Origin of the sequence: Solihabitans fulvus (genome assembly GCF_008386585.1) — a bacterium.
GTDB classification, from domain to species: Bacteria; Actinomycetota; Actinomycetes; order Mycobacteriales; family Pseudonocardiaceae; genus Solihabitans; species Solihabitans fulvus.
The window spans coordinates 1-57,367 of record NZ_VUOB01000056.1 but is presented as its reverse complement, the minus strand read 5'-3'; the positions used below and the strand labels follow the sequence as shown (position 1 = coordinate 57,367).

General features: G+C 71.9%; 51 protein-coding genes (1 of these 51 cut by a window edge). 29 read left to right on the top strand and 22 right to left on the bottom strand.

Annotated elements, in window-relative coordinates; translation table 11 throughout:
* The 3 genes from F0L68_RS28380 to F0L68_RS28370 all read left to right on the top strand — a co-directional run.
* Positions 1-226: the end of an ATP-dependent DNA helicase gene (locus tag F0L68_RS28380; RefSeq protein WP_497857351.1), read on the top strand. 1,826 nt of this gene lie to the left of the window's left edge; only the last 226 of its 2,052 coding nucleotides appear in the window; its start codon lies beyond the left edge, outside the window; it ends in the stop codon at positions 224-226.
* 140 nt (positions 227-366) lie between these two features.
* On the top strand, positions 367-774 hold the full coding sequence (locus tag F0L68_RS28375) for a YciI family protein (RefSeq protein ID WP_149852907.1): 408 nt from the start codon (positions 367-369) through the stop codon (positions 772-774).
* Positions 771-1,928: an RNA polymerase sigma factor gene (locus tag F0L68_RS28370; protein ID WP_223199205.1), complete on the top strand. Its 1,158-nt coding sequence runs from the start codon at positions 771-773 to the stop codon at positions 1,926-1,928. Before F0L68_RS28375 ends, F0L68_RS28370 begins: the two co-directional genes overlap by 4 nt.
* Positions 1,929-1,982: 54 nt before the next feature.
* Here the strand turns inward: F0L68_RS28370 and F0L68_RS28365 are convergent, their stop codons facing one another.
* The 3 genes from F0L68_RS28365 to ctaD all read right to left on the bottom strand — a co-directional run bounded on the left by F0L68_RS28365 (position 1,983) and on the right by ctaD (position 5,997).
* Positions 1,983-2,774, bottom strand: a complete 792-nt coding sequence (locus F0L68_RS28365; RefSeq protein WP_188316883.1) for a peptidyl-tRNA hydrolase — start codon at positions 2,772-2,774, stop codon at positions 1,983-1,985.
* A gap of 125 nt (positions 2,775-2,899) precedes the next feature.
* Complete coding sequence (gene serB / locus F0L68_RS28360) at positions 2,900-4,126, bottom strand: phosphoserine phosphatase SerB (RefSeq protein WP_149852887.1); 1,227 nt, start codon at positions 4,124-4,126, stop codon at positions 2,900-2,902.
* Positions 4,127-4,242: 116 nt separating this feature from the next.
* The gene (gene ctaD / locus F0L68_RS28355; RefSeq protein WP_149852886.1) at positions 4,243-5,997 is read right to left on the bottom strand and encodes an aa3-type cytochrome oxidase subunit I; all 1,755 of its coding nucleotides are present in this window, start codon (positions 5,995-5,997) and stop codon (positions 4,243-4,245) included.
* 233 nt (positions 5,998-6,230) lie between these two features.
* Between ctaD and F0L68_RS28350 the strand changes: the two genes are divergently transcribed.
* The gene (locus tag F0L68_RS28350; protein WP_223199204.1) at positions 6,231-7,100 is read left to right on the top strand and encodes a phosphotransferase enzyme family protein; all 870 of its coding nucleotides are present in this window, start codon (positions 6,231-6,233) and stop codon (positions 7,098-7,100) included.
* A 113-nt stretch (positions 7,101-7,213) separates the two neighbouring features.
* Here the strand turns inward: F0L68_RS28350 and F0L68_RS28345 are convergent, their stop codons facing one another.
* Positions 7,214-8,071: an NmrA family NAD(P)-binding protein gene (locus F0L68_RS28345; RefSeq protein WP_149852885.1), complete on the bottom strand. Its 858-nt coding sequence runs from the start codon at positions 8,069-8,071 to the stop codon at positions 7,214-7,216.
* 67 nt (positions 8,072-8,138) lie between these two features.
* Positions 8,139-8,492 (bottom strand): hypothetical protein, encoded by a 354-nt coding sequence (locus F0L68_RS28340; RefSeq protein ID WP_149852884.1) that lies wholly within the window; start codon positions 8,490-8,492, stop codon positions 8,139-8,141.
* A 161-nt stretch (positions 8,493-8,653) separates the two neighbouring features.
* On the opposite strand from F0L68_RS28340, the gene F0L68_RS28335 reads away from it, so the two are divergent.
* Positions 8,654-9,307, top strand: coding sequence for a TetR/AcrR family transcriptional regulator (locus F0L68_RS28335; RefSeq protein ID WP_149852883.1), 654 nt, complete (start codon positions 8,654-8,656; stop codon positions 9,305-9,307).
* Between the two features lie 39 nt (positions 9,308-9,346).
* Here F0L68_RS28335 and F0L68_RS28330 read toward each other — a convergent pair whose 3' ends face one another.
* Positions 9,347-10,390, bottom strand: coding sequence for a DUF2891 domain-containing protein (locus F0L68_RS28330; RefSeq protein ID WP_223199203.1), 1,044 nt, complete (start codon positions 10,388-10,390; stop codon positions 9,347-9,349).
* A 159-nt stretch (positions 10,391-10,549) separates the two neighbouring features.
* Between F0L68_RS28330 and F0L68_RS28325 the strand changes: the two genes are divergently transcribed.
* On the top strand, positions 10,550-11,242 hold the full coding sequence (locus F0L68_RS28325) for a response regulator transcription factor (RefSeq protein ID WP_188316882.1): 693 nt from the start codon (positions 10,550-10,552) through the stop codon (positions 11,240-11,242).
* Positions 11,239-12,279 carry a HAMP domain-containing sensor histidine kinase gene (locus F0L68_RS28320; protein WP_438672325.1) on the top strand — a complete coding sequence of 347 codons (1,041 nt, stop codon included), beginning with the start codon at positions 11,239-11,241 and terminating at the stop codon, positions 12,277-12,279. The genes F0L68_RS28325 and F0L68_RS28320 overlap by 4 nt, the downstream gene beginning before the upstream one ends.
* A 34-nt stretch (positions 12,280-12,313) precedes the next feature.
* On the opposite strand, the gene F0L68_RS43725 is transcribed toward F0L68_RS28320, so the two are convergent.
* Complete coding sequence (locus tag F0L68_RS43725) at positions 12,314-12,490, bottom strand: hypothetical protein (protein WP_223199202.1); 177 nt, start codon at positions 12,488-12,490, stop codon at positions 12,314-12,316.
* 127 nt (positions 12,491-12,617) lie between these two features.
* Between F0L68_RS43725 and F0L68_RS28315 the strand changes: the two genes are divergently transcribed.
* From F0L68_RS28315 to F0L68_RS28300, 4 genes are all read left to right on the top strand, one after another.
* Positions 12,618-14,069, top strand: coding sequence for a DUF4153 domain-containing protein (locus tag F0L68_RS28315; protein WP_223199201.1), 1,452 nt, complete (start codon positions 12,618-12,620; stop codon positions 14,067-14,069).
* Between the two features lie 261 nt (positions 14,070-14,330).
* On the top strand, positions 14,331-16,478 hold the full coding sequence (locus tag F0L68_RS28310) for a putative bifunctional diguanylate cyclase/phosphodiesterase (protein ID WP_149852880.1): 2,148 nt from the start codon (positions 14,331-14,333) through the stop codon (positions 16,476-16,478).
* Between the two features lie 26 nt (positions 16,479-16,504).
* Positions 16,505-17,149, top strand: coding sequence for an HD domain-containing protein (locus F0L68_RS28305; RefSeq protein ID WP_223199200.1), 645 nt, complete (start codon positions 16,505-16,507; stop codon positions 17,147-17,149).
* Between the two features lie 258 nt (positions 17,150-17,407).
* Positions 17,408-18,961, top strand: a complete 1,554-nt coding sequence (locus F0L68_RS28300) for a carboxylesterase/lipase family protein (RefSeq protein ID WP_149852879.1) — start codon at positions 17,408-17,410, stop codon at positions 18,959-18,961.
* 66 nt (positions 18,962-19,027) lie between these two features.
* Here F0L68_RS28300 and F0L68_RS28295 read toward each other — a convergent pair whose 3' ends face one another.
* Genes F0L68_RS28295 through F0L68_RS28285 form a run of 3 tightly spaced genes read right to left on the bottom strand, consistent with a single transcriptional unit; the run spans position 19,028 to position 20,367 of the window.
* Positions 19,028-19,285, bottom strand: coding sequence for a DUF397 domain-containing protein (locus F0L68_RS28295; protein ID WP_149852878.1), 258 nt, complete (start codon positions 19,283-19,285; stop codon positions 19,028-19,030).
* A gap of 29 nt (positions 19,286-19,314) precedes the next feature.
* Complete coding sequence (locus F0L68_RS44605; protein ID WP_149852877.1) at positions 19,315-19,506, bottom strand: DUF397 domain-containing protein; 192 nt, start codon at positions 19,504-19,506, stop codon at positions 19,315-19,317.
* A gap of 6 nt (positions 19,507-19,512) precedes the next feature.
* Positions 19,513-20,367 carry a helix-turn-helix domain-containing protein gene (locus F0L68_RS28285; RefSeq protein WP_149852876.1) on the bottom strand — a complete coding sequence of 285 codons (855 nt, stop codon included), beginning with the start codon at positions 20,365-20,367 and terminating at the stop codon, positions 19,513-19,515.
* Positions 20,368-20,526: 159 nt separating this feature from the next.
* On the opposite strand from F0L68_RS28285, the gene F0L68_RS28280 reads away from it, so the two are divergent.
* The 6 genes from F0L68_RS28280 to F0L68_RS28255 all read left to right on the top strand — a co-directional run bounded on the left by F0L68_RS28280 (position 20,527) and on the right by F0L68_RS28255 (position 24,461).
* Positions 20,527-20,712, top strand: coding sequence for a hypothetical protein (locus F0L68_RS28280; RefSeq protein WP_149852875.1), 186 nt, complete (start codon positions 20,527-20,529; stop codon positions 20,710-20,712).
* Complete coding sequence (locus F0L68_RS28275; protein ID WP_149852874.1) at positions 20,709-20,963, top strand: HC3 family zinc finger protein; 255 nt, start codon at positions 20,709-20,711, stop codon at positions 20,961-20,963. The genes F0L68_RS28280 and F0L68_RS28275 overlap by 4 nt, the downstream gene beginning before the upstream one ends.
* Complete coding sequence (locus F0L68_RS28270) at positions 20,960-21,802, top strand: helix-turn-helix domain-containing protein (RefSeq protein ID WP_188316881.1); 843 nt, start codon at positions 20,960-20,962, stop codon at positions 21,800-21,802. Before F0L68_RS28275 ends, F0L68_RS28270 begins: the two co-directional genes overlap by 4 nt.
* Before the next feature lie 137 nt (positions 21,803-21,939).
* On the top strand, positions 21,940-22,680 hold the full coding sequence (locus F0L68_RS28265) for an SDR family oxidoreductase (protein ID WP_149852872.1): 741 nt from the start codon (positions 21,940-21,942) through the stop codon (positions 22,678-22,680).
* A gap of 10 nt (positions 22,681-22,690) precedes the next feature.
* Positions 22,691-23,698, top strand: a complete 1,008-nt coding sequence (locus tag F0L68_RS28260) for a sigma-70 family RNA polymerase sigma factor (protein ID WP_223199199.1) — start codon at positions 22,691-22,693, stop codon at positions 23,696-23,698.
* 94 nt (positions 23,699-23,792) lie between these two features.
* Complete coding sequence (locus tag F0L68_RS28255) at positions 23,793-24,461, top strand: hypothetical protein (protein ID WP_149852870.1); 669 nt, start codon at positions 23,793-23,795, stop codon at positions 24,459-24,461.
* 49 nt (positions 24,462-24,510) lie between these two features.
* Here the strand turns inward: F0L68_RS28255 and F0L68_RS28250 are convergent, their stop codons facing one another.
* The 3 genes from F0L68_RS28250 to F0L68_RS28240 form a co-directional block, all read right to left on the bottom strand.
* A complete protein-coding gene (locus F0L68_RS28250) occupies positions 24,511-26,211 on the bottom strand; it encodes a hypothetical protein (RefSeq protein WP_149852869.1) in 1,701 nt (566 codons plus the stop codon).
* A complete protein-coding gene (locus tag F0L68_RS28245; RefSeq protein ID WP_149852868.1) occupies positions 26,208-26,813 on the bottom strand; it encodes a hypothetical protein in 606 nt (201 codons plus the stop codon). Before F0L68_RS28245 ends, F0L68_RS28250 begins: the two co-directional genes overlap by 4 nt.
* Positions 26,814-27,070: 257 nt before the next feature.
* Positions 27,071-29,812 carry an ATP-binding protein gene (locus tag F0L68_RS28240; RefSeq protein ID WP_149852867.1) on the bottom strand — a complete coding sequence of 914 codons (2,742 nt, stop codon included), beginning with the start codon at positions 29,810-29,812 and terminating at the stop codon, positions 27,071-27,073.
* Positions 29,813-29,956: 144 nt separating this feature from the next.
* On the opposite strand from F0L68_RS28240, the gene F0L68_RS28235 reads away from it, so the two are divergent.
* A complete protein-coding gene (locus F0L68_RS28235) occupies positions 29,957-30,760 on the top strand; it encodes an alpha/beta fold hydrolase (RefSeq protein ID WP_149852866.1) in 804 nt (267 codons plus the stop codon).
* A gap of 147 nt (positions 30,761-30,907) precedes the next feature.
* Positions 30,908-31,477, top strand: a complete 570-nt coding sequence (locus tag F0L68_RS28230) for a permease (protein WP_149852865.1) — start codon at positions 30,908-30,910, stop codon at positions 31,475-31,477.
* Between the two features lie 156 nt (positions 31,478-31,633).
* Here the strand turns inward: F0L68_RS28230 and F0L68_RS28225 are convergent, their stop codons facing one another.
* The gene (locus tag F0L68_RS28225) at positions 31,634-32,020 is read right to left on the bottom strand and encodes a hypothetical protein (protein WP_149852864.1); all 387 of its coding nucleotides are present in this window, start codon (positions 32,018-32,020) and stop codon (positions 31,634-31,636) included.
* A 222-nt stretch (positions 32,021-32,242) separates the two neighbouring features.
* Between F0L68_RS28225 and F0L68_RS28220 the strand changes: the two genes are divergently transcribed.
* Positions 32,243-33,196, top strand: a complete 954-nt coding sequence (locus tag F0L68_RS28220) for a transglycosylase SLT domain-containing protein (protein WP_149852863.1) — start codon at positions 32,243-32,245, stop codon at positions 33,194-33,196.
* 12 nt (positions 33,197-33,208) lie between these two features.
* Here F0L68_RS28220 and F0L68_RS28215 read toward each other — a convergent pair whose 3' ends face one another.
* The 4 genes from F0L68_RS28215 to F0L68_RS28200 all read right to left on the bottom strand — a co-directional run bounded on the left by F0L68_RS28215 (position 33,209) and on the right by F0L68_RS28200 (position 36,331).
* On the bottom strand, positions 33,209-34,180 hold the full coding sequence (locus F0L68_RS28215; protein WP_223199198.1) for an endonuclease/exonuclease/phosphatase family protein: 972 nt from the start codon (positions 34,178-34,180) through the stop codon (positions 33,209-33,211).
* Between the two features lie 52 nt (positions 34,181-34,232).
* On the bottom strand, positions 34,233-34,694 hold the full coding sequence (gene cynS / locus F0L68_RS28210; protein ID WP_149852862.1) for a cyanase: 462 nt from the start codon (positions 34,692-34,694) through the stop codon (positions 34,233-34,235).
* An 81-nt stretch (positions 34,695-34,775) separates the two neighbouring features.
* Positions 34,776-35,660, bottom strand: a complete 885-nt coding sequence (locus F0L68_RS28205; protein ID WP_223199197.1) for a pentapeptide repeat-containing protein — start codon at positions 35,658-35,660, stop codon at positions 34,776-34,778.
* Positions 35,661-35,749: 89 nt separating this feature from the next.
* Positions 35,750-36,331 (bottom strand): dihydrofolate reductase family protein, encoded by a 582-nt coding sequence (locus tag F0L68_RS28200; protein ID WP_149852861.1) that lies wholly within the window; start codon positions 36,329-36,331, stop codon positions 35,750-35,752.
* A 138-nt stretch (positions 36,332-36,469) separates the two neighbouring features.
* On the opposite strand from F0L68_RS28200, the gene F0L68_RS28195 reads away from it, so the two are divergent.
* A complete protein-coding gene (locus F0L68_RS28195; RefSeq protein ID WP_149852860.1) occupies positions 36,470-39,160 on the top strand; it encodes a helix-turn-helix transcriptional regulator in 2,691 nt (896 codons plus the stop codon).
* 67 nt (positions 39,161-39,227) lie between these two features.
* A complete protein-coding gene (locus tag F0L68_RS28190) occupies positions 39,228-39,971 on the top strand; it encodes an SAM-dependent methyltransferase (protein ID WP_149852859.1) in 744 nt (247 codons plus the stop codon).
* A gap of 83 nt (positions 39,972-40,054) precedes the next feature.
* Here the strand turns inward: F0L68_RS28190 and F0L68_RS28185 are convergent, their stop codons facing one another.
* A complete protein-coding gene (locus F0L68_RS28185; RefSeq protein ID WP_149852858.1) occupies positions 40,055-40,627 on the bottom strand; it encodes a dihydrofolate reductase family protein in 573 nt (190 codons plus the stop codon).
* 111 nt (positions 40,628-40,738) lie between these two features.
* Positions 40,739-41,707, bottom strand: a complete 969-nt coding sequence (locus F0L68_RS28180) for an Lrp/AsnC family transcriptional regulator (protein WP_223199196.1) — start codon at positions 41,705-41,707, stop codon at positions 40,739-40,741.
* A 361-nt stretch (positions 41,708-42,068) separates the two neighbouring features.
* On the opposite strand from F0L68_RS28180, the gene F0L68_RS28175 reads away from it, so the two are divergent.
* The 3 genes from F0L68_RS28175 (at position 42,069) to F0L68_RS28165 (ending at position 45,438) form a co-directional block, all read left to right on the top strand.
* The gene (locus F0L68_RS28175; protein ID WP_149852856.1) at positions 42,069-42,905 is read left to right on the top strand and encodes a nitroreductase/quinone reductase family protein; all 837 of its coding nucleotides are present in this window, start codon (positions 42,069-42,071) and stop codon (positions 42,903-42,905) included.
* Positions 42,906-43,121: 216 nt separating this feature from the next.
* Positions 43,122-44,474: an MFS transporter gene (locus tag F0L68_RS28170; RefSeq protein WP_149852855.1), complete on the top strand. Its 1,353-nt coding sequence runs from the start codon at positions 43,122-43,124 to the stop codon at positions 44,472-44,474.
* Between the two features lie 40 nt (positions 44,475-44,514).
* Positions 44,515-45,438 (top strand): alpha/beta hydrolase, encoded by a 924-nt coding sequence (locus tag F0L68_RS28165; protein ID WP_149852854.1) that lies wholly within the window; start codon positions 44,515-44,517, stop codon positions 45,436-45,438.
* 96 nt (positions 45,439-45,534) lie between these two features.
* On the opposite strand, the gene F0L68_RS28160 is transcribed toward F0L68_RS28165, so the two are convergent.
* Positions 45,535-46,632, bottom strand: coding sequence for a serine hydrolase domain-containing protein (locus F0L68_RS28160; protein WP_149852853.1), 1,098 nt, complete (start codon positions 46,630-46,632; stop codon positions 45,535-45,537).
* A gap of 102 nt (positions 46,633-46,734) precedes the next feature.
* On the opposite strand from F0L68_RS28160, the gene F0L68_RS28155 reads away from it, so the two are divergent.
* Positions 46,735-49,890 carry an AfsR/SARP family transcriptional regulator gene (locus F0L68_RS28155; RefSeq protein ID WP_149852852.1) on the top strand — a complete coding sequence of 1,052 codons (3,156 nt, stop codon included), beginning with the start codon at positions 46,735-46,737 and terminating at the stop codon, positions 49,888-49,890.
* A gap of 23 nt (positions 49,891-49,913) precedes the next feature.
* On the opposite strand, the gene F0L68_RS28150 is transcribed toward F0L68_RS28155, so the two are convergent.
* Positions 49,914-52,016 (bottom strand): S9 family peptidase, encoded by a 2,103-nt coding sequence (locus F0L68_RS28150; RefSeq protein WP_149852851.1) that lies wholly within the window; start codon positions 52,014-52,016, stop codon positions 49,914-49,916.
* Between the two features lie 273 nt (positions 52,017-52,289).
* Here F0L68_RS28150 and F0L68_RS28145 point away from each other — a divergent pair, with 273 nt between their 5' ends.
* The 3 genes from F0L68_RS28145 (at position 52,290) to F0L68_RS28135 (ending at position 57,266) form a co-directional block, all read left to right on the top strand.
* A complete protein-coding gene (locus F0L68_RS28145; RefSeq protein ID WP_149852850.1) occupies positions 52,290-53,501 on the top strand; it encodes a glycosyltransferase in 1,212 nt (403 codons plus the stop codon).
* A gap of 72 nt (positions 53,502-53,573) precedes the next feature.
* Entirely contained in the window at positions 53,574-55,778 is a 2,205-nt protein-coding gene (gene helR, locus F0L68_RS28140; protein WP_188316880.1) for an RNA polymerase recycling motor ATPase HelR, read from the top strand.
* Between the two features lie 72 nt (positions 55,779-55,850).
* Complete coding sequence (locus F0L68_RS28135; protein ID WP_149852849.1) at positions 55,851-57,266, top strand: FAD-dependent monooxygenase; 1,416 nt, start codon at positions 55,851-55,853, stop codon at positions 57,264-57,266.
* The last annotated feature ends 101 nt before the right edge of the window (positions 57,267-57,367 follow it).

Here is a 57,367-nt window from a genome sequence, read left to right as displayed (position 1 = left end):
TTTCCTCACCGTCGCCGCCACGCACGCGGCCCTGCTGCTCGCCCAGGGCGCCGGCCGGTTGCTGCGCTCGCTGAGCGACAAGGGCGTGGTCGCCATCCTCGACTCGCGGCTGGCCACCGCGCGGTACGGCGGCTTCCTGCGCGCCTCACTGCCGCCGTTCTGGACCACCTCGAACCCCGACGTCGTGCGGGCCGCACTCAAGCGCCTGGACGAGTCGGCGACCTAGGCCGGTAACCGGAGGGGACACTCCGGCTCGTTCACGGGAGCAGAAAAAAAATCGGCAGGCGATGTCGAGAACCCGTGACCGGCTCCGTCCCAGCGGTGAACGTGACCACAATGGGTCGCACCAGCACCAGGGAGACCACGATGGCCAAGTACCTCCTGCTCAAGCACTACCGCGGCGCGCCGGCCTCGGTCAACAACGCGCCCATGGACCAGTGGACGCCGGAGGAGATCTCGGCTCACATGCAGTACATGCGCGACTTCGCGACCCGGCTGGAGGGGACCGGCGAGTTCGTCGACGGTCAGGCGCTCGCTCCCGAGGGGACGTTCGTCCGGTACGACGGCGAGGGGCGCCCGCCGCTCACCGACGGCCCCTTCGCCGAGACCAAGGACCTCATCGCCGGCTGGATGGTGATCGACGTCGACAGCTACGAGCGCGCCGTCGAGCTGGCCGGGGAGCTGTCTGCCGCCCCGGGGGCCGGCGGGAAGCCGATCCACGAGTGGCTCGAGCTGCGCCCGTTCCTGTGTGCGCCACTCACCATCACCGAATGACTCACCCGCTGAACGAGGCCCTGCTCCGGAGCCTCACGCCCAACGTGCTCGGGATCCTCGTCCGCCGCGGAGCCACCTTCGCGGCGGCCGAGGATGCCGTGCAGGACGCGCTGGTCGAGGCGGTCCGCGTCTGGCCGGCCGACCCGCCGCGGGATCCGAAGGGCTGGCTGGTCACCGTGGCCTGGAACCGGTTCCTCGACGCGACCAGGGCCGACACGGCCCGCCGTCGGCGGGAGGACCGCCTCGACGAGGAACCGGCGCCGGGGCCCTCAGCCACGGTGGACGACACGCTCCAGCTCTACTTCCTGTGCGCCCATCCGTCGCTGACGCCGTCGTCCGCGGTCGCGCTCACGCTGCGCGCCGTCGGCGGGCTGACCACCCGCCAGATCGCCCAGGCCTACCTGGTGCCGGAGGCGACCATGGCGCAGCGCATCAGCCGCGCCAAGCGCGCCGTCTCCGGTGTGCGGTTCGACCAGCCCGGCGACGTCGCCACCGTGCTGCGCGTCCTCTACCTGGTCTTCAACGAGGGTTACTCGGGCGACGTCGACCTCGCCGCCGAGTCGATCCGGCTCACCCGGCAGCTCGCGACCGCGATCGACCACCCCGAGGTGGCGGGGCTGCTCGCCCTCATGCTGCTGCACCACGCCCGGCGCGCCAGCCGGACCGCGCCGGACGGCAGCCTGGTGCCACTCGCCGAGCAGGACCGCGGCCGGTGGGACACCGCGTTGATCGCCGAGGGCGTCGCGATCCTTCAGGCGGCCCTCGCCCGCGACCGGCTTGGCGAGTTCCAGGCCCAGGCCGCCATCGCGGCACTGCACGCCGACGCGCCGACCGCCGAGGAGACCGACTGGGTGCAGATCGTCGAGTGGTACGACGAGCTCGCTGGCCTGACCGACAGCCCCGTCGTCCGGCTCAACCGCGCCGTGGCCGTCGGCGAGGCCGACGGACCGCGCGCCGGGCTGGCCGCGCTCGCGGCGCTGACGGACTCACTGCCCCGCCACGCCGCGGTGGCGGCCTACCTCCACGAACGCGACGGTGACCTGGCGACGGCGGCCCGGCTGTACGCCGAGGCGGCCCACAAGGCGCCCGACCTCGCCGAGCGTGACTACCTGACGCGCCAGGCCGCCCGGCTCAACGCCCGCCTGAGCCGCTGACGGGGTCACTGAATGGGGTCGCTGACGGGGTCGCGCCCAGATTTCCGGTCCGGGTTAGGGCCACTGGGCCAGGACGGTGACCGTGCCGGGGTCGACTTCCGTGAAACCCGCGTCCCGGACGGCGACCACTCGGCGGTCCTGCCACGCGGCGGCCGGGTCCTGGCCCGGGTGTAGAGCGTCCCAGGTCGCCTTGTCCGGGGTGCGCACCGCGCAGCGGAACTCCTCGGTCGCCCACTTCGCCAGGGCGTCCTCGTTCGCGGAAGCGCGGAGCGCGGCGGCCAACAGCATGGTGGCGTGGCCGACCTGTGCGGCGGCCTTGCCCGCCGTCATCGGCACAACGGGGTTCAGCAGCAGCACCGGCACGCCCGGCGGCACCGGGCCCGGCTCGTCCTCCGGCAGTTCGCTGCCGGAGATCTGGAGCCGGGACAGCTCTCGCGGCGAGTCCACGACTCGGCCGGGCACCAGGGCCCGCGCCTCCGCGTCGCCGACCCGGACCGTGACGCCGGGCAGTTCCTGCACGGCCGCCCAGTGCGCGCCCCGCGCCCGCCTGGAGACCTTCCTGATCCGGCCGGCGATCCAGGCGGTCACCTCCTCGTGCCACTCGCCGCCCGGCTCGGCGCGCGGGTCGAGGCACACCGCGAGCGCCGCGGCGGCCGCGGCCTCCAGCAGCGGGGTGCGGCCGGGCGGGTCGGCCCGCTCGACGCGCAGCACGATCGGCATGGCGCGGACCTGGTCGGGGTCCTCGTCGGACGTGTCGTGCACCAGCCCGGCCGGCAGCGTCAGCCATGAGGTGTACCTGGCGGCCAACGGGTCGAGAATCGCGCTCACCGGGTGGATCAGCTCCATACTGTCGACAGTATCGACTGGCGACGACACCAGATCGACTGGCGGCGACACCGGCAACGACGCAGGGCCTGCGGCCGGGGCGTCGAGAACGCCGGCCGCTGGCTCCGGGTCGATCGGGGCGCCGGTCACTGGCGGGTGAGTTCCAGGCCGTCGGCCGCGTCGGCGGCCTCGACCTCCGCTCTGGTCACGCCGAGCACGAACAGCACGGCGTCGAGGAACGGGTGGGACAGCGCGGTGTCGGCGACCTCGCGCAGCGCGGGTTTCGCGTTGAACGCCACCCCCAGCCCTGCGGCGGACAGCATGTCGATGTCGTTGGCACCATCGCCGACCGCGACGCACTGCGCGAGCGGGATGTGGAAGGTGTCCGCGAACCGCCGCAGGGCGGTCGCCTTGCCGGGACGGTCGACCACCTCGCCGAGCACCCGCCCGGTGAGCTTGCCGTCGACGACCTCCAGTTCGTTGGCGGCGCAGAAGTCCAGCCCCAGCTCGTCCGCGAGCCCGTCGATGACCCGCCGGAACCCGCCGGACACCACGCCGCAACGGAAGCCGAGCCGCTTGAGGGTGCGGATGGTGGTCCGCGCGCCCGAGGTGAGCTCCAGCGTCCTGGCGACCTCGTCGAGGACCTCCTCCGGCAGGCCCGCCAGGAGTTCGACGCGCCGCCGCAGCGACTCGGTGAAGTCCAGTTCGCCGCGCATCGCGGCCTCGGTGATCTCGCGCACCTCCTGCTCGCAGCCGACCCTGGCCGCGAGCATCTCGATCACCTCGCCCTGGATGAGTGTGGAGTCGACGTCGAAGACCACCAGCCGCTTCGCCCTGCGGGTCAGGCCCGCGCGCTCCACGGCGACGTCCAGCCCGACCCGGACGGACACCTCGGCCAGCGCGGCGCGCAGCGCGGCGTCGTTCTCCTGCGTGTCGTCGGCGACCGAGACCCGCAGTTCCAGGCCGGTGACCGGGTAGTCCGCCACACCCCTGATCGCGTCGATGTTGACGCCGAGCGCCGCCAGCCTGCGCGCCACCTCGGTGAACGCCCGCGCGGTCACCGGCCGGCCGAGCACCACGATCACGTGGCTGGCCTCCAGCCTGGCCGTGCGCCGCGAGTCCGCCCCGATCTCCACCTCGACGTGCATCGCGACGGTGGCCATCGCCTGCTCGACGGACTCCTGGAGGCCCTCGGGGTCGTGTTCGGCGGCGACCAGCACGCCGAGCACGAGCCGGCCCCGGATGACGACCTGCTCGACGTCGAGCATCTCGACGCCGTGCCGGCTGAGCACCGCGAACAGCACCGAGGAGACCCCGGGCTTGTCGGGGCCGGTGACGGTGATGAGGACGGGTGTGGCGGGAGGCGTTGTCACGGGTGCCGGACTCCTCGGGCAGGGGCGGACAAGGAAAAAGCCCCGGTGACCGCCGCGAACGGTGGTCACCGGGGCTCGTCGTCGAGCCTGTGGTCAGCTGAGCTGACCAGGAAAGACTAGCTCTTCGTGTCCCCTGGCCTGCCGGCCTCGGTGAGCAGTTCCGATGGCGCGTCCGGCCCATCGTGGTGCTTCTTGCCGCCGGAGTGCATCTCCAGCTTCATGCGCTCGATCATGTGCGGGTAGTGCAGCTCGAAGGCCGGGCGCTCGGACCGGATCCTGGGCAGCTCGGTGAAGTTGTGCCTCGGCGGCGGGCAGGAGGTCGCCCACTCCAGCGAGTTGCCGTAACCCCACGGGTCGTCCACCTCGACGATCTCGCCGTACCGGTAACTCTTGAAGACGTTCCAGATGAACGGCAGCGTCGACGCGCCGAGGATGTAGGCGCCGATCGTGGAGATCGTGTTCAGCGTGGTGAAGCCGTCGCTCGGCAGGTAGTCCGCGTACCGACGCGGCATGCCCTCGTTGCCCAGCCAGTGCTGCACCAGGAACGTGCCGTGGAAGCCGATGAACGTCGTCCAGAAGTGGAGCTTGCCCAGCGGCTCGTCCATCATCCGGCCGGTGATCTTCGGGAACCAGAAGTAGATGCCGGCGAAGGTCGCGAACACGATCGTGCCGTAGAGCACGTAGTGGAAGTGCGCCACCACGAAGTACGTGTCCGAGACGTGGAAGTCGATGGCGGGCGCGGCAAGCAGCACGCCGGACAGGCCGCCGAAGAGGAAGGTGACGATGAAGCCGATGCTGAACAGCATCGGGGTCTCGAACGTCAGCTGTCCCTTCCACATCGTGCCGATCCAGTTGAAGAACTTGATGCCGGTCGGCACGGCGATCAGGAACGTCATGAAGGAGAAGAACGGCAGCAGCACCGCGCCGGTCGCGTACATGTGGTGCGCCCACACCGCGATCGACAGCGCCGCGATGGCCAGCGTCGCGTAGATCAGGCCCTTGTAGCCGAAGATCGGTTTCCGGCTGAACACCGGGAAGACCTCCGACACGATGCCGAAGAACGGCAAGGCGACGATGTAGACCTCCGGATGACCGAAGAACCAGAACAGGTGCTGCCAGAGGATCACACCACCGTTGGCCGGGTCGAACACGTGCGCGCCGATGTGTCGATCCGCCAGCAGGCCCAGCAGGGCCGCGGTGAGGATCGGGAACGCCATCAGCACCAGCACGCTGGTCACCAGGATGTTCCAGGTGAAGATGGGCATCCGGAACATCGTCATGCCGGGCGCGCGCAGGCAGACCACCGTGGTGATCATGTTGACCGCGCCGAGGATCGTGCCGAGACCACCGAGAATCAGGCCGGTGATCCACAGGTCGGCGCCGATGCCGGGCGAGTGAATCGCGTCAGAGAGCGGGGTGTAGGCGAACCAGCCGAAGTCGGCCGCGCCACCCGGGGTGAGGAAGCCTGACATGACGATCAGGCCGCCGAACAGGTACAGCCAGTAGGAGAAGGCGTTCAAACGCGGGAACGCCACATCCGGTGAGCCGATCTGCAACGGCAGAACGAAGTTCGCGAATCCAAACACGATCGGCGTGGCGTACAGGAGCAGCATCACTGTGCCGTGCATGGTGAACAGCTGGTTGTACTGCTCCTGCGAGAGGAACTGTAGACCTGGCTGCGCCAGCTCGGTGCGCATCAGCATGGCCATCGCGCCGCCCACCATGAAGAAGGCGAACGAGGTGACCAGGTACATGATGCCGATCTGCTTGTGGTCCGTAGTGCGGAACATCCGCAGCAGGAACGAACCCTTAACCGCCTCGCGCGCCGGGAAAGGACGCGTGGCGATCGGCTGCGGGGCTACGGCCGTCACGGTGCCTCCTGCACTGGCCTGGTGGACCTCTGGTTGATCGGGAAGCCAGCGGGCAGCCGTAGCCGCCGTGGCCTCAAAGGATCGTAGACCGCGCAGTTTCAGTCAGCTCGGTTGGGCCGAGGTGCGTCCTGTGTGGTCACGGCCACAGTGGGCCGGACGTTGCCCAGGTCACACCGCGCCGGCCGAGTGAATCTCGGGCGACGCGCGGGCCTGACCAGTGTCAGCATGCCCAGGTGATCGTCGAGAGCCGGCAGGATCGGACGGATCGGGCGACCCGCGCGGCGGTGTCGATCGCCCGCGCGCACGGGCTGCGCCCCGGCTCGCCGGTGGTCCTGGCCGACCGCGCCAACCTGCTGGTGCACCTCGGTCCCGCGCCGGTGGTGGCCAGGATCGCCACGACGACCAGCCTGATCCGGCCGACGGTGGCCGACTGGCTGGCCAGGGACCTCGCGGTGACCAGGTACCTGGCCGACCGGGGCGCGCCGGTGGTCCCGCCGACCATCGAGCTGCCGGCCGGGCCGCACGAGGTGGACGGGTTCGCGATCACGTTCACCAGCCTCGTGCCGCACGACCCGGACCTGGCGCCCGACCCAGCCGAGGTCGGCGTCCTGCTGGCGGACCTGCACGCCGAGCTGGCCGGCTACCCCGGCGAGCTGCCGACGGCCGGGCCGCTGGACGACCTTGGCCGGGCCATCGACTTCGTCGCGACCACCGGCGAGGTCGAGCGGGACGATCTGGCCGCCCTGCGGGCCGACCTGGCCGGCCTCCGCGACCGCTGGCGCGAGGCCGGGCCGGCGCAACCCCTGCACGGCGACGCGCACCCCGGCAACCTGCTGCACACCCCGGCTGGCCCGCTCTGGCACGACTTCGAGGACACCTGGCACGGCCCGATCGCCTGGGACCTGGCCTGCCTGGCCACGGCGTCGAGGCTGGACGGACCGGCCGCCGTCGCCGCCTACCCGACCGCGCCGCCTGCCGAGGAGCTGGCGCTGGGCGTGCGCACCAGGGCCCTGTTCGCGGTGGCCTGGCGGTTCGTCCTCGCGTCCCGGTATCCCGAGGAGCTGCCGACGGCCCGCGCGACGCTGCGCGACTGGCTCGGCTGAGGCGCTGCGGGGCAGGGACGGGGCGGGCTCAGCTGAACTCAGGGCTCAGCTGAACTCAGGGCTCAGCTGAACTCAGGGCTCAGCTGAACTCAGGGCTCGGCCGAACTCAGGGCTCAGCCGAACAGGGTGGCGAGCCGGCCCTTGCCGTCGGTGGCCAGCCAGGTGTCGAAGGTGGTCAGGGCGGGGTGCGCGGCGCCCAGCGCGGCGAGATCGGTCGTGTAGTACTCCCGGTTGACCCACTCGAACACCGTTGCCGCGCCTGGGCTGTGCTCCCGGAGGACGTCCATCGGCACCTGCGCGTACGGGATGTCGCGGCCGGCGGCCCGGCTCAGCGCGGCGGCGATCTCCCCAGGCGTCAGGGCGTCCCCGGCGATCTCCACGGCCCGGCCGAGGTAGTCCGTCGGCGAGCCGAACGCGAGGGCGGCGAACGCGCCGATGTCCCGGACCGCGATGAGCTGGAACCGCACGCCGGGGTCGACGGCGGTGGCGAACCTGCCGGTGTGCAGCCCGAAACGCTGGCTGACGACGTCCTCCATGAACCCGGCTGGGCGCAGGATCGTCGCGGGGACGCCGATGGCGCGGATGTGCTCCTCGATCTCCCACTTGGCGAGCGCGCGCACCCGCGACTGCCGTTCCGCGCCCCCGGTGGACATGTAGACGAGGTGCGCGACCCCGGCGGCGGCCGCCGCGTCCGCGACGGCGCGGCCCCGGCGGGCCTCGTGCTCGTCGGCGGGTTGCACGCTGTAGACGCCGTGCGCGCCGCGCATCGCGGCGTCCACCGAGGCGCGGTCGTCGAGGTTCCCGACGGCGAGTTGGGCCCCGGCGGCGGCGAGCGCCACGGCGGCGGGCGCGGCCGGTTCGCGGACCAGCGCCCGCACCTGCCAGCCGTCGGCGAGCAGCGCGGCGGCGGCCGCGCCGCCCTGCTGCCCGGTCGCGCCGGTCACGAGAATCGTCCTGTCCGTCTGACGCATCGCTGTCTCCTTGGCTGGTCGGGTCGGGCTGGTGGTCGTGGTGGGGTTGGCCTGCTGGTGGGGGTGATCAGCCATCGCTGCCGCTGACCTTGAAGGACTTGGGCAGGCCGCTGGCCTTGGCGATGGCGGCGACGCCCTCCTGCGGGGTCAGCAGCCGGGTGATCCGGATCGGCCCGTGCTGGCCGCGCTGGATGTAGCGGAGGCTGCACGCGACGGCGTCCACCGTGTCGGGCAGGTCGACGACGAACACCAGCTCGCAGGACTCGGCGGACAGCCAGAGGCCCTGCATGGTGCCGCCGATCGCCGCGAAGCCGGCGGCCATGGCCTGCGGGTCGCTGAGCGGGTGTGGGTCCATCTCGCCTTCGAGGATGGCCTTCCAGGCGTAGGGCGGCAGGGCCTCGTGCATCAGGTAGGTCGCCATGGCCGGGTCTCCGTTTCTGCGGTCGTGCCGCGTCTTCCGTGCTTTCGTACTTTGTACCGTACAAAGCACGGTTCGGCAATGCCGCTGCTCAGCGCCCCAATGGCGTCGTCCGGTACTTTGTACGGTCAGAGGCGGGGCGAGCAGCGTGAGGAGCGGCCCGGATGGCGAAACGGACACCGCGCGGGTCGGTCACCCGCGAGGCGGTGATGGACGCCGCCCTCGCGGTCGCCGACCGGGACGGCTACGAGGCCGTGACGATCCGGGCGCTCGCCGCCGAGGTCGGCGTGCCGCCGATGACCCTGTACACGCACTTCGCGGACAAGGCCGCGCTCCGCGAGGGCATGCGCGAGCGCGCGTTCGAACAGGTCGTCACCGCCACCGCCGAGGGCAGCTGGCAGGAGGCGCTTGAGGAGTTCGCCGGCAACTGCCGCGCGGTGCTGCGCGCGCACCCGAACTGGGTTCCGCTGCTCGCCGCGCAGACCGGCGCGCCGTCGGCGGCCACGCTGCGACTCTTCGAGCGCGTGTTCGACAAGATGATCGCGGACGGACTCCCGCCGGCGCAGACGGTCTACGCGGTCACCGCCGTGCTCAGTTTCGCCTCGGGCTGCATGCTGTTCGAGGGCCTGATGGTCGGCGCGGGGACCGCCCCGCTGCCCACCGCACGGCTCGACCTGGTGCGGCGACTGCACTCCCCCGACCAGCACCCCGGCGTCGCCGCCGCGACCGCCGCCGTCGACGACTTCAGCTTCGACGCGGTTTTCGAGCTCGGCGTCCGGTCGCTCGTCGAGGGCATCGAGAAGCTTCGCGGTTCCTGAGCGAGCTAGCGGGCCTATGAACCGGCCGCGAGGACGCGCTCAGCTCAGCAGCAGCACGGCGTAGCAGGCCAGCCAGTGCTCGACCATGTAGTCGTCACCCGCGACGTGCGGCAGCGCCGCGTCGGCGTGCGTCCTGGCCGCGTCCAGCGCCACCGCGACGCGGGGATCACCGGCCGGCAGCTCCTGCGCGATCCGGCGCCACGCCCAGGCACGGCTCGCGTTGAGCCCGTGCAGGTGCGCGATGTGCCCGTCGCTGGCGTCGGACACGACGGCAGGCTCGAACAGCGCGGCGGGCCGGCGATCCACGATCCCCGGCAGGAACTCGCCGAGCCAGTCCCCGAAGCGCCCCTTCGGCAGCAGGTGCGCCATCAGCTCGGCCTCGACCAGGGCGGGCGACAGGAAGTCCGCGCCGGACGGCTCCCACCCACCCGGGTAGTCCGTGTCGTCGCCGTACCAGCGATGCGCCGCCGCCGTGATCGCGTCCAGCAGCTCGCTGTCCCCCGCCCGCGCCCGCTCAGTCGCGAACGGCCACGCGCGGGACAGGCCGAACGCGCTGTTGGAGTGGATGCCGTAGCGCGTCGGATAGGTCGCCTTCGGTAGCCAGTCGAGGAAGTTCCTGGTCACCGACTCCGCGAGCGGCGCGAGGTTGGCGGCCCAGCGGCGGCCGTCCTCGTCGTCCCAGCCCGCCGTCTCGTGCGCGAGCGCCAGCGCCCAACCCCAGCCGTAGGGCCGCTGCCGGCCCCGGTAGCCGGGCTGGGCGATGAACAGGGCCTCCGTGCGCAGGTTCTCCTCGGTGAGGCGCCCGTTGAGGACGTCGCGGATCTCCTGCTGGGGCACGACTTCGCCAGCGACCCGCAACAGCCGGACCAGCATCCAGTGCATCTCGACGCACGAGTGCCAGTCGAAGCTGCCGAAGAACGCCGGCGTGCGCTCCCTCGGCCGACCCGGCACGTCGTCCGGCCCTGTCATCAGGTGGTGCGTGTCGTTCGGGAACTCCTGCGCCGTCGTGGCGAGGGCGACCTCGGCGTAGCCTGCCGCGTTCGCGCGCAGCAGCTGGTCCCACTCGTCGGCGATGTGCACCACTGAGAACTCCTCGGTTGTCTGGATGAGGGCAGTCCACCAGCTCAGCAGGTGCAGACGCCCGGATCAACTCGATTAGCGTCCGGTGGCGCCGGCAGACCTGCACAACTCCTTCACATCTCGCGCCGACCGTCTCCACGGATGGTGCCTAGAGTCGGCGGCATGCAACGGGAAGAGCGGCGGGTGCTCGTCGTCGAGGACGACCGCACCATCGCCGAGTCGGTCGCGGCCAGGCTGCGCGCGGAGGGGTTCGTCGTGGAGCTGGCGCACGACGGGCCCGCCGCCGTGGTCGCCGCGATCGACCACGCGCCCGACCTCGTCGTGCTGGACGTCATGCTGCCCGGCTTCGACGGCCTGGAGGTGTGCCGGAGGATCCAGGCGCACCGCCAGGTCCCCGTGCTGATGCTGACCGCCCGCGACGACGAGACCGACGTGCTGGTCGGGCTCGCCGTCGGCGCGGACGACTACCTGACCAAGCCGTTCTCCATCCGCGAGCTGGCCGCCCGCGTGCACGCCCTGCTGCGCAGGGTGAGCCGGGCCGCCGACGCCGAACCCGGCCTCGAACCGACCATCGTGCTCGGCGACCTGACGATCGACCTCGCGCAGCGGCGGGTGCACCGGGCGGGCGTCGAGGCGCGGCTGACGCCGACGGAGTTCGAGCTGCTGGTGCACCTGGCCGGGCGGCCGAGGACGGTGCTGCCGCGCGAACGCCTGCTCCACGAGGTCTGGGGCTGGCAGGACGCCTCGGCGACCCGCACGGTGGACAGCCACATCAAGGCGTTGCGCCGCAAGCTGGGCGCCGACCTGATCCGCACGGTGCACGGCGTCGGCTACGCGCTGGAGGTGGCCAGGTGAGCCTGCTCGGCGCCGCGTCCAGCGCCCTGGCCCGGCGGCCCCGCCCGCTGGACCCGGTGCGGTCGATCAAGCTCAAGCTCGGCATCCTGGTGGTCTGCTCCTGCCTGGTCGGGCTGGTGTTCTTCTGGTACCAGATCGGCTGGCTGCCGCCGAGGACGTCGATCACGGCGATCCTGCTCACGCTGTTGACCTCGCAGGTGCTCGCGCACGGCATGACCAGGCCGCTGCGCGAGATGACCGCCGCGGCACGCGCTATGGCCAGGGGCGACTACACGCGCAGGGTCCGGGCCAGCTCCCGCGACGAGGTCGGCGAGCTGGCCGCCGCGTTCAACCAGATGGCGGCCGATCTGGCCGCGGCCGACCGGCAGCGGCGCGAGCTGATCGCCAACGTCTCGCACGAGCTGCGCACCCCGATCTCCGCGTTGCAGGCCGTGCTGGAGAACGTCGTGGACGGGGTGACCGAGCCGGACTCGGCCACCATGCGCACCGCGCTGACCCAGACCGAACGCCTCGGCCGGCTGGTCACCGAGCTGCTCGACCTGTCCAGGATCGACGCGGGCGCGCTGTCGCTCGACCGCGAGGTGTTCGCCGTGGCCCCGATGCTGGCCGAGGTGGTCGCCGAGGCCGAGGTGATGGCGGCCGTCGCCGGCCGGGGCGTGCGGTTCGCCGTGACGGTCGAGCCCGCGACGGCGACCGTGCGCGCGGACCGCGAGCGGCTGCACCAGGTCGTGGTGAACCTGCTGGACAACGCGGCACGGCACGGGCCGCCCGGCGGCGAGGTGCGGGTCGCGGCGGTGAGCTCGGACGGCGGTCTGGCCGTCGAGGTGCGGGACGAGGGGCCGGGCATCGCGCCAGAGGACCGCGATCGCGTGTTCGAGCGGTTCACCAGGGGCGAGCGGGCCGTCGCGGGCGGCACCGGCCTCGGGCTGTCCATCGCCCGCTGGGTGGTCGACCTGCACGGCGGGACCATCGGCGTGCTCGACCCGCCGGACGCCGAGCCCGGCTGCCGGATCCGCGTGACGCTGCCGGCTTCCTAGGAACTCCTAAGAACTCCCAGACACACCAACCCGTTCACCGCAGCACCGCTCGGCCGCACAGGGCCGAGGGGGCGCTGCCGCACACCCTGGAGCAGGCCATGCCGCCGATCCCGAATCCTCCGTCCAGCACGCCGCCGGTGCGCGGCACGACCCGCCTCGGCCTGCGTCGCGCGGCGACCGCGCCGGCAGACCCGGCCGTCTCCCTGATCACAGAACCGTCCGCAGACCTGGCCGATCAACCAGAGCCGGGCTCCGACGTGACGCCGGCAGAACCCGCACCCGTCACCGCAGTCCAACCTGGCGCCGCCGCCGTCCCGAGTGCGATCCCGCGAGTTCCGGTGCTCACCGGAGCCGTTACGCGCCAACCGTTCTGGCCGAAACCCGCCCGCCAGGCCGGCCGGACCGTGCTGCTCGGTTGCGCGGCCGCCGGCCTCACTGCGGCGATCGCGCTCCGCCCCGACCGGCCCGGCCTCGGCTTCCTGCTGACCGCCCTGGCCTGCGCCGCTGCCGTGCTGATCGCGGCGAAACGCCTCCGGCCCGCCGGGTCGCGATCCGTCCCGCGAGCGTTGTGGGCCGCGGCGGCGCTCGCGCTGACGGCGGTCGGCGTGCTGCGGGCCGCGGACTGGTTGTGCTGGCTGTGCCTGCTGGCCGCCCTCGTCGCCGGATCGCTTGCGGTGGCGGGAGAACGCGGGGAACGGTCGGTGCGCGGGCTGCTGTTCGGCGCGTTCGCCGTGCCGCTCGCCGCGCTGCCGGCGTGGCCGTGGCTGTGGCGCGGGGTCCGCGCGCGGCGCGGCACGGGCAGGCTGGTCGTCTCGGCGCTGGTCGGCCTTGGCCTGCTCGCGGTGTTCGGGTCGCTGCTGGCCGGCGCCGACGCCGCGTTCGCCGAGCTGCTGCGCGGCGTGCTGCCCGCCGTCGACGGCGGCACGAGCTTCCGGCAGCTCGTGCTGTTCGGGCTGGTCGGCTGCGGCACGGCGGGGGCCTGCTACCTGCTGGTCGCGCGGCCGACCCTCACGGATCCCCCTGTCGGGCAACGGAGTTCGGTGCGGCGGCTGGAGTGGGCCGTCCCGGTCGGCCTGCTGGTGCTGCTGTTCGCCGCGTTCGTCGCGGTGCAGCTCACGGTGCTGTTCGGCGGCAGCTCCTACGTGCTGCGAACCGCCAACCTCACCTACGCCCAGTACGCCAGGGGCGGGTTCTGGCAGCTTCTCGCGGTCACCGTGCTGACGCTCGCGGTGCTCGCCGCCGCGGTGCGCCTCGCGCCTCGGTCGACGTCCGCCGACCGCGCCTGGCTGCGCGGCCTGCTCGGCGCGCTGGCTGGGTTGACGCTCGTCGTGGTGCTGTCCGCGCTGAGCCGGATGTGGTCCTACCAGCAGGCGTACGGCTTCACCGTGCTGCGGCTCGTGGTCGAGGCGTGCGAGCTGTGGCTCGGCGTGGTGTACCTGTTGGTGATCGCGGCCGGCGTCCGGTTGCGCACCAGCTGGCTGCCGGGGGCGGTGACCGCCGCCGCGGTCGCCGCGCTGCTCGTGCTGGCCGTGCTCGACCCCGAGCGGTTCATCGCGGAGCGTAACGTCGCCAGATGGCAGCAGACCGGCGCGATCGATCTGCGCTACCTGGGCGAACTGTCCACGGACGCGGTCTCCGCGTTGGACCGGCTGCCCGAACCGGCGAGGAACTGTGTGCTGACGGCCATCGCGGAACGGCTGGGCAGCGCGGGCGATGACGACTGGCGCAGTTGGAACAACAGCAGGTCGGCGGCCCAGGACACGCTGGCGAAAGCAAGAGTGTCGTGCTGATTCCAATCCGTTGGGACCAGGTATCACGCAGTACGCACAAATCGCCCGATTGGCGGTAGCCCTATGCCGCCACGCTATACGTCCGATCGAGTGAGCCAGACCTCGGGGAGTGGGTGCTCAGCCGACTGCGGGTAAGCTGACTCGCCACGGTACGTAGCGAAACCCGAGGTGAGCCGTGAAGTCACGCTTCCGTTCGCTGCCGAAATCCACAAAGTGGCACCGCACCGCTGCCAGAGCCGGTAGAACGCAAGATCGAGCCGCATGACGCTCCCGCTCCCCGGCGAACCGACGCCGGCCGCCGCGTCACGGACCGCGAGTGACCGCGCCCGCGAACGGTCCAGGATCGCCAGGAAATGGGCGTACCTGGCCACCAGGACCACCTACGTCCCGCTGCCGCAGAACGAGCTCGAGCGGGAGCTGGCCGCGCTCTTCGACGTCATGGTCGTCGCCGTCACCGGCGACCGGCCCGGCGACATCGCCGCGGCGGTCGGCACGCGGCTGGTCGAACTGCACTGCGTCGGCCACGACTGCCTGCGCAACACCGTCGAGGTGCTCGGCAAGTCCCTGCTGGCGCAACCGGAGTTGCAGCTGGTCGTCCGGCTCGGCGACCGGGTCGTCAGCGCCCTCGCCGGCCTCACCGCCAGCTACCTCGAAGCCACGCAGCAGTCTGTGCTCGACCAGCAGCACGCCATCAGCGCGGCGCTGAACCGGGCCGCGCAGGGCGTGCAGCGCAACCTGCGGGTGAGCGAGGCTCGGTTCGAGCAGGTGTTCGCCACCTCGGCGGGCGGCATCGCCATCACCGATCTCGACGGCAGGTTCGTGCGGACCAACGAGGCGCTCTGCGAGACGTTGCACCGCACCGACGAGGCGTTCGCCGAGCTGACCATCTTCGATCTGGCCCCCGCCTCGGACGGCCCGGCGCTCCGCGACGCCTACCGGGGTTTGCTGGCCGGCGACACCACCAAGGTCTCGCGCCGCCAGCAGCTCGTCCGGCGGGACGGCGAACTCGTGCCGACCTCGCTCGCGGTGTCGCTGCTGCGCGACGCCGACGGCGCGCCGACGCACTTCGTCACGATCGTGCAGGACGACAGCGAGGTGACCCTGCTGCTCGGCCAGCTGAACCAGCAGGCGCTGCACGACGCGCTCACCGGGCTGCCCAACCGACAGTTCTTCACCAGCCAGCTGGAAACAGTGCTGCACCAAGCCACTCCGGAGACCACCACCCTCTACCACCTCGACCTCGACGCGTTCGCGCTGATCACCAACGGGCTCGGCCGCGCGGCGGGCGACCGGCTGCTCAAGCAGGTCGCGGACCGGCTGACGTCGGTGTTCGTCGAGAAGAAGGCGATGGTGGCGCGCGTCGGCGGCGACGAGTTCGCCGTGCTGGTGCAGGACTCCGCCAGCACGCAGGAGGTCGAGGACACCGCGACCAGGATCAACGAGGAGCTGTCCGAGCCGTTGTTCGCCAACGGCAAGGGCGTGGCCGCCTCCGCGAGCATCGGCATCGTGCACCACCCGCCCGCCGGGATCGACGCTGGCGAGCTGCTGCGGGCCGCGGACAGCACGCTGCGGCGCACCCAGCGCAGCGGCCATCGGCAGTGGAGCCTGTTCCATCCCGAGCAGGACCGCGCCGAGCGAGCGCGATTCGACCTGGCCGCGACCATGCCGGGCGCGTGGGAGATCGGCGAGATCCACGTGGTGTACCAACCGATCGTGCGGCTCGACGACCGGCGGCTCGCCGGCATCGAGGCGCTGCTGCGGTGGGAGCACCCCGAGTTCGGCGCCATCGAGCACGACCGCTGCGTTGAGCTGGCCGAGTCGACCGGGCTGATCCTGCCGCTCGGGCAGTGGCTGCTGCGGTCCGCCGCCGAGCAGTTGCTGTGGTGGCACGAGCAGCACGGGTGCGCGCTGCCGCTGCGGCTCGGGCTGACGCCGAACCAGTCGTGCGACCCCGACCTCGTGCGCTGGGTGCTCGACGCCCTGAGCGACACCGGGATGCGCGCGCAGCAGCTGGAACTCGCCATGCCGGCACAGACGCTGCTCACCGAGGACAGCGAGGCGGCCGAGAGCCTGAAGGCGTTGGCGGACACCGGCATCCTGGTCGCCGCCGACGGCCTCGGCTCTGCCGGCGACCTGGCCTGCCTTGAGGATCTGCCGATCAGGTCGACGCGGATCGCCGGTTGGTTGGTGAAGCGGCTGGCCCAGCCCAACGGCCGGAACGGGCCGCTGGCCAGGGCGCTGCCCGACCTCGTCTCGCTGGCGCACGAGGTCGACGTCACCGTCGACGTCGCCGACATCCGCGCCGTGTGGCAGGCCGACTGGTGGCGGCAGGCCGGCGTGGACAACGCGCGTGGCCCGCTGTTCGCCGACGCGGGTGCCGCCGACTGCATCACCCCGATGCTCGGCTGAGACCAGCTCGGCTGAGACCATGGGGTGTGGCCACACCAGGGGAACTGTGGGCTCGGGCGGTGCCGCTGGTCGGCGGTGCCGAGCAGGCGGCGGCCGGGTCCGGCGCGGACCTGACGCGCCGGTACGCGGAGCCGCACCGCCGGTACCACGACACCGGACACGTGCTCGCCGTGGCGCGCGACGCGGCCGGCCTCGCTGCGGACCTCGGCCTCGGCGAACGGGACCGCGCGCTGGTCACGCTCGCGGCCTGCGCGCACGACGTCGTCTACGACGGTGAACCGGGCACGGACGAGCGACGCAGCGCCGAGTGGGCGCGGCGGCACCTCGCCGAAGCGGGAGTCGCGGAGGACGACGTGGCCGAGGTCGAGCGGCTGGTGCTGGCCACGCTGTCGCACCGGGCCGCGCCGGAGGATCTGCGCGCGCTGGTGCTGCTCGACGCCGACCTGGCCGTGCTCGGCGCGGATCCGGAGTCCTACGAACGCTATCGACTCGCGGTGCGCGCCGAGTACGCGCGGTTCGACGACGCGGCGTGGGCGGCGGGACGGTCGAGCGTGCTGGCCGACCTGGCGGCCAGGAATCCTTTGTACGCGACCGAACCCGCCCGCGCCCGCTGGGATGCGGCGGCGCGACGGAACCTCGCGCACGAGCTGACCGCCCTGCGCACCACCTGACTCCCCTGCGCCGAGCCGGACGCCCGACGCTGGATCCGCCCGACGCTGGATCCGCCTGTCGCGCAACGGATGGAGGCCGTACACCGCCGTCTGCCCGGCGGAGCGGATCCAACGACTGCGGTCTTTGCCGAGATGGTTCGGACATCCTCCGTAGTCAGTCCACTACGGAACGTGCCGATCATCTGGATTGGGTCGCGACCACCTAATCCGGACGACGTCGCGACCGGCCCGTGCCGCAACGCGCTCTAGGAGTGTGACGTGTCCACAGATACGACAGTCGTCAGGACCAGCTACGGAACGGTCGCCGGGATCGCCGAGAACGGTGTCACCCGGTTCCTCGGCATTCCCTATGCCGCCGCCCCGATCGGGGCGAACCGGTTCGGCGCGCCGGTCGCGCATCCGGGGTGGGACGGCGTGCGCGACGCGTACGAGTTCGGGCCGACGGCGCCGAAGCCGGAGATCAAGGGCGAGCTGGGCAAGCTGATGCCGGATCCCTCCATCGAGGGCGAGGAATGGCTCAACCTCAACGTGTGGACACCCGACGTCAAGGGCGAGCGGCTGCCGGTGCTGGTGTGGATCCACGGTGGCGCGTTCGTCACCGGATCCTCAGCCGTGACCGCGTACGACGGCGCGACCTTCGCCCGCGACGGCGTGGTGTGCGTGACGATCAACTACCGGCTCGGGGTGGAGGGGTTCGGCTATCTGCCCGACGCGCCCGTGCCGGCGAACCGGGGGCTGCGAGACCAGATCTTCGCGCTGGAGTGGGTGCGGGACAACATCGAGGAGTTCGGCGGGAACCCCGGCGACGTCACGCTGTTCGGCGAGTCCGCCGGTGGGATGAGCGCGATGACGCTGCTGTCGCTTGATCTCGGCCTGTTCCGCAGGGTGATCGCGCAGAGCGCGACCGGACACATCGCCCAGTCGGCCGACGACGCGCAGCTCGTCACCAAGGCGGTCGCGGCGGAGCTGGACGTCGAGCCGACCGCCGAGGCGTTCGCCAAGCTCGATCCCGAGGAGATCATCGGGGCACAGGCGCAGATCAGCGCGGCCATCACCACGACGGCCGACCCGAAGAAGTACGGCGCGACCACCATCGCGTCCTGCGGGATGTCGTTCATGCCGGTGATCGACAACGACCTGCTCACCAAGGCTCCGATCGACGCCATAGCCGGCGGCAAGGGCCACGACGTGGAACTGTTGCTTGGCACCAACACCGAGGAGTTCCGGCTGTTCGTGGTGCCGACGGACCTGGTGTACTGGTCGGAGGAGATCCTGTTCCGCCTGCGGTTGGGGGCATACGGGGTGCCGGACGGGACGTACAACAAGTACCGGTACCTGCTGCCGAACCCGTCGAGGCCGTACCCGAGGCCGACCCCGGCGACGATCGCGTGCGCGGTGCTGACCGATCGGATGTTCCGGATCCCGAGCTATCGCGTGGCCGAGGCGAGGGCGAACGCGCAGGCGGCGACGCACGTGTACGAGTTCGGCTGGCGGTCGCCCGTCGTGCCCAACACGGTGAACACCGCGCTTGGCGCGTGCCACGCGCTGGAGATCGCGTTCGTGTGGGACACGTTGTCGTTGGAGGACAGCAAGGCGATGACGGGCCCGACGCCGCCGCAGGAACTGGCGGACACGATGCACCGGACGTGGGTGGAGTTCGCGAAGACCGGCACGCTCGGCTGGGACCAGTACAAGGTCGAGGATCGCGCGGTCATGTCGTTCAGCCACGACAACAAGGCGGAGCACCTGCTCGTGCACGACCCGAGGAAGAAGGAGCGAGAGGCGTGGACGGGCGAACTCGAGCCCAGCTAGGTCGAAGGTGAGGGGCGGGCCGGTGCAACGAGGTTGTTGCACCGGCCCTGGTGTGGTTGGGGTGGTTCAGTTGTTGAAGCGGCCGGCCTTGATCGCGGCCACGAACCCTGTCAGCTCGGTGTGACTCATCGCCAGGATCGGGCCGTCCGGGTTCTTCGAGTCGCGGATGGCCGCTGTGGTTGGGACGTGCGCCACCTCGACGCATGCGCTCTGAGAGTTGCTTCGACTGCTCTTGCGCCACTGATGGAAGGTCATCTCCACGCAGTTGCCGTTAGTCCCGCCGCTGCGACTCGACTTACGCCAGCGGCTGCGTCGCTCGCTCATGAGATCCTCCGTCACCTGGTTGAGGTGGTTCAGCGGTCGAATCGGCCTGCCTTGATGGCGTTCAAGAACACCTGGTAGGGCATGTCCGCGAAGGCGAGTGTGCCGCCGTTGCGGTTCTTGGTATCGCGGATGCTGGTCAGCTCGACGCTCACGGACAGCTCCACGCACGTGGTCTGGTTACTGCTACGACTGCTCTTGCGCCATGTCGGGTAGTCGATCATCGTTCCTTACACCGCATCCCTTACTGCCCTGATCGTCTCCGCCGACTCATCAGGCGACGGCACGGCAGCGGCGATCTCGTTCCAGGTTGTTGATAGTGCTACGGCGTCTTCTGGATCCTCAACCGTTTCCAGACCTGCCACATACTCCAAATACGCTGCGTCCGGCTCGTCGTCTTCCGGAAACGTGAGAAGCGTGATCGGACCAGACATCGGTCCGTATGCGCCAAACTCGAACGGAACCACCTGGATCGTGACGTTCGGTAGCGTTGCGGCCGTCAGCAAATGATCAAGCTGGGACCTCATGACAGCTGCGCCACCAACCAGGTTGCGGACTGCTGCTTCACCGAGGATCGAGTGAAGCACGAGCGGTCGTCCCACGCGATGCAGCAGTTCTTGGCGCTCGCGTCGTTCTGCTGCGGCACGCTGCTCCCGCTCTTCCGAGCGGTTCAGCAGGCGCGAGCCGACTGCAAGCGCTGCGGCATATCCAGGCGTCTGAAGCAGACCCGGAACGATCACGGTGTCAAGGGTGCGCTCCGTGACTGCCTCGGTCTCGTCGAGCCGAAACCGCTGATACTTCACGGGGAAGTCCGCCACTCGTTCGATCACCGCCGCATCGACATCGGCCACGTCCCAGAGTTGACGGGCCTGCCGACGCTCATCGGGCGTCGCACCAATGACGCCCAGGATCGCCATGAACAGGTGGAGGCGAGGCAGTGAGACGCCGCCTTCGAGCCGCGTCACGGTCTGCGAAGCACACTCCACTTCACGCGCCACATCCTTCGGGTCGAGCCCGGAACGAAGCCGGATGGGCTTGACGAACCGCCCCAGCCGCCGCTTTCCACGAGTCGTGCCTACCGCCACGCGATCACCTTAGCCACCCTCCGTAGCGGCGCGAGCGTTTGGATTCATCCGTTCGGCAAGCGCAATTTGGAGTGTACAAAGCGTACGCTCCAAATTATCACCGAGTCGCCGGACTCCACTCGATCCCAGCCTCGCCGATCCCCAACTTGGAGGTGAATCGTGTCCGCCGAAGCCGCCATAGTGCTGATCACCATCGGGTTCGTGGCCCAGCTGGCCATCGCAGCCGTCGTCATCGAGTGGACCCACATCCGCAGGCAACACCGCCTGCGGGACAACGCCATCCGACTCGTCCTCGCCGATCGCCCCACACCCGCGCGCGGCCGACACCGCAAGGTGCACCAATGACCCCACTCCACGCATGGCAGGAGGCCGACGGCCGCCTCCACGCCATCAGCCTCGCCGACTACCCACTCCCACCTCGACCCGACGAGGACATCAACACCCTCTGCGGACAACGCCTCACGCTCACCCGCGCCGACTTCCGCGTCTTCCCCGAATACCAACCACACAAGACCACGTGCTGGAGCTGCGACGGCGAATGGCGCCGCCTGGAGGGCCTGCCGCCGCACCCCGCGCTCGCCGGACACACCTCATGACGGGCGAACCGCGCACGAAGCTGGAACACACCTACCAGCAACGACAGTTCGGCCGCTCACTCCGAAACCTCCGCGAACAGGCACGCATCGACACCACCGAAGCCGCCGTCCGCACCAAGATCGACGTCGACAAACTCAATCGCATCGAACGCGGCCAACCTCCAACCCACCACGAACTCACCACGCTCCTCGACGTCTACGGCCTCCTCTACGACGACTGGCAGCCCTACATCCGTCAGCTCGACCACAACCGACAACGCGGCTGGTGGCGCACCTACGGACTCCCCCGCACCCACTTCGCCGGCATCGAACACGACGCGATCCTGGTCCGCGAATACCAACTCGGCCTCATCCCCGAACCACTCCAGACCGAGCCCTACATGCGCGCGCTGCGCGCCAACTCGCATCGTGGCCAACCCGACGACCGCACCATCGCCGTCCGGCTGCACCGACAACGGCGACTCACCGACAGCAACCCTCGCGGTTACCACGCGATCATCGACGAAGCAGCGCTCACGATTCCCTTGTCCGACAACACAGTCCTGCGCGCCCAGCTCCGTCACATCCTCGACCTGGCCGCACGCCCGCACATCACCGTCCAGGTCCTGCCGCGCGCCGCCGGACCCCACGACGGCCGCAAGGGCAGCTTCCACCTCCTCGCGCTCCCCGAACCCGAAGACCACGCCCTGCTCCGCATCCCCCATCTCGCGGGCGAGACCTACCTCGACGACGCCGACCGCACCGCCTCCGCCTGCCGTCTCTTCCGTCACCTCGCCACGCTCGCGTTGAGCCCGGAGGACTCGACGCGGTGGATCCAGCGGCTGATCGACGAATCCTGATCGCGCATCCGGTTCGGGGCGGTGTGCGTGCGGGGTCATCAGATATGACACACGTCACTGTCTCTGGGGCGACGGGTTTACGACCCGCGACTGGTCTTGATACGGACCGAACCCGACCACCACCCCAGGGGTGTCCGATGTCTGCTCCCATCCAGACCGCCGTCGTCACCGGCGCCAGCCGTGGCTTCGGGCGTGCGCTCGCCGCCGCGCTCGTCGCCGCCGGAACCCACGTCGTCGGCATCGCCCGCGGCGAGCAGGGCCTGCTCGCCGTGCGCGACGAACTCGGCGAGAACTTCACCCCGGTCGCCGCCGACGCCACCGACGAAACGCTCGCGCAGACGGTGATCCGCGAACACCGTCCCGGCCTGCTCGTCCTCAACGCCGGGGCCACGCCGCTCCTGGCGCCCGTGCACGAACAGACCTGGGATACGTTCAGCCGCAACTGGCACGCCGACACCAGGCACGTGTTCGCCTGGACCAAAGCGGCACTGCTGGAGCCGCTCGCGCCGGGCAGCGCCGTCGTGTCGATGTCCAGCGGGGCCGTCCTCGGCGGATCCCCGCTCAGCGGCGGCTACGCCAGCGCCAAGGCCGCCATCCGGTACCTCCGCGGGTACGCGGCCGACGAGTCGGAGCGCGCCGGGCTGGGCATCCGGTTCGTCACGCTGCTGCCGCAGATGACCCCGAACACCGGCATCGGCTCGGCCGCCGTGGCGGGCTACGCCGCGCGCCAGGGCGTGGACGAGGCCACGTTCGTCGAAGGCCGGCAGCCGATCCTCACCCCGGACCAGGTCGCCAAGGCAGTCGTGGAACTCGCCTCGGACCCCGACAGCGCGGCGGAATACCAGGGCAGCGGCGCCGGACTGCGCCCGATCGGCTGAGTCACCTACAGTGAGCCGCACCGCACCCTCGGGAGACGCAGCGATGCCGTCGGATGTCGAGTTCTCCGTGCTGGCCGAGCCGTACCGGCCGGAACTGCTCGCGCACTGCTACCGGCTCCTCGGCTCGATCCACGACGCCGAGGACCTGGTGCAGGAAACCTACTTGCGGGCGTGGCGTGCGTTCGACGGGTTCGAGGGCCGCTCGTCGGTGCGGCGGTGGCTGTACAAGATCGCCACCATGGCCTGCCTGACGGCACTGGAAACGCGGTCGCGGCGGCCACTCCCGTCGGGGCTTGGCGCGCCCTCGGAGGATCACCGGGTGGCCGTGGCGCCCCGCGAGCCGTCGATGCCGTGGCTCCAGCCCGCGCCCGACGCCCTGTTCGGCGCAGGCGACCCGGCGACCATCGTGGCCGGGAGGGCTGGGGTGCGGCTCGCGTTCATCGCCGCGCTCCAGCTCCTGCCGGCCAGGCAGCGCGCCGTGCTGACGTTGCGGGACGTGCTGGCGTTCCGGACCGCCGAGGTCGCGCAGCTGCTGGACACGACGGCCGCCGCGGTCGACAGCGCGCTGCGGCGCGCCCGCGCCCACCTGGCCGAGGCAGGGCCGGTCGAGGACGAGCTGGTCGAGCCGGACGAGGAGGCCGAGCGGAACCTCCTCGACAGCTACGTCGACGCGTTCACCAGGGCCGACCCCGGCGCGCTGGCGAACCTCCTGCGGGCCGACGTCGAGCTGGAGATGCCGCCGACGCCGACCTGGTTCACCGGGCAGCGGGCCGTCGTCGGCTTCCTCGCCACGCGCGTGCTGCGCAGGGGCCTGTGGCGGGCGACGCCGACCCGCGCCAACGGCCAGCCCGCCATCGTCTTCCACAAACACGCGGGTGACGGCCGGTACGAGGCATACGGCGTGCAGGTCCTGACCCTGACCGGCGGCCGGATCGCCCGCATCACGGCGTTCAACGACCCGAGCCTGGTACCGGTTTTTGGTCGCGCCACTGCGATCGGCACCAGAGACGTCGACTAGCCGCGAGGGCGTCGACCGGCGGGGACCTTCGCGGTGCGGGTGAATCCGCCCGAACGCACCGCGCCACGGCAGGAGAAAGGGGAGACTCTCCGCCGTGGCTTCGGATCCCTTCGGCACCCTGCACGGCGCGCTGTGGATCGGCGGCGGCCAGTGGGCCGGGAAATCAACGGTGGCCCAGATTCTCGCCTTCCGCCACGGAATCACGGCCTACCACTACGACTACCACGACGCGCGCGGGCACAACGACCGGCGAATCGCGCGGCGGGTTCGACTCGGTCAGCCGCCGGACGGGCCGGGCCTCGAGGACAGCTGGGTGAACACCACACCCGAGGAGATGGTCGCCGAGACCCTTGCCGGGTTCCCGACCCGGTTCGAGTGGGCCCTGGACGACCTGCGGCCGCTGGCCTCGCCGCGTCCCGTGCTGGCCGAGGGGTGGGGGCTCCGGCCCGAGCTGGTGGCCGGTGTCTGCGACGCGGCGCGGCGGATGGTGGTCATGGTCCCCACCGAGGACTTCCGCCAGCGGCAGCTTCGCGACCTGCCGCGCGCGACGATGATCGGGCGGGGGCTGAGCGACCCGGACCGGGCGCTGCGCAACAAGCTCGAACGCGATCGGCTGGTCGCCGAGGACGCCGTTCGCGCCGCCGAGCGGCACGGCGTCCGGGTGATCGTGGTGGACGGCTCGCGGGACGCCGAGGCGGTCGCGGATCTGGTCGCCGAGCACTTTGGGTCCCTCCTGCCGCGCGCGACCGTGCCGGCCAGCTAGAGGACAGCGGGCCGGCTAGAGCAACGGGCCGGCGAGGGCAAGGGACCGGCTAGGGCAGCGGGCCGAAGACGTCCAGGGTTTGTTTGGTGCCAACGAGAACCCGGCCGGCCGCGACAGTCGGCACAGTGAAGTTGGTGTAGCTGCCGAGCCGGTCGCGGGCCGGGCGCTGCTCGCTGCCGTACAGCTCGCGCGACACGTCGGCCGGGTCGTAGGCGCGCAGCGCCGGACCGCCGGACTCCTGCCCGACCAGCCAGAGGATCGCGGTGCCCGGCCGGTCTCCATCGCTGGACAGCACGGGGATCCCGCCGGGATAGGCGAGTTCCTCCGGCGCCTGCGCGGTGGCCGACAGGACCACCCGGCCGCCGACGAGTTCCCACGCCGCAAGGTGGTCGGCGACACCGGCGGTGTAGACGTAGGTGTGCCCGCCGCCGGTCCAGGCCGTCTCGGAGCCCCAGACACCGCCCTGCACGGTCTGGTTTGGCGACTCCTGAGTGATCAGGTCCACGTCGGTGCGCGACCTGGCCGCGCCGCATGGCTGGTCGACGACCTGGTGACCGCCGAGCCGGGCCGTGCTGGTGACGTAGAACCTGCCGTCCTTGCCGACGAACAGGAGTTCGCCGGCACCGGGCAGCAGCAGCGGCGCGCCGGAACCGAGGTCCTGGTCGTGGTCGTTGAGGCACGCCTGGTCGAACGGCGCGAAGTAGTCGGCCAGCCTGAGTGTGCCGCCGTCCGGCACGAGCCGCAGCAGGCTGTTGCCTCCGTTGGCGCCGCCCGTGTCCAGGTCGAACGGCCCGTTCCCGGTCACCACGTAGATCGAGCCAGCCGCGTCGGCGGTGAGGCCGGTCTGCGACTCCCACAGGCCGCCCCCGCCCGCGCGTTTCCCGCTGCTGCCGGCGTCCGGGCTGTCGATGTAGACGATCGCGCGGCCGAGGTCGCTCGCGCGGTAGCCGAGAATCCAGCCGTGCGAGGGATCCTCGTCGCAGTAGGAGGCGAACGAGACGTACACGACGCCACCGAGCAACAGCAGGCCCATGCGTTGCTGCTCGAAGCGCGGGGTGAACGTCAGCCTTCCGTCGGTCGCGTCGGTTGCGGTGCCCGGCGCGGCGGCCTCGATTAGGGCCGGGGCAACGCGATCGCGGCCGGTGTCGAGGTCGAGCGCGTACACGCGGTACACGATGTCCTTGTCCTCGCGGGTGGTCGCGACGACGTAGAGGGTGCGCGTCGCGGGGTCGATCACCGGCGTTCCGGTGACGCCGACCTCCGGCGAGATCGCGGCGCAGGTGACGTCGTGCTCGGCTGACACGGGCCGCGCGCCCTGCGGCAGCAGGGATCGGCGCCACAGCGGCGCGTGCGCCTGCCCGGTCGCGTCGGTGTCGAACGCGTAGACGGAGTCGTGTTCGGTCGCCACGATCGCCGCGTTGTGGGTGCCGCCGTCGACGGTCAGGCCGGGCACGAACAGCGGCTGCGCGTAGATCGCGCCGTCGACCGGATAGGACGTGCGCCTGCCGAAGTGCGCCGGGTCGAGGGTCGACTGGTTCAGCACCGTCTCGTGCGCGTTCCAGCCCGTCCTGGTCGGCTCGTTCTTCTGGGTCAGCACGGCGGTGTCCGCCGGGGCCGGCCGACCGGCGGGGGCCGCGTCCTGCGCGGCGAGCGACGCGCTGGAACACGCGCCGCACAACAGGATGGTGATCGCTGCCGCGAACCGCGGGGCGGACCCGGCCCCGCGCGAGGACCGGGTCCGTGGTGTCACGGCGTGTAGCACTGGCGGGTCTGCTTGTTGTAGATGGGCGTGGTGTCGACGGTGAGGGTGCTCGGCGGGTTGAGGGTGACGTCGCCGCCTGCGTCCTGGGTCAGCGCGTTCTCGCAGTCGAGCAGGGCGGACTTGTCCGGCTCGTGCAGGGAACTCTTGTCGCCGCCCGCCCACAGGTCGATGCGCCAGCGGTGTCCGTTGCGCGGTGGCACGGGGTTGTCGCCGTTGCCTCCGCCGCTCCAGTCCTTGGAGCACTCGGTGCAGGTGTCCTCCATGATGAAGTACTTCTTCAGGTAGGCGTAGTAGACGATCGTGCCGGGCTTCTCCTCGCGGGTGTCGGTGGCGAAGGTGACCGGGTCCTTGTAGGTGCCCGTGCCACCGGCCTTGCTGTGGATCACCGGGTTGGAGATGATCGCGCTCGGCGGCGAGTTGTCCACGAAGCCGTACAGGGTGACGTAGAAGCGTGCCGTGCTGCTGTGCGCCTGCGTCGCGGCGGCGGCCTGGTCGGCCCCGCCGACGGCGGCGTCCCGCACCAGGGCGAGCGACACCAGCAACGCCGTCATGATGCCGAAGGTGAGAAACCGGACGAGTTTCGGTGACATGTACTCCTCCTCGCACACGTGCATCGCCGCCCCGGCAAGGGTCGGGACGGAGTGGTGCCCGGGTCAGGCGGAGGTCGGCGGCTCCCTCTCGCGGGCTCGGTCCCGTCTGGCACTGAACCAGCTGGCACTCAACCAACTGGCACTGAACCAGCTGGGGCCGAGCCACAACATCGTTTGTAAACTTTCCTTACTATCGACGCTGAGGGTAGAACCGCGCTGACACAGCGTCAACCCCACCGACGCAAGCCGCCGATCAGTTATGGGCCGGCGAGATCCAGTCGGGCCAGCTCCGTGCGGGACGCGACGCCCAGCTTGGGAAACGCGCGGTACAGGTGGTGGCTGATGGTCCGAGGGCTCAGGAACAGCTGGGCTGCGATGTCCCGGTTGGTGGCCCCCGTCGCGGCCAGCCGCACCACCTGCGCCTCCTGCGGCGTCAACAGGCTCAGCAGTCCCGTCGCGCTCGCCGGATCCGGCCGGTCGGGTCGGTCGGACCCCGGCGCGGCGGCCTCGCCGGCGGCGCGCAGCTCGGCGCGCGCCCGATCCGCCCACGGGGTCGCGTCGAGCTGCTGGAACAGCGCGAGCGCGGCACGCAGCTGCCCGCGCGCCTCGGTCTTGCGCCGCGCCCTGCGCAGCCATTCCCCGTACAGCGCCCGGGTTCGCGCCGTCGCGAACGGCCGACCACCGTCCGCGAGCAGCCGCAGCGCCTCGGTGTAGTGCCCCTCGGCCCGCTCCGCAGGGCCGGTCAGCGCGCGGCAGCGGTGCACCTCGGCGTGCACGGCAGGCTGGCCGAGCACGTGCGCCCACGCGGCGAACCTGGCCAGCAGCTCCCCCGCCCTCGCCTGCTGTCCCGCACGCACCGCGGCCTCGATCTCGTTGGCGGCGAACCAACTCACGACGTAGGTGTGCGCGAGCAGGCCCCCCGGCACGGAATCCCACTGCTCCAGCGCCGCGTCGAACCGGCCGAGGCCGAGTTCCAGCATCGCGAGGGCGCCGTGCGCGCGCAGCAACCCCGCCTGGTAGCCGTCCACGGTGGCGTGCCACAGCGCCTGGTCGGCAAGCTCGCGGCAGCGCTCCTCGTCGCCGCGCACGGCCGCGATCCACGCGAGCAGGCCGCTCAGGTGCGCGACGCGGTGCGGCTGGCCGGTGTCCGCCACGAGCCGCAGGCTCTCGGCCGAGGTCGCCGCCGCCTCCTCGAAGTGGTCCAGCTGCACCTGCGCCACCGCAAGGCTCGCCTGGATCGCGGTCAGCCAGCGGATGGCGCCGCCCGCCCGGCACTCCTGCGCCAGCGTCGAGGCGATCTCGTGCGCCGCGTCGAGGTCGCCGACCACCAACGCCACCCCGCAGGCGAAGCGGCGGATCTCCGGCGCGACCGAGCCGGCGCGGCGCGCCGACGCGACCAGCTCGGCCAACGGCCCCAACGCGTGTTCCGACTGGTGGGTAAGGAGATCCGCGAGCGCCCCGCCGGCGCGGATCAGCAGCCCGGTCCACGCGCCCGGCGGCGCCGGGAGTGCGCCGAGCCGGCCGGCCGCGTGCACGACCAGGTCGGACACGCTGACGGCCCAGGCGAACCTGATGGCCTCCATCAACATCGACGCGGCCAGGGTGACGTCGAACCCGGCCACCGGTTCGGCCGCGGCGACCAGGATCTCGTGCGCCGCACGGAGTTCGCCGCGTTCGCTGGCGATCTGCGCGCGCACGCTCGCCAGCCTGGCCGCGCACAGCGGATCGGACCCGAGCCTGCTCGCCTCGTCGGCAAGGACGGCCGCCGCGTCCGGGCGGCCGGCGTCGGTGGCCGACTCGGCCGCCGCGATCAGCCGCCTTGCCCGCGTCCGGCGATCCGGGGTGAGCGTGGCGGCCCGTTCGAAGGCGGCCGCCGCGGCCGCGTAGCCGAGGCGTTCGCGGGCCCGTTCCGCGGTGCGGGCCAGGCCTGCGGCGATGCCCTCGTCCGGAGCGAGCGCGGCGCCGGCCAGGTGCCACGCGCGGCGGTCTGCGGACGGCTCGCCGACGAGCGCCTCGGCGAGGGCCTGGTGCGCGGCGCGGCGCTCACCCGAGGTCGCGCCCTGGTAGGCGGCGGCGCGCACCAGGGGATGCCGGAACGTCACCGAGAGGTGCCCGACCGCGACGAGCCCGGCGCGCTCGGCGGCCTCCACCGCGTCCGGCCGCACGCCGAGCGACGCGGCGGCGCGCAGCGTCACCGCGAGGTCGCCGGACTCCTCCGCCGCCGCAACCAACAGGAACGTCCTGGTGCGCTTGGGCAACGCGGCGACCTGCTGAAGGTAGGCCGCGCTGATCCGGTGCGGCAGCGGCAACGGCTCCATCGTCATGGTCCGCGCGCGGCCGGCGATCGCGGGAAGTTCGAGCAGTGCCAACGGATTGCCGCCGGCCTCGGCCAGCACCCGGTCCCTGACCAGCTGCGGCAGGCCGGGTGCGTGCCCGTCGAGCAGGGCGCGCGACGCCGTCCGGTCCAACCCGCCAAGCTCGCGGCGCGGCAGCCCCTCGCCGGCGAATCCCCCTGTGCGGGCGGCGAAGACCAGCACGACACCCTCGGCGTCCAGGCGGCGGGCGGCGAACAGCAGCGCGTCCGCCGACGCCCGGTCGAGCCAGTGCGCGTCGTCGACGAGACACAGCAGCGGGCCGTCGCCGGCCAGCTCCGCCAGCAGGGACAGCGCGGCGAGGCCGACGAGGAAGCGGTCCCGGTTCCCGCCGGGCACCAGCCCGAACGCGCCGCGCAGCGCGGTGGCCTGCGGCTCCGGCAGCACGCCGAGGCGGTCGAGGCCGGGCCGCAGCAGCTGGTGCAGCGCGCCGAAGGGCAGCTCGGACTCGCTCTGCACACCGGCGGCGCGCAGCACCCGCATGCCGCCGGCCGCATTGGCCACGCCGGCCGCGTGCGCCAGCAGCGCCGACTTGCCGACGCCCGGTTCGCCGAGGATCACCATGGCCGCGCTTCGACCGGAGCGAGCATCGGCCAGTAGGCCATCCATCTCCTGGGTCTCCGCCATCCGGCCGTACAGCACAAGCAAAGTTAACAACACCGGGGCCGCGCGGACCCCGAGTTTCCCATCAGTCGGTCGGCACCAGTACGTCGGTCGGCACCAGTACGTCGTCCGATACCGGCGGCGGCACCCCGCGCCTAGCGTCATGGCGTGCCACAAACCCGCTTCCTCGCCGTCCCAGGCGGGCAGCTCGCCTACGACGACACCGGAACCGACGGTCCGCTCGTGGTGCTGCTGCCCGGCCTCGGCGACCGCAGGCAGAGCTACCGGTTGCTACGGCCTGCGCTGGAGCTGGCCGGATACCGGGTGGCCACGATGGACCTGCGGGGACATGGCGAGTCGACCACCGGCTGGAACGAGTACTCGCAGACGGCGGTCGGGCTGGACGTGATCGCCCTGCTCGAACACCTCGACGGCGGGCGGGCCGTGCTGGTCGGCAACTCCTACGCCGGCGGGGCGGTCGTCTGGGCGGCCGCGCAGGCGCCGACGCTGGTCGCCGGGATCGTGCCGATGAACGCCTTTGTCCGCAGTACGCCGAAAGGTCCGGTGCTGCGGTTGCTGACGCGGGCGTTCGCGGCCTCGCCCCGGCTGTGGGTCGCCGGGTACGGCCGCGCCCATCCGAGCGCGCCGCCGGCCGATCTGGCCGAGTACCGCGCCGTTCTCGCCGCGACGCTGGCCGAGCCCGGCCGCAGGAAGGCGTTGGCCGCCATGCTGCTCGGGCCGATGACCGAGGGTGAGCGGTGGAGCCGGTCGGTGAACTGCCCCGCCCTGGTCGTCATGGGCGCCAAGGACTCCTACTTCCCCGATCCGGCCGCCGAGGCCGGTCTCCAGGCCCGCATGCTCGACTGCGAGGCCAGGCTCATCGAGGACGCGGGCCACTACCCGCACTCCGAGTTCCCCGACCGCACGGCCGGGGTCATGCTGCCCTTCCTCCGCGACGCCTTCGACGGCTGAGGTTCGCGGAACGGCGGCGCAGGTCCGCATATCCCGACACACCTTGGAGTTCTCCGTGTCATTCTTCCTGGGGGCGATCTTGTTCATCGCGCTGGTCGGCGCGATCGACGCCAAGCTGCCCTGGCCCTCCGCCCGATCGGACAAGTCGTGATCACCGGGCACTTCGGGCTCGCGGCCGCGGTGAAGTCCAGCCAGCGCCAGGTGCCGCTGTGGGCGCTGATGCTGGCCACGGTGTGGCTGGACGTCTGGTTCGTGCCGCTGGTGCTGCTCAAGGTCGAGCGAATGGACCCGGTGCCAGGCACCAACGGCGGGTACGGTGACGCGATCATCCACGCCGACTACACCCATTCCCTGGTCGGCGCGCTGATCATCGCGGCGGTCACCGGGCTGCTCGCGGCGCGCTGGTGGGGCAGGAAGTCCGGCGCCGTGATCGGCGCGGTTGTCTTCTCACACTGGGTGCTCGACCTGCTGGTGCACCGGTCGGACATGCCGGTGCTGCCGGGAAATCTCGGCAACCTGCCGAGGATGGGCTTCGGGCTGTGGCAGTACCCGTTGCTGACCGCCGTCATCGAGGGAGGCATCATGCTGGTCGGCACGGTGCTCTACTGGCGGGCCGCGGCGAAGACCGGCGGGCCGGCCGGCCGGGTCGCCCTCAGCGCCGGCCTGATCGGCGTGGTCGGCGCGGCAACGCTGACCCTCGACGTCATGGGCTTCTGATCCGTTACCCCGCACCGACAACGCGCCGGCTGGCGCACCACACCCCTGGCCGAAGCCGTGCTGCCGGCTGACGCCATGTGGTCAGAGTCGCCGCTCTGACAAGCGAAGCCGGGCATCGTCCACTGTGGATGGTGCCCGGCCTCGTCGATTCCCTGGTCAGTCCTCCGTGTCGGCGCACTGCCGCGCCAGGAGGGTGACGGCCTGCCTGGCGAGATGCCGGATGCGTTGCCATTCCGCCGACGCGACAAGGGACTTCTCCGACCACAGCGAGATGCGGCCGTTGCTCATCGCCTCGAACTGCGTGTCGATCGCGACCAGCAGCCAGGTGGCGTCGTCGGACACCAGCCCGTGCCGGCGGAGGTCCGGTAGCGCGAGATAGGCGTCCTCGAACCGGAACGCGAGCTCGTCGACGAGCGCGGCGGGCCCGAGGTTGCGCAGGTAGGACAGCTGGGCGTCGGGCTGCCACGCGAGGGCCGCGGTCACCTGACGCAGGCGCCGCGCCTGCTCGGCCACGCCCTCGGTCACCATCGAACGGGTTCCCACTATCGCTGTCATAAGCCACCGTGAACTCGAGATCAGTACCGCATACATTTCAGTTGAGACCGAGTATGCGACGCTGCTCCAATCGTGTCAACTGAGATGAATCCATGCCTTCGTGGCTTTCACCTGTGCCGTCGCGCCCGGCGAAAACGCCGAACCCGCCGCCGTCGCGCGTGTAGCGTCGGCCCGTCCGCGCACGCGCGGCACGAGCAATGGGGGCGGACGATGAGGATGTCCAAGCGGGCCAGACTGACCGCGTTGAGCGCGGCGACGGCGGTCGTCGCGGCGGCCGGCGTCTGGGCGCTGGTCGCGACCACCGGCCGCGACGCCTCGGCGACGCTCGCGCAGAACACCGCAGCGCCGAGCAGCACGCAGCCCCCGTCCAGCGCCTCGACCGGCTCGTCGGCACCGACCACCACGACGACCGTCTCCTCCGCCGCGCCGACCACCACCACCGCGCCGACGACGCGGAACACCCCGGGGACCGTCGTCGCGCCGAAGCCCGTCACCCCCGCCCCGATGCCGGCGCCGACCGCGCACGCCGTCGCCGTGCCGGTGCCGCCCGCCCCGCACCCCGCCCCGGTGCCCGGGTGCGCGCCGAGCTACTCCGGCACCAACGCGAGCCATTCCGAGGTCAACTCGGCGCTGCTCGCCGCGGGCGCGCAGCAGTACTGGTCCGGCGCGTCGAACCCGCCGCTGGTGGCCGTCGACCCGCCGCCCCCGGCCGACGGCAGCAGCTCGACGGCCCCGCCGCCCGCGACCCCGACGCTCGGGCCGCCGGCGAAGGTCACCGTCCCCGCCGCGCTGATCCAGGCGATCGCCTGGCAGGAAAGCGGTTGGCAGTCCGCGATCGTCGCCTGCGACGGCGGCGTCGGCACCATGCAGGTGATGGCCCCGACCGCGTCGTGGATGAACCAGCGGTTCGGCACCCCCTACGACTTCAAGACGCTCGCCGGCAACGCCGCCATCGGCGCCGAGTACCTGGAATGGCTCATCGCCTACTTCGGCGAGAACTACTTCGGCTACCACTACGACATCACCAACTCGGACCTGCTGACGGCCGTCATCGCGGCCTACAACGCGGGCCCGTCCGCCGTCACGTTCGCCGGCGGCCACACCGTCGAGACGGCCTACTCCGCGAACGTGAAGTCGCTGATGAGCAAGCAGCCCTGGGGCTGACCGGACCCTGTACTAACGGACGGCCAGCTCCGCGACGACCGCGCGGTGGTCGGTGCCGGGCAGCGTCTGTTCCCGCACCGACACGCCGGCGAGGCCGGAGCCGTGCAGCACGTGGTCGAGCTGGAGCAGCGGCGGCAACGCGCCGTCCGCGGGCCAGGTCGGCGCCCAGCCGCGGCCCAGTTCCGCATGCGTGTCAACGAGTCCTGCGTCCAGCAGCGCGCGCATCGGCGCGTGGTCGAGGGTGGCGTTGAAGTCGCCGAGCACCACGGCGTCCGGCCCGGCCTCGGCGCGCAGCGCCGTCATGTCCCTGGTCCAGCGGTCGGGATCGCCAGCTGGATAGTAGGTGTGCACGGCCACCAGGCGCACCGTCCGCCCGCCGACCGTCACCTCGGCGGCGGTCTGCGGCCAGGTGGTCGGCAGGTGGCGGAGGCCGCCGTTGGCCAGCGGCAGCCGCGAGTAGATCGAGGAGTCGACCTCAGGGTGCAGTTCGCGGTAGGGCATCAGGTCCAGCAGCCCGGCCGCGTCGAGGGCGCGCACGCCGTCGGCGGTCAGCTCCTGCACGGCGAGCACGTCCAGCCGCTCCGACCGCACCAGCTCGACCAGCGCGGCGGGGTCGACCCGGCCGACGTGGGTGTTGCTGGTGCCGACGCGCAGCCTCGGCGCGGCGGCCGGCACGTCCTGGCCGGACGGCACGAATCTCGGTGCCAGGCAACAGACTTGCACGACGACGAGGACGGCGGCGGCCAGCGCCAGCCGGCGCGACCGCGCCGCCAGCAGCGCGGCGAGCAGCAGCACGGTGCCGGCCGAGGCGACCGGGAAACCCGCGACGGGCATGGCGAGGACCGTCCCGGAGTCCAGCCCGGTCAGCCGAACGAGCGTCAGCGCGGCGAGCAGGCCGAGCGCGACTCCGCACAGGACAAGGAGAATCCGGCGCAAGCGGGACGGTCCGACCGCGCCGTCGGCCGTCGGTTCGCTCGCCGTCACTGCCCACCGGTCCGGCACGAGCGACCGGTCGCCCCTGATCGCGGGCGGGCGGTCACCACTGATAGGGCAGGAACTTCCCGTCCAGGGTGATGACGACCCGGTCGCCGCCGGGATCCGGCCGACGGGAGACGTCGAGGCGGAAGTTGATGGCGCTCATGATGCCGTCGCCGAACTGCTCGTGGATCAGTTCCTTGATCGCGGGGCCGTACACGGCAAGCACCTCGTAGAGGCGGTAGACCGTCGGATCGGTCGGCACCGAGGAGTCGAGCGCACCACGGGTGGGATGCCGTTGCAGCGGCGCGAGAACCTCCGGCGCGATCCCCAGTTCCTCCGCGATCACCGCGAGTTCCGCCGCGTCCAACGGGTGTTGCCCCTGGAGCGCCGCGACGGTCCACACCGGCGGCTTGCCGAGCAGCTCCGCGAGCCGCGCCCACGTCGTGCCCCGCGTCGCGCGCGCCGAGGCGATCGCCTCGACGGCCGCATCCACCGCCGCCCTGGTCGCCGCACTGCCCATGACAGTCCACCTTCCCGCCGTCCCAACGGTTGACCGCCGACGCTAGCGCCGTCGGCGACGGCCGCCAAGGGGGCAGGAGTGTCACGCCGGGTCTAGGCCGAGATCGCGGCGCCCGGCGGCCGAGGGCAGCCAGTGCCTCGGCGCGGTGAGCGACGCGGGCAGCTTCGTGTCGAGATCGCCCTTGGCCGCGTCCAGTTGCGACTGGGTCAGGAAAATTGTCCTGGTGAGGTCCGCGCCGCCGAGGTTCGCGCCACGGACGTCCGCGCCGATGACGTCGGCGAGGCTCAGGTCGACGCCGCCGAGGTTCGCGCCGATCAGGTAGGCGCCGCGCAGGTTCGCGCCCCGCAGGTTCGCGGTACGCAGGTCGCGCCCGATCAGATCGGCGCCCCGGTGGTCGGCGCCCCTGCGCTTGGCCCTGGCGCGCACCAGCTCGCTCGCCCGCGACAACAGCGGGTTGACCTCGCGGCGGAGCGCGTCGACATCCAGTCGCACCAGGGTTTCCGGGTCGCTGTGGGTGTGCCGCTCGATCTCCTCGAGCGCCTTCCGCAGCTCGCCGTGCACCGACCTTGCCGGCGACAGCGTCAGCGCCTCGCTGAGATACCACAGGAGTTCGTGCAGGTTTCGCATCACCGGGAACGCCTCGAACATCCGCGCGGCCAGGCGCGGCGAACTCCGCCAGTCCTGCCCGCCGAAGGTGACCTGGGCGATCCGCTGGCCCGCGCCGAAGCAGTCGTACACGGTGCACCCGGGAAAACCCCGCTGCCGCAGGCTGTCGTGAATGGTGCAGCCGAAGTCCGCGCCGAGGTTGGGGCACGGTTTCCCGGCCGGCTTGTCGATCGCGAAGTCGGTCGAGGCCGAGAAGGCCGGCGCGACGCAGCACAGCGCGAAACAGCTGGCGCAGTCTGCTCGCAGGCTGTCGCGGTACTCGCCCGAGACGGGCGCCGCGTGCTGGCGTCCCTCGCCCAAAGCTGGTTCTCCTGGTGGCTTGACAAACGCCGTCACGGTCGAGACCAGCATACCGGGCACGCGACGCGCCGCCCGCTCGTCGCCGACGGTCACCGCACGACCGGGTAGGCGAGGTGCGTGACGCCGTTGCCCTCGACCACCGTCGGGTTGCCCAGCCGCGTCGTCCCCCGCAGGTTCTCGAACCAGCGGACGCCGTCGCCGAGCACGACCGGCACCAGGTCGACGTGGATCGCGTCGAGCAGCCCGGCTTCGAGGCACTGCTGCGCGATCTTCGCGCTGGCGACGACGACGTTCTTCTCGCCCGCGGCCTCCTTGGCGAGTGCCACCGCCTTCTCGACGCCGTCGACGAAGGTGAACGTGTCGGTGTGCGGCCAGTCGGCCGGCTCCTTGTGGGTCACCACGAAGATCGGCACACCGACCGGGTGCGTGCCGCCCCAGCCGTGCGTGATGTCGAACAGGTGCCGGCCCGCGATGAGCGCACCGACGCTGGACAGGGCCGCGCGCATGTACTCCGCGCTGGCCGGCGACATCCGGAACGTCGCCCAGTCGACGGCGGTGGGGACCTCGACGTCGCCGTTGCCCATCCAGCCGAACAGGTGGTCGATCCCGTCGGCGGGGTCGGCGATGAAGCCGTCCAGCGACATCGACATGTTGGCGATGACCTTGCCCATGATGTGCTCCTCTTGTCGTTTTCGGTGGTCCGCTGTGGACACCCCGAACTCTGCCGCCGGCCGGGGCGCGGAATATCGGCCAGGTGGCCACTGTCGAGACCGCGCCTGGCCGATGCCCGGCTGGCAGACTTGGCGGCCATGCCGACCGATCCTGCGCGCCACACCCCGCCGACGCAGCTCACGGCGTTCGTCGGCCGCGCTGTGGAACTCAGCGCGATCGCCGGGTCACTGAGCGACACGAGACTGGTCACCGTCGTCGGCCCCGGCGGCTGCGGGAAGACCCGGCTTGCGGTCGAGGCCGCGTCCCGCGCGGCGACCCGGTGGCCGGACGGCGTCTGCTGGGTCGACCTCACGGCCACCAGCGACCCGGCGGCCGTCCCCGAGCTGCTGGCCGCCGCGGCGGACCTGTTCCACACCCCCGGCGACGGCGCGCTGCCGGCGCTGGGCAGGCAGCTCGGCGACCGCAGGATGCTGGTGTGCCTGGACAACTGCGAACACGTGCTCGCCGCCGCCGCTGAGCTGGCCGCCGGGCTGCTGCGGGCCTGCCCCGGCGTGACGGTGTTGGCCACCAGCCGCGAGCCGCTCGGCGTCGCGGGCGAGTCCGTGTGGCGGGTGCCGCCGCTGACCGCCGACGACGCGGTCGCGCTGTTCGAGGCGCGCTCGACCGGGGTCGCCGAGTCCGACCAGGCCCGCGACGCCGTGCGCACCGCCTGTGTCCGGCTCGACGGCATCCCGCTGGCGATCGAACTCGCGGCCGCGTGGTCGGGCACACTGTCCGCGCAGGAGATCCTGGACGGGCTGGACGACCGGTTCGCGCTGCTGGTCAGGGGCCCGCGCGGAGTGGCGGCGCGGCACCAGACCCTCGCCGCTTCGATGGCGTGGAGCCACGACCTGCTCGACGACGCGGACCGCGTGCTGTTCCGGCGGCTCGGCGTCTTCCACGGCGGCTTCACGCTGGCCACCGCGCGGAGCGTGTGCGGCTTCGACGGGACGGACGTGCTCGGCGGGCTGCGGAGGCTGGTCGACAAGTCGCTGGTCAGCGCGGACACCAGGGGCCGCGTGGCGCGGTATCGGATGCTGGAGACCATCCGGCAGTACGCCGCAGCGCGGTTGGCCGCCGCAGGGGAACGCGAGGCCGTCGCGGACCGGCACCTCGACGCGTTCCTCGCGCTCGTCGAGGACCTTGCCCCGCTGCTGGACCGGGACAAGGACGCCTGGCGCGAGGCGGTCGGGGCCGAGCAGGAGAACCTGCGCGCCGCCCTCGACCTCGGCCTGTCGACGGCCGATCCGGCGCGCGGCCGGGCGCTCGCCGCGGCCCTGCCGTGGCTGTGGCACCTCAACGGGCGCGGCCACGACGGGCTCGCGTTCCTGCGCAGGGCCATCGACCTCGGCGCGGCCGAGCGCAGCGCGACCCAGGCCAGGCTGCTCGTCGGCCTCGCGCTGGTCGCCGACACCACCCGCCCTGCCGGGCTGACCTACGACGCGGCGCAGGCCGCGCTGGAGATCGCGACCGAGGTCGACGACGCGCGCAGTGCCTGCCTGGCGCGGCTGCTCCGCGCGGTCGGCGGGTTCTTCCAGGACTTCGACGGGGCGGCGGCGCTCGCCGAGGAGGCCGGGAGCCAGGCAAGGGAGATCGGCGACGGCTTCGTCGCGGACGGCGCGACCGCGCTGCTCGGGATCATCCTGCACCTGCGCGACCGACACGAGGAGGCCGTGCCCGTGCTGCGGGAGGCCGTCGACGGGCTGGTCCGGCGCGGGGATCGCGGGGTCGCGTCGACCGCCCTGGGTTTCCTGGCCGACAGCGCGCTCTGCGCCGGCGACCTGGCGGCGGCGCGCGACCTCGCCGCCGACGCGGTCCGGACCGCGCTGCCGTTGGCGGACCACCACCGGGTCGGATCGGCCACCAGCACGCTCGCGACCGTGGTCGGCCTGTCCGGGCGGCTGGCCGAGGCGTGCGCGGTGCTCGACCCGGTGGTGCGGCTCGTCGAGGGCGCGGACCCGCCGCCGTTCGTGCCGGGCCTCGCGCGGGCCATGGGGTTCCTGCGGCTCTGGTCGGGCCGGCCGGCGGAGGCGGTCGAGTGGTTCCGGCGGGAGACGGACTGGCTGGGCATCGCGGGCGACGAACACCTTGCCCCGCAGACGTTGACGGGGTTGGCGGCCGCGCTGCGCGCCACCGGCGACACCGATGGCGCGGCCTCGGCCTGCGACCGCGCGCTCGCCGCCGCCAGGAGCACCGGAATGCCGAGGGTGACCGCCGACGCCTTGGCGCAGCTCGCCTTCCTCGCCGCGCCGACCGACCCGGCCAGGGCGGAGAGCCTGCACCACGAGGCGCTGGCGCTGCGCGCCGACCACGGTATTTGGTTGTCCTGTGTGGACAGTCTCGAAGCTCTTGCGGCACAGTCGGAATCGCCCGCCGAGGCGACGCGGCTGCTCGCCGCGTGCGACCGGGCCAGGGCCGAGTTCGGCTACCCGAGGACGGTCGACCGTCCCGAAGTGGCGGCCGGGCTCCTGGCCGCGCTCGGCGACGAGGCGTACCGCGCGGCCTCGGCCGAGGGCCGCGAACTCGGGCTGCCCGACGCCGTCGCCTACGCGCGGCGGGCCAGGGGCAAGCGAGGACGGCCGACCAGCGGCTGGGCCAGCCTCACGCCGACCGAGCAGAGCGTGGTGCGGCTGGCGGTCGAGGGGCTGAGCAACCCCGACATCGGCACGCGGCTGTTCATGAGCCGCAGCACGGTCAAGACCCACCTGTCGCACGTGTACGCCAAGCTCTCCGTCACCAACCGCACCGAGCTGGCCACCGTCGCCGGGCCGCACCTGGCGAACTTCTAGCGCGTGCACCTTGTGCCACCACGGAAATCCAGTGGATCATGCCGTTCGTCGCCCCTATGGTCCGGCCATGACGAACCCGCACGGCCTCGGAGCCGGCACGAGACTCACCTTCAACTCGCCGTTGTCCAGCGAGCGCGCGGATCGGCTCGCCGCCGACCTCGCCGCGACGAAGCCGGCCACCGTGCTCGACCTTGGCTGTGGTTGGGGCGAACTGCTGCTGCGCGTGCTGGCCGCCGCGCCGGACGCGAGCGGCACCGGCATCGACAACTTCGGGCCCGACATGGTCAGGGCGCGCCACAACGCGGCCGACCGGGGGCTGGCCGACCGCGTGACCTTCATCGAGGGAGCGGTTGCGGACCACCTGGCCAATGCCGACGTCGTCATCAGCTCGGGCGCGTACCAGGCGTTCGGCGACATCAAAACCGCACTGACCGGGATCCGCTCGCTGGTCAATCCCGGTGGACGCGTGTTGTTCGCCGCCGAGATCTGGGAACGGATCCCGACGGCCGAGCAGTTGGCGAACATGTGGGACGGCATCACCGTCGACGACTGCCTGCTCCTGCCGGACCTCGTCGACACGGCCGTCGCCACCGGGTTCCGCCCGCTGCGGATCGAGACGTCGACCCGCGGCGAATGGGAGGAGTTCGAGTCCCTTTTCCTGGCCGGTTCGGAGGAGTGGTTGCTGGCCAACGGCGACCACCCCGAGGCCGACGCGATGCGCGACAGGGTGGACGCGCATCGCGCCATCTGGCTGCGCGGTGCGCGTGACGTCTTCGGGTTCGCTTTTCTGACGCTCGGCGTGCCCGGCTAGGCGCGGAGGAAGTGGCCAGGGCGGGCGGAGTTCGCAGCGACTGCGGGCCGCCCGCCGCGCTGTCGACGGACGGCCCCGACCCGTCAGTTCCTGGTGTAGGTCTCGAATGTCACGCCGGAGTCGAACGTCCGGTCCGCCGCCCTGGTGAAGCCGGTCGGGTCGAAGGGGCCGTCGAACAGCGGGATGCCCGTCCCGGCGACGATCGGGTGCCGCTTGATGACCAGCTCGTCGATCTCCGTGAGCAGCGCGCCGGCCAACCGCCCGCCACCGCACAGCCAGATGCCCATGCCCTCCTGCCGCTTGAGCTCGCGCACGAACTCCAGCGGGTCACCCGAGACGATCTCGACCTCGGGGTCGAGCTGGTCGATGGTCCGGGAGAACACGTACTGCCGCAGGTGCGAGTAGGGGCTGGTGATGCCGGCGGCCAGGGCGGGCTCGTAGGTGCCCCGGCCCATCAGGACGGCGTCGAACCGCGCGTTAGGCACGTCGGTCAGGCCGAGTGGACCCCTGGCATGCACCGGCATCGTCTCGGGCCAGTCGGCCAGGATCGCCGCCGCGACCTCTCCCTCGAACGGCAGGAAGAAGTCGAAACCGCCCTGCTGGTCGGCGATGTAGCCGTCGATGGTGGCGGCGATGTAGTAGGTGAGCGTGCGCAAGCGCTGCGTCCTTCTGCTGTCGGTGATTGCGTGCGTCGTCGCGGGTCGGCGACGAGCGCCACACTATGCGAATCGCGCCGAAACCCTGTGCCTGACGTTGGGTGTGCCTGGCTAGGCACGGAGGAGCGGGCCCGCCGACTTGAGGGTGCGCAGCACGGGCGCGGTCTCCAGGGTGCGGATCGCGTCCAGGGCGCCGAGGCGGTGGGTGAGGTAGCGGTGCAGCGCGGCCGGGTCGGCGCACAACGCGTGCGCCACCAGGTTGGTCGGCCCGGTCGTCGCCGCGACGAACGCGAGTTCCTCGTGCGCGGCAAGGGCTGTGGCGACCGCGTCGAGGTGCGCCGGCGTGACGGCCATCCACAGCAGGGCCTCGGTGGTCGCGCCGAACAGCGTCGAGCTGATCTCCACGTCGTAGAAGAGCGCGCCGCCGGTGTGCAGGTCGGTCAGCCTGCGCGCGACGGTGGCCGGCGACCAGCCGGTGGCCTCGGCGAGGTCGGCCTGGCTGGCGCGGCCGTCGCGGCCGAGCACCGCGAGCAGGTCCTCGTCGGCGTCGGTCACCGCCTGCCTCGCCGTCGGCTCGCCGACCCTGGCCGGCGGCCGCAGCTGCCGTTGCTGCTGCTCGTCGAGGGCGTTGGTGTGCCCGCGCCAGGCGGTCGGGCCGCCGAGGTAGGTGTGCAGCAGGTAGTGCGCGGACACCGAGGTGATGCTGGTGGTGCGCGGAATGTCGTGCAGCAGCAACGAATGCCCGGCCGCGGCCCCGGTCGGGGTGTCCACGACCGCGACGATCTCGGTGCCGCCGGAGGCGAGCTTCACCCAGGCCGTGTCGGGCCGCCGCGCCAGGGCGTTGGCGAGTTCCTGCGCAGTGTGCGGGCTGGCGGTGAGCCTGGCCAGCCACCGCGCCTGGCCGGCCCGGTGCGGGTCGGCGAGCCCGACCACCCGCAGCGCCGCATCGGCGCGCAGCCGCCGGTAGCGGCGCGCCACCGTCTGGGTGGACACGCCGAGCACGGCGCCGATCCGGTTGAACGGCGCCCGGCCGTCCAGGTGCAGTGCGTGGATCAGGCCACGGTCGAGGTCGTCGAGCACGAGACCATTCTGGTCTGCGTCGTTGCTTCGGTGCGGTGCGGGCATTAGGGTTAACGACATGACTGCCGGGTCGGCCATGGGCCAAGAGCGAGTGGGGCACCCGGCCGAGGCGTGAGCCCCGGGCTGGCCCGAGGGCCGCCTCCCGTTGTATCCGCGCACTTCGCGCGATTCCACACCTTCCTGACGGCGTCGAACGCCGTTGCTGTCGCGGGCCGAGCCGACCTTTGTTGGTCGAGTGGCCGGCGCGCCCCTTCGCACCTCACCCACACGTCCTGACCGCATTCGCGCTGTCAACGGGACGTCTGTTCGCCATGCCCGAAAAACGGGCCACCCCACTTGAGTTCGGAGAAGGAAAACCCGTATGCCCAACGATTTCAACCAGCAGGTCATCGACGAATTCCGCGCCAACGACGGGCGCGTTGGCGGTCCGTTCGAGGGAGGCCGGCTGATCCTGCTGACCACCACGGGAGCGCGATCCGGCCGGCCGCACACGAACCCGCTCGCCTTCCTGCCCGACGGCGGCGAGCGAATCCTCGTCATCGCCTCGTCCGGCGGCGCGCCGAAGCACCCCGCCTGGTTCCACAACCTGGTGGCCAATCCCAGCGTCACCGTCGAGGACGGCGTCTTCACCTACCAGGCCGACGCCGTCGTGCTGACCGGCGACGAACGGGACGAGGCGTTCGCCCGCGCGGTCGAGGCCGACCCAGGCTGGGCCGCCTACCAGGCCGGCACGTCCAGGACGCTCCCGGTGGTCGCCCTCCGCCGGTCGGCCGGCGGGCCGCCGAACGCGGCCTCCCCCAGCGCGCAACTGATGCTGATCCACGACGCGTTCCGGCGCGAGCTCGCCTTGGTGCGCAAGGAGATCGCCGCGTCCGGCCCTCGGTTGGGCGCACAGCTGCGGGTCAACTGCCTGACCGTCTGCCATGGACTGCACGTGCACCACACCGGTGAGGATGCCGCGATCTTCCCGATGCTCACCAGGGCTGTGCCTGAGCTGACCCCGACCGTCGACCGGCTTAGCGCCGAGCACGAGCAGATCGCGGCCCTGCTCGGCGAGCTGCGCGAGGTGATCGTCGCCGTCGACGCAGGACCTGGGCAGGTGCTCCTCGACGTCGAACGGCTCATCGAGGAGCTGGAGCGCCACCTGACCTACGAGGAGGAGCAGCTGCTCCCGATCCTCGACGCGGCGTTCCGGTAACCCCATGCCCGGGCGCGGGCGCCTGAGTCCACGCCCGGCACGGGGGTCAGCGGAGCAGGCGTTCGCGGCTCGGCCGTTGGAAGGCAACGCCCGCACGAATTCCCCCGATCGGGTCACACTGCAACCTCAGCGCCCCGACCGGGGTTCTTCAGTCATGGCAGGACACTGGGCGGCTCGGACGCCGTCCACGGGTGAACCGACGAAAGGGCATGCGCCATGACCGACGAGGTGCCGACCGCAGGGGCCACGCGGGGGCCGCCCGCCGATGAACCGGACATCGGCGCGGGCGGCCCCGAGCAGCACACGGTCGGCGCCGAAGAGAAGGGCGACGCGCCGACCGCGCGGTCGGACTTCCGGCTGTTGTGGACCGGTCAGACGGTCAGCCTGGTCGGCGACCAGTTCATGCTGGTCGCGCTGCCGTTGATGGCCGTCACCACGCTCGGCGTCGCCGCGTCGCAGGCCGCGCTGCTCCCGTTCGCCTTCAAGTTCCCCTTTCTCCTGCTCGGGTTGCCGGCCGGCGCCATCCTGGACCGGATGCGCCGCCGGCCGACCATGATCGTCAGCGAGGTCGCCCAGCTGGTCAGCTGCCTGCTCGTCGCGGTGCTCGCGATGGCGCACGCGCTGCCGTTCTGGCTGCTGATGGGGCTGATCGGGGTCAACGGCTGCGTCGTGGTGTTCTTTCAGGTGGCCTACACCTCCTACCTGCCGTCGCTGTTCGGCGGCTCGTCGACGCTGCAACGGGCCAACGCGCGGCTCCAGCTGTCGGAGTCGGTGTCCCGGTCGGTCGGCCCGATGGCCGCGGGCCCGCTGATCGCGCTGACCGGCCCGGCCGGCGCCATCCTGGTGAACTCCGGCTCCTTCCTGGCGTCGGCCGCGACCCTGCTCGGCATCCGGCACCGCGAGCCACCGCCGCAGGCCGAACAGCGCGAACCCGGTTGGTTAGCCAGGGAGATCCGCGAGGGCCTCGGTTTCGTGCTGCGGCACCCGCTGCTGGAACCGGTGCTGATGTGTGGCGCCGTCTACGTCCTGTTCCAGAGCATGGTCACCACGATTCTCGTGCTGTACTGCGCCGGCGTGCTCAAGCTCGGCGTCGCCGCCATCGGCCTGGTGGTCGGCGCGGCCGCGCTCGGCTACCCGATCGGCAACCTCGTGTGCGGCAGGCTGGTCGACCGCATCGGCACGACCAGGACGATCGTGCTCGGCGCGACCCTCTCGGTAAGCGGGTTCGTGATCATGGGCATCGCCGGCGCGGCGGGCTCGGTGCCGGGGCTGATCGCCGGCAGCATCGTGCACGGCATCGGCGAGGGGGCCTTCGGGCCGACCTGGACGACGCTCCGGCAGACGTCCACACCGGCGCGGCTGCTCGGCCGGGTCAACTCGGTGGAGCGCTTCCTGCTGTGGGGCGTCGTGCCGCTCGGCAGCCTGGTGTCCTCGGTGTTCATCGCCCTGATCGGGCTCGCGGGGACGTTCTGGGTCGGCACCGTCGGCACCGCGCTGTGCCTGCTGCCGTTGCTGCGGCGCGGGGTGCTGGCCGAGCTGCGCACGGTGCCGCAGCAACGGACGGACTGACTCCCAGTTGGCGGTTCATCAAGCGACACAAGGAGCGCAGATGAAATACGCGGATGGCACCGACGAGTTTCTGGCCAGATACCACGACGCGATGCCGGAGAACTTCTTCGAGCGGAGCGTCGCGGAGCAACGACGTCTCTACCTGAGCCTGTCGGACGTGTTCCCCTACCAGCTGCCAGCCAGCGTCACGATCACCGACCACGAGATCGGGACGGCCGAAGGCTCTCTGCCCTTTCGGCTGTACCGGCCGACGGAACCGGTCGGGTCCGGTCTGCTCGTCTACTTCCACGGCGGGGGCTTCGTCGTCGGTTCGCCCGACAGCCACAACACACTGGCGGCCGAACTGGCCGCGAACACCGGACTCGTCACCGTCGCGCCCGACTTCCGCCAGGCCCCCGAGCATCCGTTCCCGGCGACCCCGGAGGACTGCTATGCGTTCCTCCGCGCGCTGGCCGAGCATCCCGAGGCCGTCGGCGGCGGCGTGCGCACCGACGGGCCGGTGCTGTGCGGGGACAGCTCGGGCGGCAACCTCGGGGTCTGCGTCGCCCTGATGTGCCGGGATCGCGGCGGTGTGCGCCCGAAGGGCCAGGGCCTGATCGGCCCGGTGCTGGACTTCGCCAGGTGGTTCGACGGCGGCGAGGACGACTTCGCGCCGGAGATGCAGTACTACACCAGGTCCTACTGCCCCGACCGCGACCTGGTCACCCATCCCTACGTGTCGCCGTTGGTCAGCGCCAGGTTCCACGACCTGCCGCCCGCCTACATCATGAGCACCGAGTTCGACGAGCTGCGCGAGGACAGCGTCGCCTACGCGGATCACCTGCGCCGCGCGGGAATCCCGGTGCAGCTCGTCGTCGAGCCGGGCCTCGTGCACGCCCCGGTCCGGGGCCGCTCGATCATCCCGCAGGTCGCCGACGCCTGGAAGCGCTTCTGCGCCGCGGTCGGCGCGATGGCAACGGCCTGAAGCCCCGCCGCCGCGCACAAGGACCGCGTGCCAACGGGACAGGGCGGCCCGCGCCAGCCGCCCTGTCCCGGTTGGACTAATGCGCAAGAACCAGCGCTAGCTGAGGCCGGCGTAGGCGGCCAGCACGATGCCGACGCCCCGCTCGTCGCTCAGGCCACCCTCGTCGAGCATCTGGTTCATGACGTAGGAGACCGCCATGTGGGCGTCGAGATCGACCACCACCACCGATCCGCCCATGCCGCCCCAGGAGCAGCTGTTGCCGTTGAGGGCATAGCCCATGCCGTACCGCATGGGCACACCGAAGATCCGGTCCTTGCCGTGGAACTGTTCCTCCCTGACACGCTGACAGCCGGCCGCCGACAGCAGCCGCACGCCTCGCGCAGTTCCGCCGTTCGCGAGCACCGACTGCACCGCGGCGACCGAGCGGGCGTTGCCGAATCCGCTCGCCGCGGGGATCTCCGCGCGCCGCCACGCCACCGAGTTGCCGACGCCGGGCGGGATCGGGCCGTTGCGGGCGTCGCCGGACTCCCGCACGATCCGGTCCACGGACGTCGAGACCGGCGGTGCGATCACGGGTGCGACGCGATGGTCGTGCTCGGCGGCCAGCCCGATGTGGAAGTCGGCGCCCATCGGCCCCGCGACGTCCTCGGCGAAGAAGGTGCCGAGGCTGCGCCCGGTGACCCGCCGAACCAGCTCGCCGACGAGGAACCCGAAGGTGAGCGAGTGGTAGCCGGCCTCGGTGCCCGGCTCCCAGAACGGGGCCTGCGCGGCCAGCCGCGCGGTGACCGAGGGCGAGTCGTAGAGATCCTCGACGGCGACCGGCCCGTCCCAGTCGGGCAGGCCTGCGGTGTGGGACAGCACATGCCGCACCAGCACACCGTCCTTGCCCGCAGCGGCGAACTCGGGCCAGTACCTGGCGACCGGCGCGTCCAGGTCTAGGTCGCCCCGGTCGGCGAGGATCAGCGCGCACAACGCGACCATCGTCTTGGTGGTGGACCAGACGTTGGTGATCGTGTCGCGCTCCCACGGGGTCGTGCGCGCCGCGTCGGCGTACCCGCCCCAGATGTCGACCACCATTTCGCCGTCGACGTAGACCGACGCCGAGGCTCCGACGTCCTTGTTGTCCAGCGACGCCGCGAGTGCGTCCCGAACCGCGCTGAACTCCTCCGCACAGGTTCCCTGAATGTCAGCCACGGCGGGGAACCTAGCGAGTGCGACTCAGTCGCCGTCAATCGATTAAAGGTCCCCGACCCACCCCGCCAGACACCTCGGGCCCGCCAAGGCAGAATCAGCCGGGTGCAGATCGGCGTGCTCGGCCCGCTCGAGGTCAGGACCGACGACGGCGCCTCCGTCGAGGTGTCGGGCACGAGGCTGCGCACGCTGCTGATCATCCTGGCGCTGGAACCGAACCGAGTGGTCCCCGCCGCGCGCCTGATCGACGGGATCTGGCGCGACGTACCGCCCGCCGGCGCGGCGAACGCCCTGCAAGCGCTGGTATCCCGGCTGCGGCGGGCCGTGCAGGGGATCGTCGTCGACACCCATCCGGCCGGCTACCGCCTGTCGATCGCCCAAGACGACGTCGACGCGGCCCGGTTCGAACGGCTGGTCGCCGCGTCCGCGCGGGCCACGGATGCCGAGACGGTCGAGGGGATCCTCCGCGAGGCGCTGGATCTGTGGCGCGGACCGGCGCTCCAGGAGCTGGCCGCCGAGGACTTCGTCGCCGCGCAGGTGGCCCGGCTGACCGAGCTGCGGCTGACGGCGACCGAGACCCTGGTCGAGGCCGATCTGGCGCTGGGCCATGGCGCCGCGCTCGTCACCGACCTGACCACGCTGGTCGCCGAGCATCCCCTCCGCGAACGGCTGGTCGGCGCGCTGATGCGGGCTCTGTGCGCGGCCGACCGGCCGGCCGAGGCGCTCGCCGCGTACGACCGGACGCGCCAGGCGCTCACGGAAACGCTCGGCACGGACCCGTCCCCCGCCCTATCCGCGCTGCACACCGCGATACTGCGCGGCGAGGTGACCGCTCCTCCGCAGCGCGAGTCCACTGTGGACAGTCCACCGAGAACGAATCTCCGCAGCGAACTGACCACCTTCGTCGGCCGGGACCCGGACCTGGCCAGGGTCGGCACGCTCATCGCCCGAGGCCGCCTGACCACACTCACCGGCCCCGGCGGCTGCGGAAAGACCCGCCTCGCCACCGAAGCGGCCCGCGCGCACCTCGGCAACCGGCCCGACGAGGTGTGGCTGGTGGAACTCGCGCCCGTGGCCAGCGGCGCCGACGCGGCGCAGGCGGTGCTGACCGCGCTGGGCGTCCGTGACCTCGCGCCACCCGGCCAACCACCGGCCGGCGAACCGGCGGACCGGCTCGTCGCCGCGTTGCGCGACAGAACAGCGTTGCTGGTGTTGGACAACTGCGAGCACCTGGTCGACGCCGTCGCCGCGCTCGCCGACCGACTCCTCGGCGAGTGCCCTCGACTGCGGATCCTGGCCACCAGCCGGGAACCCCTCGGCATCACCGGCGAGGCGCTGTGGCCGGTGGAATCCCTTGCCCTGCCGCCGGAGGACGCCGGAGCGACCGAGGCGCTGACCTACGCGGCCGTCCGGCTCCTGGCCGACCGCGCCGCCTCGGCCCGGCCCGGCTTCGCCGTCACCGCCGACACGGCACAGGCCGTGGCGCGGATCTGCCGGGCGCTGGACGGCATGCCGCTGGCGATCGAGCTGGCCGCGGCCCGCCTGCGGACGATGTCCGTCGCGCACCTGGCCGGCCGCCTCGACGACCGCTTTCGCTTGCTCACCAACGGAAGCCGGACCGCCCTCCCCCGGCATCGGACGCTGCGCGCGGTGATCGACTGGAGCTGGGACCTGCTCACCGACGAGGAACGCGCGCTGCTGCGGCGGCTCGCCGTCTTCTCCCGTGGCGCGACCGCGGCGGCCGCCGAACGGGTGTGCGCAGGCGGTCCGATCGCGGCCGACGACGTCCTGGAGCTGCTCACCGCACTGGCCGAGAAGTCCCTGCTGACCGCCGTCGGCGACGGATCGCCGCGCTACCAGCTGCTCGAGACGATCAGGGAGTACGCCCTGCGCCAGCTCGACGAGGCTGGCGAGCGGGACCGGATCCGCCGCGCGCACGCCGCCTGCTTCATCGACCTGGCCGAGACCGCCGATCCGCACCTGCGCCGCGCCGACCAACTGGTCTGGCTCGATCGGCTCGCCGCCGACCGCGACAACATCGACGCGGCCCTGCGCGGCGCGATCGAGGCGGGCGACGCCCCCACCTCGGTCCGGCTGGTCGCGGCGGCCGGCTCGTACTGGCTGCTCGACTGGTGGCTGCGCGGCCGCAGGTCGGGGCGGGCCGAGCTGGCCGCCGCCGCCCTCGCGCTGCCCGGCGCGGTCGAGGACGAGACGCGGGCGACGGCCTGCGCCATCGCCCTCCAGCTCCCCTCCCCCGACGAGCGCGCCGCAGGCGACCTGCTCGCCACCGCCCGCAGGCTCGCCGAGCGAACCGAGCCGACCGGACGCCGGCACCCGATGCTGCGGCTCATCGCGCCGCGCACCGAGGCGGACGCGTTCGCCGACGAGGACCCGTGGGTGCGGGCGATGGCCCACCTCAGTCGGGCCCTCACCCTCGTCAACGCGGGCCGGGACCACGCCAGGGCGGCGGCCGACCTCACCGAGGCGCTGACGGCCTTCCGCGCGATCGGCGAACGCTGGGGCATCTCCTACACCCTCACCAACCTGGCCGATCTCCTTGCCGGGCAAGGAGATCTCGCCTCGGCCGCCGCGAACTACGAGCAGGCCATCGCCGTGGCCGCCGAGGCCGTGCCCGTCGCGGACGTGTGGCTGCCCCGGCTGCGGCTGGCCCAGCTGCGCTGGCTGCTCGGCGACCAGGACGCCGCCACCGACGCGGTCGCCGCCATCGAGCGGGACGTCGAGCGGACCGGCCAGCCCGACGCGCTCGCCTCGGTCGCCTACGTGCGCGCGTGCCTCGCCCGCTGGTCGGGCGATCCTGGCGCCGCGCGGACGCAGCTGGCCCGCGCCGAATCGGTGATGTCGCGGCACCTCGCGGTCAACGTCGTGTTCCGCGTGATACTGCTCGACTCGCTCGGCTACCTGGACGCGTCGGCCGGCGACCTCGCCTCGGCCGCGGCGCACCGCGCCGACGCGCTCGCCATGGCGCTGCGGTCCACGAGCGCACCGCTGCTCGGTCAGGTCCTGGTCGGCGTCGCGGATCTGGCGCTGTGCCAGGGAAAGCCGCGCGAGGCGGCCCGGCTGCTCGCGGCGGGCGCCGCCGTGCGCGGCGCCCCCGACCTGTCGCTGCCCGACGCGGCCAGGGTCGAGGCGGCCGCGCGGGCCGCGCTCGGCGACGCGGAGTTCGCCGAGGCGGCCCGGCGCGGGCGGGACGCGACCATCGAGACGGTCCGCGAACTCGCCGCGCCCACCCTGGAAGCCTAAGAGCTCCTAACAGCGGCCGGGAACTACCCGACCGGCGTGAGGCGGTAGCCGGCCGGCGGCTCGACCCCAAGCAGGGCGCGCACCAGGAAGTCCCACGTGCGCCGGTTGACGTAGTGCTCATAGCCCAGGTACACGTGTTCTGCCCCGGGGACGATCAGCAGCTCGAAGTCCTTGTCCTCGGCCACCAGCCGCTCGACCAGCCGCAGGGTCAGGTCGGGCGACACCTGGTCGTCCAGTCCGCCGTGCACGAGCAGCAACTTGCCGACCACCTTTCCCGCAGCGTCCACATTGGACGCCAGCGCGGCGACCCGCTCGTCGTATGGCCCGTACATCTGCGCGCTTCCCGGGTCGCCGTAACGGAAGTCGTGCAGACCGGACTGGGCGACACCGACCGTGAAGACGTCGGGATAGTCAGCCATCGCCCGCACCGTGGCGAACCCGCCCGCCGAGATGCCGAGCATCCCCACCTGGTCGGTGTCCAACCAGGGGTGCGCCGCTGCCAGCTGCGTCAGCGCGGCCACATGGTCGGCGAGCCCGCACGCGTCGGCCATCCGTTGGTAGGAGGCGTCGTGAAACGCCCTGTCCCTCCCGGGTGTGCCGCGCCCGTCCACGGCGATCACCGCGAAACCCAGTGCCGCCAACGCCTCCGCGTCGTAGCCGTGCCAGCCGGGATCGAAGCTCGGGCTCACCCTGGTCATCATCGGTATCGGATAGGCGTGGTCGATGACCGGGTAGCGCCTGGCCGGGTCGAACCCGTGCGGCCGGTACAACAGTCCGTAGACCTCGGTCTCGCCGTCGGCCGCGAGCACCCTGAACCGCTCCGGCGGGGTCCAGCCCGTCGCGGCGAGCGCGCTGACGTCGGCGCGCGCCACCTCGACGAGGACCCGGCCCGCCCAGTCCCGCACCACGGTGACCGGCGGGGTGTCGGTGGTTGAGGCGGAGTCGAGGAAGTACTCCCCGTTGGGCGACACGGTGACCACGTGGTCCAGGTCGTCGTCGGTGACCATCGCGAAGCCGGTGCCGTCCAGCCCGACCCGGCACACCGACCGGCGGTACGGATCCGCCGCGACCAGGCCGGCGGCCAGGAAGTAGACCATCCGCCGGTCCTCATCGACGCGCAGGATCCGTTGCACCGCCCACTGTCCCGAGGTGACCCGCCCGAGCGGCTCGCCGGCGCGGGTGCCGTGGCGATAGAGGTGCCCCCACCCGTCGCGCTGCGAGTACCACAGCACCTCGTCGCCGCCCGCGATGATCCGGACAACGGGACCAAGCAACGGTTGTTGGCCGGCTTCGACCCTGGTGTCCCCGGTCTCGGTCAGCACGGTCCGCACCTCGCCGGTGTCCGGGTCGAGCCGGTGCAGCGACAGGGCGTGCCCCTCGCGCGGCGAGCGGAGGTAGTACACCGCCGAGCCGTCCTCCGCCCACCAGGCCAACTTCAGGAAGATCGGCGACATCGCCGGCATCTCCACCGGCTCCGCCTCGGCCCGCAGCACGGTGCCGGCCGTGACATCGAGCACGACGAACTCCGCGAGCTGCATGCGGTCGTCGCCGGGGAACGCGGACCGCTTGTCGCGCAACCGGGGCGCCCCGCCGTCGGCCGGCATCGACTCGACCGAGTACGTCCGCCGGACACCCTCCTGGTTGGTCCGATGCGTCAGCACCCGCGTCGAGTCCGGCGACCAGACGACGGCGGGCGGCGCGTGCGGCAGCCCCAGCCTGGTCAGCGCGATGGAGTACATGAAGTAGTCCGGGCTGGCGCCGTAGTCGTGGTCCGCGTCACCGTCGGAGGTCAGCGGCCACTCCCTGCCCTCGCCACGGGCCCACAGGTCGTAACCGCGCCGGAACACCACGAACCTGCCGTCCGGCGAGGGAATCTCCAGCGGGTTGCCGCCGGCCGCGCCCGCGACCAACGCGGCCGGGTCGGGCGCCGGTTCCACGGTCCGCGCCGCCGGGTCCACGATGACGAGCTGCCGGCCGTCGGGAGTGTCGGCCGGATACCAGAAGCGGGCGCCGCCGTCGATCCACTGCGGCGTGACCGTGTCGCCGCGGACGAGGGTGGCGCGGTTGTGCCGCAACAGCTGTTCGGCGGTTCGGTACGCGGAGGCGTCAAGTCGTGTCGTCTGCATGGGCCGACCATCGCCGGGCGCCCTGACGGGTGCTTGAGCGATCGCTGATATCCGGCTGACACCGACCGACGCGCACGCCAGGCCACCCGCTGACGTGTGGCACCGAGACTACCGAGAGTGTGTGTCCGTCCGAGCGGACGAGAACGGGAGAGGAGGTCACCCACTCCTCTCCACTACTAACGTATAGCGCACCGGGGGACTTGTGGCAAGACCCCGGTCATGCCGCAGAATTCGTCGGCCAAGCCCAGAAGCTGCGGAAACGGGAGTCGCTGAATGCGTGTTGTGTTGTCGACATATGGGTCGCGTGGGGACGTCGAACCCCTGGTGGGACTCGCGGTGCGGTTGACGGAACTCGGCGCGGAGGTGCGGGTGTGCGCGCCACCGGACGAGGACTTCGCGCAGCGGCTGGCCGGTGTCGGCGTGTCGATGGTGCCCGTCGGCCGGTCGGCGCGCGCGCTGACCACCTCGGCGCCGCCGCCCACGGCGGCGAACCTGCCCCAGCGCGCGGCCGAGGTGATCGCCAGCCAGTTCGACGCGCTCGCCTCGGCGGCCGAGGGCTGTGACGTGCTGCTCGCGACCGGCCTGCTGCCCGCGGCGGCCGGCGCGCGATCGGTGGCCGAGAAGCTCGGCGTCCGGTACGTGTACGCGGCCTTCCAGAAGCTCACCCTGCCGTCGCCGCACCACCCGCCGCTGGCGTACCCGGGCAGGCCGTTCCCGCCGGAGGTGACCGACAACCGGGCGCTGTGGGACCTGGACGCTGAGAGCATCGACACACTGTTCGGTGCGGCGCTCAACACCCAGCGGGCGGCGAGCGGCATGGCACCGGTGGACGACGTCCGCCACCACGTCATCGGCGACCGGCCGTGGCTGGCGACGGACCCGACCCTGGACCCGTGGCGGGAGCCCGCGGACCTCGACGTCGTGCAGACCGGTGTGTGGACCCTGCCCGACGAACGCCCGCTCCAGGACGACCTGGTGGCGTTCCTGGAGGCCGGCGCGCCACCGGTGTACGTGGGCTTCGGCAGCATGCCCATGCGCACGTCCGAGGACCTCGCCACGGTGGTCGTCGAGGCGGTCCGCGCGCAGGGCCGCCGCGCGCTCGTCTCCCGTGGCTGGGCCGACCTCGCGCTGATCGACGACGCCGACGACTGCTTCGTCGTCGGCGAGGCCAACCACCAGGCGCTGTTCGGCCGGGTGGCCGCCGTCGTGCACCACGGCGGCGCTGGCACCACCATGACGGCCGCCATGGCCGGCGCGCCCCAGGTGGTGGTCCCCCAGGCGACGGACCAGCCATACTGGGCAGGGCGGGTGGCCGAGCTGGGCATCGGCGCGGCGCACGACGGTCCGACGCCGACCTTCGAGTCCCTGTCCTCGGCACTCGAGACGGCCCTGACTCCCGGGATCGCCGCGCGAGCGAGGGCCGTTGCCGGCACGATTCGCACCGACGGGGCGGCGGTGGCCGCGAGGCTGCTGCTCGAACGATAGGAAACGGCTTTCCTCCATAGCCCGATGGCGATCCCACCATGTCGAAATCAGTTCAGCAGCTGTGAGGGGCCTGTGTCAGATCAGGGGTACGAAGACGAACTGCGGTCCGAGCGGGACTACGTTGCCGGGCTCTACGCGCGGCTCGACGCCGAGCGCGCGCGGGTGAAGGGCGGGTACACGGCGGCGTTGCGCGGAACCGGCGGGACACCCATGGAACGGGACGACGAGGTGCGCGCGCTGGCCAAGGAGGCCAAGCGGCTCGACGTGGCCGACAGCGGGCTGTGCTTCGGCCGGCTGGACACCCTGTCTGGCGAGCATTCCTACGTCGGCCGGATCGGCCTTTTCGACCAGGACAACGAGTACGAACCGGTGTTGCTCGACTGGCGGGCGCCCGCGTCGCGCGCCTTCTACGTCGCCACCGCCGCGTCCCCGGAGAACATGCGTCGCCGCCGCCAGTTCCACACCCGTGGGCGGCGGGTGGTCGACTTCACCGACGAGGTGCTCGGCCGTCCCGGTGATGCCGAACGAGGGGACGCGGCCCTGCTCGCGGCCGTCAACGCGCCGCGCGGTGAGGGGATGCGCGACATCGTCGCGACGATCCAGGCCGAGCAGGACGAGATCATCCGGCTCGACCACCCCGGGGTGCTGGTGATCGAGGGCGGCCCCGGCACAGGGAAGACCGTGGTGGCGCTGCACCGCGTCGCGTACCTGCTCTACACCCAGCGGGAGCGGATGGAACGCCACGGTGTGCTCGTGGTCGGGCCGAACCCGGCGTTCTTGAACCACATCGGCCGCGTGCTGCCCTCGCTCGGCGAGTCCGACGTGGTGTTCACGACCACCGGCGGCCTCGTGCCAGGCCTGCGCGTCACCGCCGAGGACACCCCGGAAGCCGTGCGGCTCAAGGGTTCGCTGAAGATCCTCGACGTGCTCAGTGCGGCGATCGCCGATCGGCAGCGGCTGCCTGAGCAGCCGCTGCCGATCGACCTGGGCGACACAACGGTGCGGATCGACGCCGAGACCGCGGAGTGGGCCAGGGACGAGGCGCGCGCGAGCGGGCTGCCGCACAACGAGGCCCGCACGGTGTTCACCGAGATCCTCACCTACGTGCTCACCGAGCGCGCGATAGCCAGGATCGGCCGGGGTTGGCTGACCCGGTCGGACCGCGAGGCCTGGGAGCAGATGCGGGCGGACCTGCTCAGGGAGCTGGCGGTCGACGACGCGTTCACCGCCGCGCTCGACGAGCTCTGGCCGGTGCTGACGCCGGAAACCCTGTTGGCGCCGCTGTACGCGTCCGAGGAACGGCTGCGCGCAGCCGGCGCCGACCCTGCGCTGTCGCGCGCCGTCGGCGACGCCTGGACGGTGTCGGACGTGCCGCTGCTCGACGAGCTGGTCGACCTGCTCGGCCGCGACAAGGCGACCGACCGGGCCGCCGAGCAGGCCGCCGACCGCGAGCGGAAGGCCGAGGCCGAGTACGCCGCCGGCGCGATGGACCTCCTCGTCGACCGCAAGGACTCGATGGACGACGAGGACCATCTGTTCGCCACGGACCTGCTCTACGGCGAGGACCTGGCGGACCGGTTCGTCGAGCAGGACACCCGCGAACTCGTCGAACGCGCCGCCGCGGACCGGGACTGGACCTACCGGCACGTCGTGGTCGACGAAGCGCAGGAACTGTCCGAAATGGACTGGCGGGTGCTGATGCGGCGCTGTCCCGGCCGATCCTTCACGGTGGTCGGCGATCTGGCCCAACGCCGGTCGGCGGCCGGGGCGACCTCGTGGGGCGCGATGCTGGAGCCGTACGTGCCCGGCCGCTGGGTCTACCGGTCGCTGACGGTGAACTACCGCACCCCTGCGGAGATCATGTCCGTCGCCGCCGCGGTGCTCGCCGAGTTCGCACCCGACGTCCAGCCGCCGGAGTCGGTCCGCGCGTGCGGCGTCCAGCCGTGGTCGAGGCTGGTCACCGAGGACGAACTGTCCGCCGCCATCGAGGAGTTCACCCGGGCCGAGGCCGGCCGCGAGGGCACCAGCGTCGTGATCGGACCGCCGGACGTGCCTGGCGCGGTCGCGGCGTCGGAGACGAAGGGCCTTGAGTTCGACGCCGTCCTGGTCGTTGCGCCGGAACGGATCCTCGCCGACGGCCCACGCGGCGCGGCGGAACTGTACGTCGCGCTCACCCGCGCCACCCAACGCCTCGGCATCCTGCACCAGGGCCCGTTGCCGAGTGCCCTGACCGTGCTCACCGAGACCGGGGCGACGCACGAGTCGGCGCACGCTTGACAACATCGGGTTCGGTGCCAACGTTGAGTTCACCGTTGGCACCGAACTCGACGCCGTGAAACCGGGGGAACAGTGATCGACGTTCTGATCGTAGGTGGCGGCCCGACCGGGTTGATGCTGGCCAGCGAACTGCGGCTGGCAGGCGTGCGAACGGTTGTACTGGAACGGTTCACCGAGCCGTCCGGCCAGTCCCGCGCGATGGGCCTGCACGTGCGCAGCGTGGAGATCCTCGACCAGCGCGGCCTGCTGGAGAGGTTCCGGGCCAGGACTCGCCAGCAGGCCGACGTCGGTCACTTCGCCGGCATAGTCAAGCTGCGCTACGACCTGCTGGACACCGCGCACCCGTTCATGCTGGCCACCCCGCAGGCGATCACCGAGGAGCTGTTGGAGGAGCGGGCCGACGAGCTGGGCGCGGACATCCGCCGAGGCCACGAGGTCATCGGCCTGAGCCAGGACGACGAGGGGGTCACCGCGCACCTGTCCGGCGGTGACCAGCTGAGGGCGCGCTACCTGGTCGGCTGCGACGGCGGCCGCAGCGTGATTCGGCGGTTGCTCGGCGTCGAGTTCCCTGGCAGGCCATCGGAAATGGACATGCTGCTCGGCGACGTCGAGGTCACCGAGCGGCCGCCCGTGGGCTTCCCGAGGAACCTGCCGGGCTTCTTCCTCAGCTACCGGATCGGCAGGGAGCTGTGGCGGGTCACGGTGAACGCGGCCGACATCACCGAGGACCGCGAGACGCCGCCGACGCTGGACGAACTCAAGGCCCGGTTGCGTTCGGTCGTCGGAAGCGACTTCGGCGCGCACTCGCCGCGCTGGCTCTCCCGCTTCGGCACCGCAAGCAGGCAAATCGAGCGCTACCGCGTCGGCAGGGTCCTGTTGGCGGGCGACGCCGCCCACATCCACGTGCCGGCCGGTGGCCAGGGCCTCAACCTCGGTATCCAGGACGCGTTCAACCTGGGTTGGAAGCTGGCCGCGGAGATCAACGGCTGGGCGCCGGACGGCCTGCTGGACACCTACCACACCGAGCGCCACCCGGTCGGCGCGCGGGTGCTGGCCAACACCCGCGCGCAGAACCTGTTGATGTTCGACACCGAACAGTCGAACCCGTTGTGGGAGCTGGTTTCCGAGCTGCTCGACCTCGACGAGGTCAGCCGCCACCTCGCGGCGATGATCACGGCGGTCGAGGTCCGCTACGACCTCGCAGGCGACCACCCGTTGGTCGGTGGCCGCCTGCGAGACGTCGACCTCAAGGACGGCAGGCTGTACGAACTGCTGCACGAAGGGCGGGGCCTACTGCTGGACCAGAGCGACCGAGGACTGTCGGTCGGCGGCTGGGCGGACCGAGTGGACCTGGTCGTGGACCGAACCGAGCAGCTGGACGTCGACGCGGTGCTGCTGCGTCCGGACGGCCACGTGGTGTGGGCGGGCGGCGATCAGCAGGACCTCGAACGGACACTTCGACAGTGGTTCGGGGAGCCGCGCTCCTGACCACGCCGTACCGGACCGCCGACAGGGCGCCCGGTTTCGCTGGGCACCGGGTCACGGGGACCCCAGGCTTGGTCAGCTTTCCTTTCCACTGCCGAGCTCGA

Excerpts from the sequence above, each read along its gene's own strand:
- F0L68_RS28375 (WP_149852907.1), top strand. The coding sequence starts at position 367 with ATGGCCAAGTACCTCCTGCTCAAGCACTACCGCGGCGCGCCGGCCTCG.
- F0L68_RS28370 (WP_223199205.1), top strand. The coding sequence starts at position 771 with ATGACTCACCCGCTGAACGAGGCCCTGCTCCGGAGCCTCACGCCCAAC.
- F0L68_RS28365 (WP_188316883.1), bottom strand. The coding sequence starts at position 2,774 with ATGGAGCTGATCCACCCGGTGAGCGCGATTCTCGACCCGTTGGCCGCC.
- F0L68_RS28345 (WP_149852885.1), bottom strand. The coding sequence starts at position 8,071 with ATGCGTCAGACGGACAGGACGATTCTCGTGACCGGCGCGACCGGGCAG.
- F0L68_RS28340 (WP_149852884.1), bottom strand. The coding sequence starts at position 8,492 with ATGGCGACCTACCTGATGCACGAGGCCCTGCCGCCCTACGCCTGGAAG.
- F0L68_RS28335 (WP_149852883.1), top strand. The coding sequence starts at position 8,654 with ATGGCGAAACGGACACCGCGCGGGTCGGTCACCCGCGAGGCGGTGATG.
- F0L68_RS28325 (WP_188316882.1), top strand. The coding sequence starts at position 10,550 with ATGCAACGGGAAGAGCGGCGGGTGCTCGTCGTCGAGGACGACCGCACC.
- F0L68_RS28310 (WP_149852880.1), top strand. The coding sequence starts at position 14,331 with ATGACGCTCCCGCTCCCCGGCGAACCGACGCCGGCCGCCGCGTCACGG.
- F0L68_RS28295 (WP_149852878.1), bottom strand. The coding sequence starts at position 19,285 with ATGAGCGAGCGACGCAGCCGCTGGCGTAAGTCGAGTCGCAGCGGCGGG.
- F0L68_RS44605 (WP_149852877.1), bottom strand. The coding sequence starts at position 19,506 with ATGATCGACTACCCGACATGGCGCAAGAGCAGTCGTAGCAGTAACCAG.
- F0L68_RS28275 (WP_149852874.1), top strand. The coding sequence starts at position 20,709 with ATGACCCCACTCCACGCATGGCAGGAGGCCGACGGCCGCCTCCACGCC.
- F0L68_RS28270 (WP_188316881.1), top strand. The coding sequence starts at position 20,960 with ATGACGGGCGAACCGCGCACGAAGCTGGAACACACCTACCAGCAACGA.
- F0L68_RS28265 (WP_149852872.1), top strand. The coding sequence starts at position 21,940 with ATGTCTGCTCCCATCCAGACCGCCGTCGTCACCGGCGCCAGCCGTGGC.
- F0L68_RS28245 (WP_149852868.1), bottom strand. The coding sequence starts at position 26,813 with ATGTCACCGAAACTCGTCCGGTTTCTCACCTTCGGCATCATGACGGCG.
- F0L68_RS28240 (WP_149852867.1), bottom strand. The coding sequence starts at position 29,812 with ATGGCGGAGACCCAGGAGATGGATGGCCTACTGGCCGATGCTCGCTCC.
- F0L68_RS28220 (WP_149852863.1), top strand. The coding sequence starts at position 32,243 with ATGAGGATGTCCAAGCGGGCCAGACTGACCGCGTTGAGCGCGGCGACG.
- cynS (WP_149852862.1), bottom strand. The coding sequence starts at position 34,694 with ATGGGCAGTGCGGCGACCAGGGCGGCGGTGGATGCGGCCGTCGAGGCG.
- F0L68_RS28200 (WP_149852861.1), bottom strand. The coding sequence starts at position 36,331 with ATGGGCAAGGTCATCGCCAACATGTCGATGTCGCTGGACGGCTTCATC.
- F0L68_RS28195 (WP_149852860.1), top strand. The coding sequence starts at position 36,470 with ATGCCGACCGATCCTGCGCGCCACACCCCGCCGACGCAGCTCACGGCG.
- F0L68_RS28190 (WP_149852859.1), top strand. The coding sequence starts at position 39,228 with ATGACGAACCCGCACGGCCTCGGAGCCGGCACGAGACTCACCTTCAAC.
- F0L68_RS28175 (WP_149852856.1), top strand. The coding sequence starts at position 42,069 with ATGCCCAACGATTTCAACCAGCAGGTCATCGACGAATTCCGCGCCAAC.
- F0L68_RS28170 (WP_149852855.1), top strand. The coding sequence starts at position 43,122 with ATGACCGACGAGGTGCCGACCGCAGGGGCCACGCGGGGGCCGCCCGCC.
- F0L68_RS28165 (WP_149852854.1), top strand. The coding sequence starts at position 44,515 with ATGAAATACGCGGATGGCACCGACGAGTTTCTGGCCAGATACCACGAC.
- F0L68_RS28150 (WP_149852851.1), bottom strand. The coding sequence starts at position 52,016 with ATGCAGACGACACGACTTGACGCCTCCGCGTACCGAACCGCCGAACAG.
- F0L68_RS28145 (WP_149852850.1), top strand. The coding sequence starts at position 52,290 with ATGCGTGTTGTGTTGTCGACATATGGGTCGCGTGGGGACGTCGAACCC.